We start from the raw sequence: 56,696 nt of genomic DNA, 5'->3' as shown, positions 1-56,696 counted from the left end.
CGGTGGGCGGTGCGTTCGATGCCGCGGATGGTGTCGAGGCCGTCCTCGCCGGAGAAGAGGGCCATCTCCGGGTCGTGGTCGCGGGCCTCGGGGGCGACGTACTCCCACTCGGTGAGCGGGATGTACGGCGGGTTGGAGATCACCAGGTCGACCTGGCCGTCCAGCTCGGGCAGCGCGCTGAGCGCGTCGCCCTGGTGGACGGTGACCCGGGACCCCTCGGCGTTCTTGCGGGTCCACTGGAGGGCGTCCTCGGACAGCTCCACCGCGTGCACGCGCGAGCGCGGGACCTCCTGCGCCATGGCGAGCGCGATGGCGCCCGAGCCGGTGCAGAGGTCCACGATCAGCGGTTCGACGACGTCCATCGCCCGTACGGCCTGTATGGCCCAGTCCACGACGGACTCGGTCTCCGGTCGCGGGACGAAGACGCCCGGTCCCACCTGGAGCTCCAGGTAGCGGAAGAAGGCGCGGCCGGTGATGTGCTGGAGCGGCTCGCGCGCTTCGCGGCGGGCGATGGTCTCCCAGTACCGGGCGTCGAAGTCGCCGTCCTTGACCGTGTGCAGTTCACCCCGTTTGACGCCGTGCACGAAGGCGGCGAGTTCCTCCGCGTCGAAGCGGGGGGAGGGTACGCCTGCGGCGGCCAGCCGCTGGGTGGCCTGGGCCACCTCGGCAAGCAGCAGACTGCGGGGGCCTGGGGGTCGCCCCCCAGATTGTGGCTGCACGCTGGTCCTCCGGGCTGCTGTCGTACGGGTGGGACGGACGGAAGGGTTACTGCGCGGCCGCGAGCTTGGCGGCGGAGTCCGCGTCGACACAGGCCTGGATGACCGAGTCGAGGTCGCCGTCGAGCACCTGGTCCAAGTTGTACGCCTTGAAGCCGGTCCGGTGGTCCGAGATCCGGTTTTCCGGGAAGTTGTACGTGCGGATCTTCTCGGACCGGTCGACGGTGCGCACCTGGCTGCGGCGCACGTCGGAGGCCTCCTGCTCGGCGGCCTCCTGGGCGGCGGCCAGCAGGCGCGAACGCAGGATGCGCATGGCCTGCTCCTTGTTCTGGAGCTGGCTCTTCTCGTTCTGGCAGGACGCCACGACACCGGTCGGCACGTGCGTGATGCGCACGGCGGAGTCGGTGGTGTTGACGGACTGGCCGCCGGGGCCGGACGAGCGGTACACGTCGATCCGCAGGTCGTTCATGTTGATCTCGACCTCGACCTCCTCGGCCTCCGGGGTGACGAGCACGCCCGCGGCGGAGGTGTGGATGCGGCCCTGGGACTCGGTGGCCGGAACCCGCTGGACGCGGTGCACGCCGCCCTCGTACTTCAGGCGGGCCCAGACGCCCTGGCCGGGCTCGGTCGCGCCGTTGCCGCCCTTGGTGCGCACGGAGACCTGGACGTCCTTGTAGCCGCCCAGCTCGGACTCGGTGGCGTCGATGATCTCGGTCTTCCAGCCGACGCGCTCCGCGTAGCGCAGGTACATGCGCAGCAGGTCACCGGCGAAGAGGGCGGACTCGTCGCCGCCCGCGCCCGCCTTGACCTCCAGGAGCACGTCCTTGTCGTCGCTGGGGTCGCGCGGAACGAGCAGCAGGCGGAGCTTTTCGGTCAGCTCGACGCGCTGGGCGCTCAGTTCCTTGACCTCCGCGGCGAAGTCGGGGTCGTCGGCCGCGAACTCCTTGGCGGTCTCGATGTCCTCCGCCGTCTGCTTCCACGCCCGGAACGTCGCGACGATCGGGGTCAGCTCCGCGTAGCGCTTGTTGAGCTTGCGCGCGTTGGCCTGATCGGAGTGGACCGACGGGTCGGCGAGCTTCTTCTCAAGATCGGCGTGCTCGCCGATCAGGTCCTCGACCGCCTCGAACATCGGGGGCTCCTGGGGTGAAAAGTACGAACGGGCTGCGGAAGGGCTCTGGCACCGCGTGGGGCCAGGACGACAAAGGCGCCGGTCCGGCCGCCCCCGCGCGTGGTGGGGGCGGCCGTAGACCGGCGCCGTGGGCTCGCTACTTCGAGCCGGCAGCCTTGCCGAAGCGGGCCTCGAAGCGGGCCACGCGGCCACCGGTGTCGAGGATCTTCTGCTTGCCCGTGTAGAACGGGTGGCACTCGGAGCAGACCTCGGCACGGATGGTGCCCTCGGCCAGCGTGCTACGGGTGGTGAACGACGCGCCACAGGTGCAGCTGACCTGGGTCTCGACGTACTGGGGGTGGATGTCGCTCTTCAAGGTGTCTCCTAGATCGGGAGGGCGCCGGGTCGCAGGGGCCGAATTGCGCGCTGCGTGAACCGGGGCCGACGGACCAGTCTGCCAGGACCGGGCCGCCTGTCAAAATTCAGGACGCCAGCCATAACGGGCACGGGAGCTCCGGTATTCCTACTGGACGATCGAACCGGCCCCGCTCTTGTCATTGGCGGAGTTCTGCGTGGCCTCTTCGGGTATCGGCCGGTCACCGCGCAGGGCCTCCCAGACCTGCTTGGACTCCTTCTCCAGCGGGACGACCCGGTCCTTGTCCTTGGGGTAGTCCATCACCGGCAGGGTGACCATGTGCATGTTCTCGGCCCCGAGGCCCTGCAGCCCGGCGGCGAAGCCCATGAGGGACTTGACGTCGCCGAGGCCCTTGTCGGTGGTGATCGCCTTGGTGGCGGTGTCCGCGACGGCCAGCAGCCGCTTGGGGTTGTCGAACACCCCGATGCTCTTGACCTGCTTGATCAGTGCCTTGATGAAGGCCTGCTGGAGCTGTATTCGGCCGAGGTCGCTGCCGACGCCGACGCTCTTGCGGGTGCGGACCAGGCCGAGGGCCTGCTCGCCGTTGAGCTTGTGGGAGCCGGCCGGGAGGTCGAGGTGGCTGCCCTTGTCGTCCTTGATCGGCTTGGTGGTGACGATCGGGACGCCCCCCAGGCTGTCGACGATCTTCTTGAAGCCGGTGAAGTCGACCTCGATGTAGTGGTCCATCCGGATCCCCGACATCGATTCGACGGTCTTGACCGCGCAGGCGGCGCCGCCGACCGTGTACGCCTCGTTGAACTGCTCGAAGGTGGCCTTCGCCGTCTTCCCGTTGCTCATCGTGCAGGCCGGTCTGTTGATCATGGTGTCGCGCGGTATCGAGACGATGCTCGCCTGCTTGTGGCCGTCGTAGAGGTGGACGACCATCGCGGTGTCGGAGCGCGCCGAACCGCCGTCGTCGGCGCCGTACTCCGCGTTGTCGCCGCCGCGCGAGTCGGAGCCGAGCACGAGGATGTCCATCGAGCCGTTGTCCACGTTCTGCGGGCGGTCCTTGCCGAGCGCGGCGTCGATGTCCACGCTCTTCAGGTTGCCGTTGTACTTCACGTAGAAGTACCCCAGGCCCGCCCCACCCAGGAGGACCACCCCCGCCGCGGTCCAGGCGGTGATGGTCAGGGCCCTGCGGCGCTTCGTCGTCGGTTTCCGGCGGCTGCGCCTGGCGGCACGCCGGCCGCTGCCCCTGCTGTCCTGGCTCATGCTCTCCTCAGTCCTGATGTCCCGGCGACCCGGTCCGGACGCCACCCCCGTTGCCGAATGTCCTCTCCTTCAGACGGTCCAGCGGACCCTAGGGTTCCATGCCGAATGTGACCATTCGGTGATGAACGTCCATCCGATCATCCTGCGGACGCTTCGCGCAACGGCCCTGCCACCTGCACCTTCGTCCGGCGGGCGCGGGTCCCCCGGGGCCCCCGCCCCTGTGGTGAAGGTCGCACGGGCCCCCGCACGCGAAACCGCCCCCGCCGGTGACCCGGCGGGGGCGGTTCCGTGTGGCTGCCCGTGGTGCGGCGGCGCGGAGATCAGTCGTCGTTCTTGCCCGACGGCGTGGTCTTCGCGATCTGCATCAGGAACTCGGCGTTCGACTTCGTCTGCTTCATCTTGTCGAGCAGCAGCTCGATCGCCTGCTGCGAGTCGAGCGCGTGCAGCACCCGGCGCAGCTTCCAGACGATGGCGAGCTCCTCGCTGTTGAGGAGGATCTCCTCCTTGCGGGTGCCCGAGGGGTCGACGTCGACGGCCGGGAAGATCCGCTTGTCCGCGAGCTTGCGGTCGAGCTTGAGCTCCATGTTGCCGGTGCCCTTGAACTCCTCGAAGATCACCTCGTCCATGCGCGAGCCGGTGTCGACGAGCGCGGTGGCCAGGATGGTCAGCGAGCCGCCGTCCTCGATGTTGCGCGCGGCACCGAAGAAGCGCTTCGGCGGGTAGAGCGCGGTCGAGTCGACACCACCGGACAGGATGCGGCCGGAGGCCGGGGCCGCGAGGTTGTACGCGCGTCCCAGACGGGTGATCGAGTCCAGCAGGACGACCACGTCGTGACCCAGCTCGACGAGGCGCTTGGCGCGCTCGATGGCCAGCTCGGCGACGGTGGTGTGGTCCTCGGCCGGGCGGTCGAAGGTCGAGGAGATGACCTCGCCCTTGACCGACCGCTGCATGTCGGTGACCTCTTCCGGACGCTCGTCGACCAGGACGACCATCAGGTGGCACTCGGGGTTGTTGACCGTGATCGCGTTGGCGATCGCCTGCATGATCATGGTCTTGCCGGTCTTCGGCGGGGCCACGATCAGACCGCGCTGGCCCTTGCCGATCGGCGCGACGAGGTCGATGATGCGGGTCGTCAGCACGCCCGGGTCGGTCTCCAGACGGAGCCGGTCCTGGGGGTACAGCGGGGTCAGCTTCTGGAACTCCGGGCGGCCGCGGCCCGATTCGGGCGCCATGCCGTTGCACGAGTCGAGGCGCACGAGCGCGTTGAACTTCTCGCGGCGCTCGCCGTCCTTGGGCTGGCGCACCGCGCCGGTGACGTGGTCGCCCTTGCGCAGACCGCTCTTGCGGACCTGGGCGAGGGAGACGTACACGTCGTTCGGGCCGGGCAGGTAGCCCGAGGTCCGGATGAACGCGTAGTTGTCGAGGATGTCGAGGATGCCCGCGACGGGGATCAGGACGTCGTCGTCGGCGACCTGCGGCTCGTTCGGCGTGAACTCGTCGCGGCCGCGACGGCCACGGCGGTCGCGGTAGCGGCCGCGGCGGCCGCGCCGACCGTCCTCGTCGAAGTCGTCCTGCGGACCGTTGTCCTGCTGGCGGTCCTGACGGCCCTGGCCCTGGCCGCCCTGCTGCTGGCCCTGACCCTGCTGACCCTGGCCACGGCCCTGGCGGCCGCCCTGACGGTCCTGGCGGTCGGCGCGCTCGGCGCCGCCCTGCTGCTGGCCCTGGCCGCCCTGCTGCTGGCCCTGACCCTGCTGGCCCTGCTGGCCCTGGCCCTGGTCGTCGCCCTTGCCGCGGTCGCGGCGCTCGCGCTGGCGCTCGGTACGGTCGCCCCGCTCGGCACGGTCGCCGCGGTCGCGCCGGTCCCGGCGGGTGCGGCCCTCGGCGGCCTCCTGACCGGAGACGGCCGTGGCCGCCTCGGCCTTGGCGTCGGGCTGCGCGGTGACGGCCGCGGTGGCGGTCTCGGGCTTGGTCTCGACCTGCACGACCGCGGCGGGGGCCGCGGACTCCGGGCTGCCGGAGGGGGCCGTGGCGCGGCGGCGCCGACGCTCGACCGGCTGGTCGTCCGCCGCGCGCTCGGCTTCGCCCGCGCGGGAGGTGGGGCCACCGGCCGGCTGGCCGGGGATGTCGATCTGGGCCTGCGCGGCGGGCTTCTCGGCGGGCGCCGCGGCGGCGGCCTCGCCCGTGCGGGCCTTGCTGGTGGCGCGACGCTTCGGCTTGGCCTCGGCGGTGTCGGCGGGGGCCGCGGCCTTGGCGGCGGAGGCGCCACCGGCCTGCGTCTCCTTGATGACCTCGATCAGCTGGCTCTTGCGCATCCGCGCGGTGCCCCTGATGCCGAGGCCCGACGCGACCTGCTGCAGCTCGGCCAGGACCATGCCCTCGAGGCCGGTGCCGGAGCGGCGACGCTTGGGTGCGGCGCCCGCGGCGGAGGCACTGGTGTCGACAGTGGTGTCGGCAGCGCCCATCAGATCGGTGGTGTCGCTCACGAAGGGTCCTTCCCTGGAGCGGACGTCGGCCTGTCTGGCTCGGCGACCGGTTGTGCTGTCCGACAACGGGCCATGACTTGATGGGTCGTGGACCGCGGCCGGGGCGGTGGTCCGCCGGCAGAGATACCGCGGCGGAGGGAAACGTGCATGGGTTCCGGCGAGAAGCCCCCGAGCTGGAAGCGTGGGAATGTCACGCCGATTCCGGAGCGTGCTCGAAACTGCTTGGCAATGATCAAAGCAGTTGGGGAGGCTCCCGGAAGAAAGGTGGTCCCTGATGGGGACACTGAGCACCGAGCCATGGCGGCTTCGGATGCGCACTTGAGACTAACACTACCGGATCCAACAGATATTCCCCCTCTCAGTCACCGGCAATAGCGCCCGTCCGCGGGGGCGGCCTGCCCGGCCGCCCCGCCCCCTGGCGGCTGTGGTCTAGCCGCCCTGGCTGCCCAACGGAAGGACGCTCGCGCCCGCCGCGTCGAGGGCCAGCCGGTTGGCCGCCCACCCTTCGCCCGCGAGCTGCGCGACCTTGTCGGCCGCGTCGTTGTCGGCCAGCGCGAGGACCGTGGGTCCGGCGCCGGAGATGACCGCGGGGATCCCGTCCGCCCGCAGCCTGTTGACGAGTGCCACGCTCTCGGGCATCGCCGGGGAGCGGTACTCCTGGTGGAGCCGGTCCTCGGTGGCGGGGAGCAGCAACTCGGGACGCCTGGTCAGGGCTTCGACGAGCAGGGCCGCGCGACCCGCGTTGGCGGCGGCGTCCACGTGCGGGACGGAGCGGGGCAGCAGGCCCCGGGCGGTCTCGGTCAGGACCGGCCGGGAGGGGACGAAGACCACCGGAACGATGGAATCCGCGGGCTCCATACGGATGGCCTTGGCGCTGCCCCCGTCCATCCACGCCAGGGTGAACCCGCCGAGCAGACAGGCGGCGACGTTGTCGGGGTGGCCCTCGATCTCGGTGGCCAGTTCCAGCAGGGCGGTGTCGTCGAGGCGCGCCTCGCCGCCTATGGTCACGGCGCGGGCGGCGACGATGCCCGCGCAGATGGCGGCGGAGGAGGAGCCGAGGCCGCGACCGTGCGGGATGCGGTTGGCGCACACGACCTCCAGGCCGCGCGGCTGACCGCCGAGCAGGTCGAAGGCGGTGCGCATGGAGCGCACGAGCAGGTGGCTCTCGTCGCGCGGCAGGTTGTCGGCGCCCTCGCCGGCGATGTCGACGTTCAGGCCGGAGTCGGCGACGCGGACGACCACGTCGTCATAGAGCCCCAGGGCGAGTCCGAAGGCGTCGAAGCCCGGGCCGAGGTTGGCACTGCTGGCGGGAACGCGCACCCGTACGGCGGCGGCGCGGAAAGCTGGACCGGCCACGCTCGATGACACTCCTTGTGACTGTGCGAGATCTCTAACCGTGGATCTTCAGCTGTGAATCTTCGCTGCGAAATGTACTGGAGAACGTACGACACCCGAAGGCCCTCGGGGCAGCACCGCGTCACGTGCGCGATGGCGGATGTCAGTACAGCGTATCGAAGGAAGGTTCTTCTCCGACATAGGGCGCACAGGAGGCGCACGATGCGTGTCGCGGTGCTCCGTCAGGCTTTTGTAGCCCTTCGGGCCGACTTGCCGGATTCCGGAAGGCTCTGGCGAACGCTTCCGGAACCCGGCGACGGCCGCGGCGGGGAGTCGCTCCCGGCCGCGGCCGTCGGATCAGACCAGACCGAGGCGTACGGCGGCGGCCTCGGCGTCGACCGGAACGGTGACCGGCTGCGGGGCGCCCGCGACGGCCCAGTCGGGGTCCTTGAGGCCGTTGCCGGTGACGGTGCACACGATCTTCTGCCCCGGGTCGACCAGGCCCAGCTCGGCGGCCTTGAGCAGACCGGCGACGGACGCGGCCGAGGCGGGCTCGACGAAGACGCCCTCCTGGGCGGCCAACAGGCGGTAGGCGGCCAGGATCTGGCGGTCCGTCACCTCGTCGATGAAGCCGCCCGATTCGTCGCGCGCCTGGAGCGCGTAGTCCCAGGAGGCGGGGTTGCCGATGCGGATCGCGGTGGCGATCGTGTGCGGCTCCTTGACGACCTCGCCGCGCACGATGGGCGCGGAGCCGGAGGCCTGGAAGCCCCAGACGCGGGGGGTGCGGGAGGCGAGGCCGTCGGCCTTGTACTCCTTGAACCCCTTCCAGTACGCGGTGATGTTGCCCGCGTTGCCCACCGGGAGGACGTGGATGTCGGGCGCGTCGCCCAGCGCGTCGACGATCTCGAACGCGGCCGTCTTCTGGCCCTCGATGCGGACCGGGTTGACGGAATTGACCAGCGCGACGGGGTAGTTGTCGGACAGCGCGCGGGCCAGGTCCAGGCAGTCGTCGAAGTTTCCGTCGACCTGGAGGATCTTGGCGCCGTGGATGAGCGCCTGACCCATCTTGCCGAGCGCGATCTTGCCCTGCGGCACGAGGACGGCGGACACCATGCCGGCCCGCACCGCGTAGGCGGCGGCGGAGGCGGAGGTGTTGCCGGTGGAGGCGCAGATGACGGCCTTGGCGCCCTCCTCCTTGGCCTTGGTGATCGCCATGGTCATGCCGCGGTCCTTGAAGGACCCGGTGGGGTTCGCACCCTCGACCTTGAGGTGGACTTCACAGCCGGTGCGCTCGGAGAGCACCTGCGCGGGGACGAGGGGCGTACCGCCTTCGCGGAGCGTGACCACCGGGGTCGTGTCCGTCACCGGAAGCCGGTGCCGGTACTCCTCGATGATGCCCCGCCACTGGTGGGTGCCGTTGTCGGTCATGGGTCCCTTACTCCCCTTCAACACGCATGATGCTGGCGACACCGCGAACGGTGTCCAGCTTCCGCAGTGCCTCGACGGTCCCGGAGAGGGCGGCGTCGGGCGCGCGGTGGGTGACGACGACGAGGGAGGCTTCGTTGCCGACCCCGTCGGGACGTCCTTGCTGCCTAACGGTATCGATGGAGACACCGTGTTCCGCGAACGTGGTCGCCACCTGGGCGAGCACGCCCGGCTTGTCGGCCACGTCCAGGCTGATGTGGTAGCGGGTGACGACCTCGCCCATGGTGCTGACGGGCAGCCGCGTGTACGCCGACTCGCCGGGCCCGGTCACTTCCGCGAGCTTGTTGCGGCAGACGGCCACCAGGTCGCCCAGGACGGCCGACGCGGTCGGCGCGCCGCCCGCGCCCGGACCGTAGAACATCAGCCGTCCGGCGGCCTCGGCCTCGACGAAGACGGCGTTGTACGCCTCCCGGACCGAGGCGAGGGGGTGGCTGAGCGGGATCATCGCCGGGTGGACCCGGGCGGTGACGGACTGGCCGTCGGCGGCGCGCTCCAGGATGGCGAGCAGCTTGATGGTGCAGCCCATCCGCTTGGCGGAGGCGAAGTCGGCGGCGCTGACCTCGGTCATGCCCTCGCGGTAGACGTCGTCGAGGTGCACGCGGGTGTGGAAGGCGATGCCGGCCAGGATCGCGGCCTTGGCGGCGGCGTCGTAGCCCTCGACGTCGGCGGTCGGGTCGGCTTCGGCGTACCCGAGGGCGGTGGCCTCGTCGAGCGCCTCCTGGTAGCCGGCGCCGGTGGAGTCCATCTTGTCGAGGATGAAGTTCGTCGTGCCGTTGACGATGCCCATCACGCGGTTGATCTTGTCGCCGGCGAGGGACTCGCGCATCGGGCGCACCAGCGGGATCGCACCGGCGACGGCGGCCTCGTAGTAGAGGTCGCGGCCGTGCGCGTCGGCCGCCGCGTGCAGGGCGGCGCCGTCCTGGGCGAGCAGCGCCTTGTTCGCCGAGACCACCGAGATGCCGTTCTCGAAGGCGGTGGTGATCAGGGTGCGGGCGGGCTCGATGCCGCCGATGACCTCGATGGCGACGTCGATGTCACCCCGTTTGAGGAGGGCGGTCGCATCGGTGGTGATGAGCGCGGGGTCGATGCCCTCGCGCACCTTGGAGGGCCGCCGCACGGCGACACCTGCCAGCTCGACCGGCGCGCCGATCCTCGCCGCCAGATCGTCGGCGTGCGTCGTCATGATGCGCGCCACCTCTGAGCCGACCACTCCACAGCCCAGCAGCGCCACCTTCAGCGGACGCGTACGCATCATTCGACCCAAACCTTTCGATCCACGGATCGATCTCTGCATCGATCCGTCCATCAGCCCCCGCCACGCGGTCTTGCGCACCAGGTGTGAACAAGTCTCACTCAATGGACAGAACTTTCCATCCTTGGTCCATTGAGTGAGACGGTTATTTCATTATCCGACGTCGATGCGCAGGAGATCTTCCTCCGTGTCACGTCGGACGATCACGCGGGCGGCGCCGTCACGCACGGCGACGACCGGCGGACGCAGCGCGTGGTTGTAGTTGCTCGACATCGAGCGGCAGTACGCGCCGGTCGCGGGCACGGCGATCAGGTCGCCGGGCGCCAGGTCGGCGGGCAGGAAGGCGTCGCGCACGACGATGTCGCCGCTCTCGCAGTGCTTGCCGACGACGCGCGAGAGCATCGGCTCGGCGTCGGACCGGCGCGAGACCAGGGCCACGCTGTATTCGGCGTCGTAGAGGGAGGTGCGGATGTTGTCCGACATCCCGCCGTCGACGCTGACGTACGTCCGCAGTCCCTCCAGCGGCTTGATCGTGCCGACCTCGTAGAGCGTGAAGGCGGTGGGACCGACGATGGCGCGGCCGGGCTCGACGGAGATGCGCGGCGCGCGCAGCCCGGCGCCCTCGCACTCGCGCGCGACGATCTCGGTGAGCGACTTGGCGATCTCGTGCGGCTCGCGCGGGTCGTCGCCGTCCGTGTAGGCGATGCCGAGGCCGCCGCCGAGGTCGATCTCGGGCAGCTCGACGCCGTGCTCGTCGCGCACGGCGGCGAGCAGCTGCACCACGCGCTTGGCGGACACCTCGAAGCCGGCCATGTCGAAGATCTGCGAGCCGATGTGGGAGTGGATGCCGATCAGTTCGAGGCTCTCGTGACCGAGCACCCGGCGCACGGCCTCGGCGGCCATCCCGTCGGCGACCGCGATGCCGAACTTCTGGTCCTCGTGGGCCGTGGCGATGAACTCGTGCGTGTGGGCCTCGACGCCGACGGTGACGCGGATCTGCACGCGCTGGCGGACCCCCAGCTCGGCGGCGACGTGCGCCACCCGGACGATCTCCTGGAAGGAGTCGAGGACGATCCGTCCGACGCCCGCCTCGACGGCGCGGCGGATCTCGGGGACCGACTTGTTGTTGCCGTGGTAGGCGATGCGCTCGGCGGGCATCTCGGCGGCGAGCGCGGTGACCAGCTCGCCGCTGGAACACACGTCGAGGTTGAGCCCCTCCTCCTTCAGCCAGCGCACGACGGCCTTGGAGAGGAACGCCTTGCCCGCGTAGAAGACGTCGGCGCCCGGCCCGAAGGCGTGCGCCCAGGCGCGGCAGCGGGCCCGGAAGTCCTCTTCGTCGAGGAAGTAGGCCGGGGTGCCGAACTCCTCGGCGAGCCGGGTCACTTCGATCCCGCCGACGCTGACCACGCCGTCGCCGTCGCGGGTGACGGTCCGGGACCACACCTTCTCGGGGAGCACGTTGAGGTCGGCGGCCGGCGGGGCGTAGTGGCCCTCCGGCAGGACGTCGGCGTAACGGGGACCGGCGGGGTGTGCGGAACGGCTCATGGCGCTTCTCTTTCTCCTTCTACAAGTCCATGGGAGCGGCGCACCCGGCTAAACCACGTCGGGGGCGCCGATGCCGAGCAGGGTCAGGCCACCGGCCAGCACCGTCCCGGCGGCGTCGGCGAGTGCCAGCCGGGAGCGATGGGCGGCCGAGGGTTTCTCGTCCCCCTTGGGCAACACGTCGTACTGGAAGTCGAGGAGGGCGTCGGCGAGCACGACGAGGTGACGGGCGAGCCGCTCGGGCGCCCGGTGGTGCGCGGCGGCCTCCAGCACGAGCGGGTACTCGCGCAGCGCACCGAGCAGCGCGGCGGCGTCGACGGAGGTGTCGGCGTCGGCTTCGGGGTGCGGGGCCGGGACTGAGGGGTCCGTGAGGTCTGTGGGCTCCGCAGGCTCCGAAGGCTCCGCGGGGTCGAAGCCGAGCTGAGCGGCGTTGCGAACGAGCGCCCGGGCGCGCGAGGCGGCGTACCGGACCCGGAAGAACTCATTGGCCTCGCCCTGTACGAGCAGGACCGGACCGAAGTGCGGCGGCCCCGCGGGGTCGGTGGCGAGCATGCCCCAGCGCGCGGCGTCGGCCCCGAAGCGCCGGACGACGTCCCCGTCGGCCCGCGCGGGGGGCACGACGCGCCGCGGCCCGGGTTCGTCCGGCATGCCCTGGGCCGCCCGCAGCCGCCCGACGGCCTCGCGCACGGCGCGGGCGCGGGGCTCCCGGTCGGTGGCGGGCGCGGCACCGGCGCGGGGGCGCTCGGCGAACCCGTACGCACTCCCCCGGGCCCGCACCGACCGCACCACGTCATCGGCGTCGCCCGGGGCGTCGAGGGTGAAGTTGAGGAATCCGGGGCCGGTGATGTCCACGTGCCGGATCCCGGCCACGCCACCGAGCCGCCGGGCCAGCAGACCGGCCACCTCGGCGGGGGCGCGTCCGCTCGCCTTGGCCAGCCGCAGGGCGACGGGGGTGGCGTACTCCCCCACTCCTCCGGGCCGGGTCCGCTCGACGACGATCCGCTCGGGCACGACCGCCCCGGCGCCCAGCTCCCCGTCCTCGACGGCGCAGCGCACGGCGCGCACGACGGTACGGGAGAGGTCAGCGGGGGTCACGGGACCCACCCTAGGGGAGAAGGTCCCCCCTGACGCGAACCGGTTTCGCCATGTGAACTCCCCGGCCCCCGCCAGCGCCGCGCTTGCGCTCGATGAGCCGCCGCACGACCCGCACCAGCTCGGTCGGCTCGAAGGGCTTGGCGAGGAACGCGTCCACCTGCGCGACGGTCCCGGACTGCCCCTCGTACTGGCTGCACGCACTGACGATCGCGACGGGCACCAACCGCGTCCGCGGATCGGCCCGCAACCGGGCGACGGTCCCGAACCCGTCCAGCCGCGGCATGACGACGTCGAGGGTGATCACATCGGGACACACCCGGTGCACCACGTCCAGGCACTCGGCACCATCGTTCGCGGTCACGACCTCGAAGCCCTCCAGCTCGAGATTGACCTTGATCAGCTGCCGGATGACCTTGTTGTCGTCGACAACAAGCACCCGACCCGAGGCGCCTGACACAACTCGAGAGTAGGTCGCCCTAAGCCCCCGCGTCCGGGTTTTTGCCACTTCCACCCCGTCCGGGCGACCCACCCCTCCTCCCCCGCAAACGGGTTCCTGATCACCCCGTGGAAGCTGGTAGTGTTCAACCCGTCGCCGCACAGCGGATGACACGCCCCCGTAGCTCAGGGGATAGAGCAACGGCCTCCGGAGCCGTGTGCGCAGGTTCGAATCCTGCCGGGGGCACTTCGCAAGGAGTGCCCAAAGACCCCGCCATCAGCGGCAACGCTGAGAACGGGGTCTTCGCGTATGTGCGGCCGGGCGCTGCCCCGTGCACCCGGGCCATGTGGCCGACGCGTACGAGCGGTTGTGGGAGCGGGGGTTCACGCGTCGTCTTCTCCGGGACGGGTCGGGTCGGCTCGGAGCCAGACGCGCCGGTGGCGAGCGACGGAGTACGCCTGGTCCACCTGGTCCGAGGTGAGCCTGCCGGTGAGCGGTCCCAGGGCGGCCACCTCCCGGTCCCGGTAGATGCGGACGGAGTGCTGCGTCACCGCACGATCCAGGGACGCGATGCCGACGAAGACCAGGACCGGTTCGACGGGCACGTCGAAGGCGCAGTACCGCCCCAGCACCCTGCGCACGAATGCGGCTTCGGATCGGCTTGCCGCCGCGTAGGGCTGGGGCTTGCCGCCGTTGACCTTGGCCATCGAGTCGCCGACCCAGACCTTGGCGCCCCGATGCATCTTGGTGTTGACGCTGAACACGCCCCCGGGTCCGATCAACAGGTGGTCTATGTCGCCACCGTTGCCCTTCTCGATGCCATGGAGCACCCGCCAACCGAGCGGTGACAGGCGCTCCAGCTCGCGGCCGACGTAGCGCTCGCCTTCCAGTCCGGTGTACCAGCTGTCCCAATCCGAGGACTGCCGCAGCAACTTCGCCTTCAGCCGTTGGGCCGTCGAGGGGCCCCGTACCGCGATGGTTCCGATGAGACCGGCGCCGGGAGGGTTGCGCGACAGGTCTTCGCTGGGGCTGAGGGGCGGGAGAGGCGCCGGCCGTTCGGGTCGGCGTTGCGGTGTGGCAGTGGTGGGGCGTGCTCGCTGCGGAGGTGGGGCGGCGGGACGGGGCTCTTGAACGGGCGTCGGGGTGGAGACGACGGTGAGATCCTCCCCCAGATGTCGCCGGAGAAGGGTGAGGGCTTCGTTCTCGTATGTCCGAACCTTGATCGTGACGGTCCTGGTCGCTCGATCCGCCCAGGCGACAGCCGTTCCGTCCGGCAGGTTCACGTAGAGCCGGTCCCTGCCGTGCCGCTTCCACGCATGCACCGTCAGATCGCTCATCAGCCGCCCCCCTGCGTGCCGTCCCCCCACACATGCCAACACCTGGGGGCCAGGTCGGCAAGACCGCCGGCAGCTGCGCGGGTGATCGGGTTCCGGCGGGACGTACGAGTGGGTGGGGGGCGGATCGGCGGTTTTGCGCCTTGGGGGGAGGGGGGTGGGTCCCTAGGATCTGGAGCAGGCTGCATCGTGCCGCTGACCTGGCACTTTGTGGATCGGGAGTCTTACGGCGATCGAGGTGGCAGGCATGCGTGAGCTGGCCGAGGCGGCACGGCAATGGATCTCGGAGGGGCGGGCCGGTTTTCTGGCGCGGCCCGTCACCGAGCAGGGGTTCGGGCCCCGGGATGCCGGTGGGGCGGTGCTCGTCGATCCGCGCGGGGAGTGCGTGGGGGCCCTGTACCGGGGGGTCTTCGACGCCGAGCTCGTCGCGGAGGCGGGGGCGGTCGGGGCCGGGGAGAGCGCCCGGGTGTGCGAGGTGTCCGTCCGCGGGGCGGAGGCCGTGGAGGCGCGGCTGACCTGCGGCGGACAGGCCGAGATCCTGCTCCAGCCGCTGTCGGCGGTGCCGGCCGCGTGGTGGGACCTGCTGGCCGAGGGCGTCGGGGTGGCGCTGGTGACGCGCCTGAACGAGGCCGCCGACCAGGCCGTCAGCGAGGTCGTACGGGCGCTCGACGCCCCCACCACGGATGCGGAGCGGCGGGCCTCGGAGCTGCTGGGCACGCACCGGGCGGGGCGCGACGCGCTGTACGGGGAGTCCGGGCTGGTGCTCGTCGAGGCGTACCCCTCCGCGCCCTGCCTGGTGATCGGCGGCGGCGGCGAGCTGGCGCGCGTCATCGAGCGCCAGGCCCTGCTGCTGGGCTGGGACGCCGTGCTGGTCGACGACGGCGCCGGGGCGGCCAAGGTGCTGGAGGCCCGCCGGGACGGCGCGTGCCTGGTGATGCTCAGCCACGAGCCGGACTTCGACGTCCCGACGCTGCGGGGCGCGCTCGCGAGCGGGATCCCGTACGTCGGTGCGCTCGGCTCCCGCAAGACGCAGGCGCGGCGGCGCGAGGGGCTGCTGGCGGACGGGGTGGGCGAGGCGCAGCTGGCCCGGGTGCACGGCCCGATCGGGCTGGACCTGGGGGCCCGGACCCCGGCCGAGACCGCGCTCGCGATCTGCGCGGAGATCCTCGGCGTGCTGAGCTCCCGGGGCAGTGCGCCGCGGGGCACGGGGGCGCTGCGCGACACGGATGGGCCCATAAATTCATAGTTTCTACTGATTCGTCATGATTTCTTGGGTATGGCGTGGGCCGAGCACGGGTACAGATCCGACATGGAAACGACCCTGAGCGACATCGCGTGGTTCCTGGTCGTCGGGATTGCCGTGGTCGGCTTCCTGATCGGCGCGTTCTGGATGGGCAAGAAGGTCCGGGCGCAAGAACCCGCGCCCCCCACTCCCGAGAGCCAGCCGCACCTGCCGGACGGCGGCGCGGTCTACGAGCTGCTGGAGGAGCGGGAACCGGTCGAGATCCCCAAGGGCGGCCTGCGGCCGCACGAGATGCAGGGGTACGGGAACTTCGGCTCGACCACCTCCAGCCATCCGGACGAGGTCAAGGCGGCGCGCGACGCCCCGTACACGACCTGGCACCGGCCCGCCGCTCCCTGAGGGCAGCGGCGTCGAAGGCGCAACGTAGAACGTGGAACGTGGTGGTGGGTGGCCCTCGGGGCCGCCCACCACCACGTTCGTGTCAGGCCGAGGTGCGGCCCCGGGGGGCGGCCTTCTTCGGGGTGGACGTGGCCTTCGTCGCCGCCTTGGTCGTTGCCTTGGTCGTTGCCTTGGCCGTCTTCGCAGGCGTCTTCGCAGGCGCCTTCGCCGTCGTCTTGGACGTGCTCTTCGTCGCCTTCGTCGTGCTCGTCGCGGAGGCCTTCTTCGCGGTCGGCGACGCCGCCGTCGACTTCTTGCCGGTGGCCGCCTTGGGGGCCGCGGCCGTCTTCGGGGCGTTCTTGCGGGCCGCCGGGCGGCGGATCGGGGTGACCTCCGCCTCGGTCGCCGTCTCCGAATCCGAATCCGAATCCGACTCCGGCTCCGCCGTCTCGCCGCGCGACGCCTTGGCCGCCCGTACGCTCTTCTCCAGGGCCGCCATCAGGTCGATGACCTGCGCGTTCCCGCTGGTCTCCGGTGCCTGCGCCGGGGTCACGGCCTCCCCCGACTCCGACTTCGCCGCCAGCATGGCCTCCACCGCCGTGCGGTAGTCGTCGTGCAGCGAGGCCACCTCCACCTCGCCGAGCGTGGCCATCAGGGCGTCCGCGAGGTCCAGCTCGGCCTCCCGGATCGTCACCTTCGTCTCCGGTGCCACGCCCTCCGGCGCGCGGATCTCGTCCGGCCACAGGAGGCCGTGCATGGCGATGACGTCGTCCACCACGCGCAGCATGCCGAGCCGCTCGCGCCCGCGCAGCGCGAACTTGGCGATCGCGACCCGGTCGCTGCGCTTGAGGGCCTCGCGCAGCAGGGTGTAGGGCTTGGCCGCCGGGACGCCGTTCGCCGCGAGGTAGTACGCCGCGTCCATCTGGAGCGGATCGATCTGCGCGGCGGGGACGAAGGTCACGATCTCGATCGTCTTGGCCGTGGGCAGCGGCAGCGTCGCGAGGTCCTCGTCCGTGATCGGGATGACCGATCCGTCCGCCTCCTCGTACCCCTTGCCGATCTCGGCCGAGCCGACCTCCTCGCCGTCCAGCTCGCACACCTTGCGGTAGCGGATGCGGCCGCCGTCGGCGGTGTGGATCTGCCGGAAGGAGATCGCATGGTTCTCGGTGGCGTTCACGAGCTTGATCGGGATGCTGACCAGGCCGAAGGAGATGGCCCCGTTCCAAATGGATCGCACGGTTCCTCCTGTTTCGTGGCAATCTCATCGTATGACGCCGATCACAACGGTGGAGGGGCGTCGCCTCGCGCTCAGCAACCTGGACAAGGTCATCTATCCGGGCAACGGCTTCACCAAGGGCGAGGTGCTGCACTACTACGCCAGCGTCGCGGGCGCCCTGTTGCCCCATGTGCGCGACCGGCCCGTGTCGTTCCTGCGCTATCCGGACGGGCCGGACGGCCAACGGTTCTTCACGAAGAACCCGCCGCCGGGCACGCCCGCGTGGGTGGAGACCGTACGGGTGCCGCGCTCCGAGGACCAGCTCGCCGAGCAGGTCGTGGTGGGCGATCTGGCGACGCTGGTGTGGGCGGCGAACCTGGTCGTGGAGTTCCACGTGCCGCAGTGGACCACCGGGCGGCCCGCCGTCGCGGACCGGTTGGTCCTCGACCTCGACCCCGGGGCCCCGGCGGGCGTGGTGGAGTGCTGCGCCGTCGCGCTGTGGCTGCGGGAGCGGCTGGCGGCGGACGGGCTGGAGGCGTACGCGAAGACCTCCGGTTCGAAGGGGATGCACCTGTCGGTGCCGCTGGAGCCGACCGCGTCCGAGCGGGTGTCTGCGTACGCGAAGGCGCTCGCGCGGGAGGCGGAGGGCGCGCTGCCCGAGCTGGTCGTCCACCGGATGGCGAAGGCGCTGCGGCCCGGGAAGGTGTTCGTCGACCACAGCCAGAACGCGGCCGCCAAGACCACCGCCGCGCCCTACACCCTGCGGGCGCGCGCGCTGCCGACGGTGTCCGCGCCGGTGGCGTGGGCGGAGGTGGCCGACGGCGTGCGGGGCCGGGACCCCGGGGCGCTGGTCTTCCTCGCCGACGAGGTGGTGGCGCGGCTGGCGCGGGACGGGGACCTGTTCGCACCGCTGACCGACCCCGGCCGCGCGCGGGCGCTGCCGGGCACCGGCGGCCGTAGGGCGGGTGCGCCGTGATCCGGGTCGCGCTGGCCACCGCGGTGCGGGAGCTGCCGCGGGGGGCGGGGCTGGCGTACGAGCCGAAGTTCGACGGGCACCGGCTGGTGGTCCGGCGGACCGTCGAGGGCGTGGAACTGCAGGCCCGGTCGGGGCGGGTGGTGACGAGCGCCTTCCCCGATCTGGCCGCCGCGGCGCGGCAGCTGCCCGCCGGCACCACGCTGGACGGCGAGGTGGTGGTCTGGCACGCGGGCCGCACGGACTTCGCGCTGGTCCAGCGGCGGGCCGCGGCGACGGCCGCCCGGGCGGTGGTGCTGGCCAGGAGCCTGCCGGCGTCCTACGCGGCCTTCGACGTGCTGGAGCTGGCCGGGCTGGACCTGCGGGCGCGGCCGTACGAGCGGCGCCGGGCGCTGTTGGTCGATCTGCTGCTGCCGTTGGGGCCGCCGCTCCAGCCGGTGCCGATGACGACCGATCCGGCGCTGGCGGCGACCTGGTACGAGACCCTGCCGGCCAGTGGGATCGAGGGCCTGGTGATCAAGCGGCTGGAACAGCCGTATCCGACGGGCCGGCGGGGCTGGCAGAAGCTCCGGCACACGGATACGCGGGATGCCGCGGTGATCGGGTACACGGGTACGGCGGCGCGGCCGGTGGCGCTGGTGCTGGTGCTCTCGGGGGACGGGGAGGGGGACGGTGAGGGGGACGGGGACGTCGATGCCGTGCCGGACGCGGATCTCGACGCGCCCCTCGTGTCCAGTCCGCTGGGCGGTGCCGTACGGGTGGAGGTGGCCGTGGCGCTGGCCGCGGCGCATGCCGCGGCGCGGGGGCGGGGGGATCCGGGGGGCGGGACGGTGACCGCGATCGGGTTCGGCGAGGTGCCGTACCGGGGGGTCGACCCGCCGCTGACGGTCGAGGTCCGGTGTGCGTCCGGGCGGCATCCGCCGCCGGAGGTGTTGCGGGTGCGGGGCTCCTGGTGAGGCGGGTCGGTGGGGGCCGTGCGGCATCGGTCCCTCCGAGGGCGCCTCAAACGCCGGCGAGGCTGGAGGGGGCTCTGCCCGAGCCCCGGGTGCGGGCCCAGCCCCCGTCCTCGACCGTCCCTCCGGGGGCGCCTCAAACGCCGGCGGGGCTGGAGGGGGCTGGGCTCGGGGGTGTCCGGGGGCGTCGGGGTCAGACCTGGGACCAGGTGTGGCGGTTGCGGGCTGTTGTGAAGAGGGATTCCGTGTCCGAGGGCTTGAGGGTGGCCGGGGCGCGAGTGAGGCGGGCGGCCGCGGTGGCCGGTTCCAGGACCGCCACGTCGCGCAGGGACGGCACCTTCTCCAGGCGGTTCGACTCGACCACCACGAGCGCCGGGGTGACCGCGGTGACCAGCGCGTGCGTCGCGCGCTCGGCGGCCCGGCGGATCCAGCGGACGTCCGGCCGGGGTTCGGCGCGGCCGACGGTGACGAGCAGGTCGCCGACGTGGACCCGCTGCCGGCGGCCCGCGACGGCGCGCACGCACCACACCCCGCCCGGCCCGATCAAGAGGTGGTCGATCCGGCCCGCCCCCGGCAGCGGCACCGCGTGCAGCACCCGCCAGCCCGCGCCCTCCAGGGCGTCCAGCTCGGCCCCCACCCGCTCCTGGGCGAGCAGGTCCGGGCGCATGCGGTGGCGGGTACGGGCCCCCGCGGCGCCGTGTTCCAGCTCGCCCAGCAGGGCCTCGCCGGGGCGGTTCGGGGCCAGGTCGTCGTCCGGGTGGAGGGACAGCCGGGCCAGGTCCGCCGCGCTGGGCACGGGGGGCGGGCCGACGGTCCAGGTTCCGGTCAGGTAGGGACGTAACACCGCCAGCGCCGCGTCCCGGTGCCGGTCCGATAGGACGCTGACCCGCCCGGCCGGGCGGTCGTACCAGGCGACGCTGCGCCCGTCGGGCAGATTGACCCACAATCGGCCGCGGTCGGGCAGCACCTTGAGTCCGAGCCCGAGGCCGTGTTCCCGTTCACGATCACGCATCTCCCTCACCCCCGCCGTCCATGGGAGCAGGCGCGGCCGCGCGCGGCAATCCCCCGGTTGTGTAACGACTCCGCCGGGACCCTGCCGCCTCGCTGTTACAAAGCCACCACGGAACTGCAACGGCCGCGGCCTACGTTTATGCCACCTGGACACGCCAGGGCCTGACCTGCGATGAAGGAATCCCGTGAGCACCGTCCGACGCACCATCGTTCGCGCCGCCGCCGTGACCGCCTGCGCCGGAAGCCTGCTGGCGCTGCCCGCTGCCGCCGCGCTCGCCGACGGGCTGCCCGCCGCGACGTCCGCCCAGGCCGCGACCGCCCCGCAGCGGGTCCTCGTCAAGAGCCTGACCCTCGCGGACGGCACGTCCACCGCGCGGGTCTACCGGGTCGCCCAGGGCGCCTACCAGGCCGACATCCTGCGGGACGGGTCCAAGGTCTCCACGCTCAGCAGCCGCGCCGGGGCCCCCGGTTACGGCCGCGCGGACGGGCTGCGCCTCGCCCTCCAGCCCGACGGCCGGATCTCCTCGTGGTCCGCCGACGGGAACGGCGTCGTACCGGCCGCGCTGTCCTCCTCGGCCGACGGCCACAAGACCGCGCGGCGCACCGGCTTCGCCGACGCCGCCACCGTCACCCCGTCCACGGGCCTGCGCACGTCCACGACCGCGGACGCGGGCGCGGCCTCCGGCGCGGAGCGCACCGTGGCCCTGCGGCTCGGCACGCTGACCGGCGCGCCCGACGACGGCGCGCTGCTGATCGCCGCGGGCGGCGGCATGGCGGCCGTCGGCGCGGCGGGCCTGGGCTTCGCGATGCTGCGGCGCGGGCGCACCGAGGCCTGACCCGCCGGGGCTCCCGCGACGGCCCCGGTACGGTCCCCGGATCCGCGCCGTCGCGCTCACGCACCGGACGGCCGCGCAATCGGGGCGTACCTCTGCATATGGTTGACGGGACAGGCTCGGTCGGCGACGCAGGGGACGGGAGGACGCAGGGGTCCGTGAAGACGTTCCGCACGCGCGTCCCTACGCGCCTCCGCACCCGGCACCCCGCGCGCTCCCGTTCCCGTACCCCGGCGCTCTCCGCGCTGCTGGCCGCCGTCGTGCTCCTGGCCGCGACCCCGGTGGTCGCGGGATGCAGCAACACCGGCGGGCTGTCCAGCGCCGGGGCGACCCCGACCGCGAACGGGCCCGTGCACCTGTGGCCCGAGCGCAAGGGCGCCACCGTGCCGCCCGCCGATCCGGGCGGGGCGCCGCCGGAGTACGTCAAGGGCATTCCCCCGGTCAAGGACCAGAACGTGCACGGGGTGGATCCGGTCGCGCTCATCCAGGCCGAGGTGCGCAACCACCGGGGCGCCACGGTGGGGCCCGACGGGATGCCGCGGGAGACGGCGGAGGCGATCCTGGCGTGCCCGACCGGGCAGCAGCCCGCGGAGCCGGGCGCCGCGAAGTCGGCGAAGTGCCCGGTGCTCACGCCGTACTACCGCGATCTGACCGGCAACGACAAGGACGAGCTGATCGTCGGCTTCGAGCTGCCGGACCAGCAGATGTCCGTACGGGTCTACACGGCCGACGCGGACGGCCGACTGAACCGGATCATGGCCACCACGGACTCCGTGATCAGCGTCGAGCTGGCGGGGCGGGACGTGGTGCTGCACGTGCCGAGCGCGAACCCGGGTTACGAGCTGAACACCGCCTGGTCCTGGGACGAGAAGCAGCGGACCATGCTGCCGACGCGGGAGCAGATCATCCGGGTGCCGCAACGGCCGGGCTCCGGGGTGAGCCCGCAGCCGCTGCGGCCCCGCCGCGGAGCGAACGGCGGGGGCGGCAACGGCGGCGTGGCGGGCGGCGGCACGGTGAACGGCGGCGGCACGTCGTGACCGGCCCCCGCGCGCGCGGACCGCGCGGCTCCGCGCGAGGGCTCGGGGCGCTCCGGGCGCGGATCCCGCTGCGGCTGCCGGCCTGGACGGCCACCCTGACCTGGAAGTCGGCGTGCTTCATCGTGGTGATGTGCTGCACGCTCGCGGCGGTGCTCGGTGCGCTCGTGCACGTCGCGGTCACCCGGCAGACGGTCGCCACCGCGCGCGACAAGGCCCTCGGCAAACTGCACGACGCCTCCCGCTCGTACGAGGCCGGTGAGAACCTGCCGCCGGACTCCGCCATCGATCCGGCGGGGCTGCCGGCCTCGCTGCGCTCGCTCGCGGTCTCCGGGCAGCGGGGCACGATCGTCAGCGACTACGAAGGCCGCCCGGTCATGTGGGCGGCGGCGCCCGCCGACGGCCGGGCCCTGGCGACGGCCGTCGACTACAGCCAGAGCGCGCGCACGATCAACGGCCTGGACCAGGCGATCATCGGCTCGTCGGTGCTGGCCATCGGGGGCACCCTGCTGGTCGGCGCCTTCGCCGTCACCCGGGTCACCCGCAGGCTGCACCAGACCGCGACCGTCGCCCGCCGGATCACCCAGGGGGACCTGGACGCACGGGTCGGGGACGCCCGTACGAAGGATCCCGCACGGCGGCAGGACGAGGTGGCGACGGTGGCCGCGGCGCTGGACACGATGGCCGGCAGCCTGCAGTCGAAGCTGCTGAGCGAGCAGCGGTTCACGGCGGACGTGGCGCACGAGCTGCGCACCCCGCTGACCGGTCTGCAGGCCGCCTCGGAGCTGTTGCCGGAGGGCCGCCCGACGCAGCTGGTGCAGGAGCGGGTGCGCACGATGCGCCAGCTCACCGAGGACCTGTTGGAGATCTCCCGGCTGGACTCGGGCAGCGAGCAGGTCGAGACGGACCTGCACCGCCTGGCGGCGGTGGCGGAGCGGGCGGTGCGGGCCTCGGGCACGGCGACGGAGGTCGTCGTGGTCCGCGACGTGTACGTCGAGACGGACCGGCGGCGCCTGGAGCGGGTCCTGGGGAACCTGATCGCGAACGCCCACAAGCACGGTCGGGCGCCGGTGGTGCTGACGGTGGACGGGCCGGTGGTGACCGTACGGGACCACGGGGACGGCTATCCGGAGTACCTGGTGGCGCACGGCCCGCAGCGGTTCCGTTCCGGGGCGGGCGGGGGCGGGGGTGCGGGCGGGCCCAAGGGCCACGGGCTGGGGCTGACGATCGCCGTCGGGCAGGCGGCGGTGCTGGGGGCGGAACTGGTGTTCCGCAACGCGGGGGCCGAGGAGGGCGGGGGTGCGGTGGCCGCACTGACGCTCCCGGCGCCGTCGCCCGCGGAGCCCGGGCCGACGGCCTGATCGCGCGCCCCGGTCACCGGCAGGACCGGGGTCAGGCCGCCGGCTGTCCCGGCCGTGACCCGCGCGGTCGGGGCGGTGGCGTCGCGACGGGGTGGGGCGTCCCCGCGGGACGAGCGGTCACCACCGGCCGCGCTCTCCGACCGACCCGGGCCCGCGAGCCGAGGAGACGCCCCACCCCGGCGCGGCGACGCCGCCCCGACCACCCCGGCCCCGCCACCCCCGACCCGGGTCAGGACGTCGGGCGCGGGGATTTCGTCCAGGGCCAGCGGAGCTTCGGCTTCTGCCCCGAGGGGTCGAAGGCGTACTTCCAGCCCTTCTGGAGGTGCAGGCGCTTGGAGTAGCCCGCCGGGACCCGCTGGTAGAGCAGGACCGTGGGGGGTCCGCCCGCCGCGTCCGGGACGGGGATCTCGTACCACTTCGGCGGGTGGCCGGTCGGGCCGAGCAGGATCGGCAGGACTCGGCCGTCCATCGGGCCGCCCTCGAAGGGGGTCGGTTCGCTTCTCACCCCACCAGTGTCACAGGACGGCCGGGGTGTCACAGCAGGTGGGCGGCCTCGGAGACGACGGGCACCACCCGGCGGGCGAGCACGCCGACCGGGCCGTCCGCGGCTTCCAGGGCCAGTGCCGCCCGGGCGGCCGCGGCCGTTTCGGGGTCGGTGGCCGCGGTGGCGGTCAGCAGGGCGATGAACTGGTCCACCAGCCAGTCGCGCAGCTCCGCGACCGGCGGCTCCTTGCCCTCGTCGAGCCAGATCAGCGAGGCCGCCTCGACCGCCGTGATCCAGGTGCGGACCATCATCCGCAGCCGGGGGCCGGGCTGCGGGACGTTGAGGTGGAAGAGGATCTGGCCCGCGGCGGTGCGCCGGATGCCGTCCACGGTGGCCGTCGTGCGGGAGGTCTCCACCACGCTGCCGCCCTGGAGCAGCGCGCTGAATCCGGCGTCGTGCTCGTCGACGAAGGCGAGGTAGCGGTCGAGGGCGCGGGAGAGCCGCTGGGTCAGCGGCCCGGCCTGCGCTTCGGCGAAGCACTGGCCGAGGACGTCGGCCGCCGAGCGCAGGGCGGCCTCGTACAACTGCTGCTTGCCGCCGGGGAAGTACCGGTAGACCAGGGGGCGCGAGACCCCGGCGGCCTCGGCGACGTCGTCGAGGGAGATGTCCTCCGGGGCCCGGTGCGCGAAGAGCGACAGGGCCGCCTCGATGATCTGCGCCCGCCGTTCCTCGACGCTCAGGCGGCGGTAGGCACGCGGCGCCGGGGCCGCCGGCGGAGTCCGGGTCATGTCCGCAGGGTAACCCCACCGGCCGGTCCACCGGCCCGGCATCCGACGCCCCCGTCACACGGGCATCAGGCGAGCAGCCCGGAGCTCTGCCAGAGCTTGCGGCCGACCCCGCGCAGGACGCCGATGTCGTCGAGGAAGTCGGTGAGCCGCTTGGCGCCGGTCTGCATGACCTCGCGGCGGTGGCCGCTCGCCTTCACCTGGGCCGTCGCCTCGGCCCGGTCCAGGCCGATGTTCTCGTAGACCCGGCCGTTGACGAAGGCGAGCGAGAAGACCCGGGCGGCCTGGCCGCAGCTGACCCGGGTGAGTTCGCGCTCCCAGCGCGGGGCCGTGATCATCTGGCGCCGCAGTTCCTCGCGGGCGTACCGGACGTGCCGGGCCTCCTCGATCACGTGGATCCGGGTGACCCCGCGCACCAGCGGCTGCACGCGCTCGTCCGGGAAGGTCAGGCGCTGCATCCAGTCGAGGATCTCCTCGCCGAGGAGGGTGCAGGCGAAGGAGCCGGGCGTGGTCGAGACGGTCTTCAGGATCCGCGCCAGGTTGTGGTTGAGGCGGGAGACCGGGTACTCGGGGGCGCCGCCCTTCTGGATCATGCGGGCGAACATCATCGAGTGGCGGCACTCGTCGGCGATCTCGGTGAGGGCGTAGCGGACGTGACTGCTGGTCAGCGGCTTGTCGTAGATGTGCCGGGTGAGCAGCTGCATGAGGATGATCTCGAACCAGATCCCGAGCGAGCCGAGCGCGGCCGCTTCGTGCCGGGAGAGTTCGATGCGCTGCTCCTCGCCCATCTTCTTCCACAGCGGGGTGTCGTAGAGGGAGAGCAGCTCGGGCGGCCAGTAGTACTTGCCCTCGATCGTCGGGGCGTCCCAGTCGAGTTCCTTGTCGGGGTCGAAGGAGTGCTTGGCCGAGGATTCGAGCAGCCGTTCGGCGACTTGTTCCCGGTCCTTGAGGAGGCCGAGGGCGTCGCGCAGCGCCGCCCGGTCGGTCACGGTCGTCATGGCTCGGACACCTCTCACAGGGTGGGGTCAACGTGGGTTACCAGCGGTCACCTCTTATGAGACTGCTTGTCAGCAAGCCCGTCAATCCCCTGCGCCCGACTTGTTGACCGGCTGTCTACCAACGTGTGACGCTGCCAACTGTCGAGTCCTGCACGGCAGTCCACGCACGCGCACCCAGGGGGCGTACATGTCGACACACCCGCTCTACACCAAGGACCCCGGCGATCCCGTCTGGCAGGTTCCGGCCTCCGGCGCGGCCCGTTTCAGCTGGGAGTACGACGAGGGGCGCGAGCGGCTCCTCGCCCTCTACCAGAAGGGCAAGGACAAGCAGTGGGACGGGGCGACCCGGATCGACTGGGACCTCGAGGTCGACCCCTACGACCCGCTGGGCACGCCCGACGACGTCCTGACCCTCTACGGCACCCGGCACTGGGCCAAGATGACCGAACGGGACAAGGGCGACCTGCGGCGGCACTACACGGCCTGGCAGTTCAGCCAGTTCCTGCACGGCGAACAGGGCGCGATGGTCTGCGCGGCGCGCATCGTGGAGTCGGTCCCGGACCTGGACGCGAAGTTCTACTCGGCCACCCAGACCATGGACGAGGCCCGGCACGCCGAGATCTACTCCCGCTTCCTGCACGAGAAGATCGGCATGCTCTACCCGGTCAACGACAACCTCCAGGGGCTGCTCGGCGACACCCTGCGCGACTCCCGCTGGGACATGCCCTACCTCGGCATGCAGGTGCTCATCGAAGGCCTCGCGCTCGCCGCCTTCGGGATGATCCGCGACACCACGGACAAGCCGCTGCCCAAGCAGATCCTGGCCTACGTCATGCAGGACGAGGCCCGGCACGTGGCCTTCGGCCGGATGGCGCTGCGCGACTACTACAAGCAGCTCACCGACGCCGAACTGCGCGAGCGCGAGGAGTTCGTCATCGAGGGCTGCTACTTGATGCGGGACCGGCTGCGCGGCGTGGAGGTGCTGGAGAACTTCGGCATCGGGAAGCAGGAGGCGGCCGAGCTCAGCGAGCAGTCGGAGTTCCTGCACCTGTTCCGCAAGCTGCTGTTCAGCCGGATCGTGCCCTGCGTGAAGGACATCGGGCTGTGGGGCGAGCGCCTGCAGAAGGCCTACCTCGACATGGGCGTCTTCGACATGGGCGACTCCAACCTCGACCTGCTGATGGCCCAGGACGAGGAGATCGCCGAGAACCTCGACCGCGAGCGGTTCGCGGAGGAGGAGCGCCAGCGGGTCGCCGAGGTGGAGGCGGCGATCGCGGACGGGGCCCCGGAGGCCTAGGGCGTGTTGGTGCCGCCGGGCGCGCCGGACGGTCAGCGGGCCAGGGCCGCCTGCATCACCGCCCGGGCGATCGGGGCGGCCGCGCCGTTGCCGCTGATGTCCCCGCGGTCGGCCGCCGCGTCCTCCACGACCACCGCGACCGCCACCGCGGGCCGTCCCGCGGCCGCGTCCTGCGCCCAGCCGATGAACCAGGCGTACGGGACGCCCTCGTTGCCCACCCCGTGCTGCGCGGTGCCCGTCTTGCCGCCGACCCGGGCTCCCGGGATCGCCGCGTTGCGGCCCGTCCCGTCCTCCACCACCTTGACCATCAGCTGCTGGAGCCGCAGCGCCGTGCCCGGGGTCATCGCCCGGCCCAGACTGCGCTGGTCGCCGCGGCGGACCGGGTCGCCGTCGCCCTGCGTGGTCCGGTCGATGAGGTACGGGCCGCGCACCTCGCCCCCGTTGGCGACCGCGCCCGCGACCATCGCCATCTGGAGCGGGGTGGCGGTGGTGTTGAACTGGCCGATGGCGGACAGGGCCAGCTGGTCCTGGCTCATGTCGGTGTCGAAGTTGGACCGCGACACCCACGCCGGCACCCGCAGCCCCTCGTCGTTGAAGCCGAACCGGCGCGCCGCCTCCACCATCCCGCGCAGCCCGACCTGCACCCCGATCTTCGCCATCACCGTGTTGCAGGAGAACTGCACGGCCTCCGCCATGCTGGCGTCCTGGCAGCCGCCGGAGGCGTTCGGCAGCGTGGTCGTGGTGCCGGGCAGGACGTAGGGGTCGGGAGTCTGCGTCGGCGCGTCCACGTCGCTCACCACTCCGGAGTCCAGGGCGGCCGCCGCCGTCACGATCTTGAAGGTGGAGCCGGGCGGATAGGTCTCGCGCAGCGCCCGGTTGAGCATCGGCCGGGCCGGATCGGCGTTCAGCCGGGCCCAGGCGCTCTTGACGGCCGCGCCGGTGCCCGAGAGCGCGGCCGGATCGTAGGAGGGGCTGCTGACCAGGGCGAGGATCCGCCCGGTGGCGGGCTCGATCGCGGCCACCGCGCCGCGCTTGCCCGCGAGTCCGGCGTAGGCGGCGAGCTGCATGCCGCCCTTCAGCGTGAGCACGGCGTTGCCGCCGTCCGGGCGGCTGCGGGCCAGGTCGTACCAGAGCGGGAAGGCGGTCAGCCCGGGGTCGGTCCCGGCCAGGACCGCGTCCTCGGAGCGCTCGACGAAGCTGGTGCCGTACGTCTGCGAGGAGTAGCCGGTGACGGGCGCGTACAGCGGGCCGTTCGCGTAGGTCCGCTCGTAGCGCAGCAGTTGACGGCTGTCGCGGGAGCCGGTGATCGGGCGGCCGTCGACGAGGATGTTCCCGCGCGGCTGGGCGTACCGCTCGATCACCGGACGCTTGTTGGCCGGGTTCCCGGCCAGGGACGGGGCCTCCCAGACCTGGACCCGGGCCACGCCCGCGAACAGGGCGAGGAAGAGCGCCGCGCAGAAGTACCCGCACCAGCGGATGTACCGGATCATCGGGCCCCGCCCTCCGCGTCGTCGCCCCGGGGCCTCGGCCGTCGCGCGCTGTCGCTGAGCCGGACCAGCAGGGCCACGATGACCCAGTTGGTCACCACCGAGGAGCCGCCCTGGGCCAGGAAGGGCATCGCCATGCCGGTGAGCGGGATCAGCCCGGTGACCCCGCCCGCGATCACGAAGACCTGGAGGGCCACGATCGAGGCGAGCCCGGTGGCCAGCAGCCGCCCGAAGGGGTCGCGCAGCGCGAGCCCGGCCTGGAAGCCGCGGGCGACGAGCAGGGCGTAGAGGACGAGGATCGCGCAGAGTCCGGCCAGGCCCAGCTCCTCCCCCGCGGTGGCGAGGACGAAGTCCGACTTGGCGGCGAAGCCGATCAGGAAGGACTGGCCGTGGCCGAGCCCGGCGCCGAGCAGTCCGCCCGCGCCGAAGGCGAAGAGCGACTGGGCGAGCTGGCCCGGGCCGCGCCCCTGCTCGATGGAGGCGAAAGGATTCAGCCAGTCCTCGACCCGACCGTGGACGTGCGGCTCGAAGGTCCCGACGGCGTACGCGCCCACGCCCGCGAGCAGCAGCCCGACGGCGATCCAGCCGATCCGGCCGGTGGCGGTGAAGAGCATGATCACGAACAGCCCGAAGAACAGCAGCGAGGTGCCGAGGTCCCGTTCCAGGACGAGCACGCCGACGCTCAGCAGCCAGATCGCCAGGATCGGGCCCAGTACGCGGCCCGGCAGCATCCGCAGCCACAGGATCCGGCGGCCGGTCAGGGCCAGCGCGGTGCGGTTCGCGGCCAGGTAGGAGGCGAAGAAGACGGCGAGCAGGATCTTGGCGAACTCCCCCGGCTGGAAGGAGAGTCCGGCGAAGCGCACCCAGATGTGGGCGCCGTTGACCGCCGGGAAGAAGACCGGCACCAGCATCAGCACGAGGGCGGTGGCCACCGCGAGGTACGCGTACCGCTGGAGCGAGCGGTGGTCGCGCAGCGCGGCCACCGCGACCACGAAGAGCCCGACCCCGAGCCCCGACCACAGCAGCTGGTCGCCCGCGGTGGGGTGGTCGGGCGTGGTGAGGTCGAGCCGCTGGATGAGGACCAGGCCGAGGCCGTTGAGGAGGAAGGCGATGGGCAGCAGCAGCGGATCGGCGTAGGGGGCCCGCAGCCGTACGGCGAGGTGCGCGAGGAGCGCGGCGAGCGCGAGCCCGGCGGCGTGCCGGGAGGCGTGCGGGGGGAGGTGGCCGACGCTCGCGAGGCCGACGTAGAGGTGGCCGAGGACGGAGATGAGGACGGCGCCCGCGAGGAGGCTCAGCTCGACGCCCCTGCGCTTGGCGTGCGGTGCGCCGGGTGGCGGAGCGGGCTCCGTGACCTGTGCCGTCAGTGCGGTCATGAGGGCAACGTAGCAAGCGGCGGTAGGTTATGTCCCTTTATGTCATAGTGAGCCGAAGAGTCGCCGAAGAGTCGTCAGAAGTGGTCGCGCATGCGCCTGTCAGTCGAGGAGTCGGGGTCATGGGGCCTGTGGAGTTCATCGTCCTCGCCTTCCCGGAGGAGCAGCTGCGGGTGTCCGCGGTCGCGGCCGTGATGGGCCTGCGCAAGAGCGGGAACGTCCGGCTGATCGACGGGCTGGTGGCGACGAAGACGGCGGCGGGCGAGGTGCTGGCGGCGGAGTTCGACGAGTTCAAGGAGCTGCACGGGCTGCTGACCGGCCGGGAGGCGGCCCCGCTCATCGGGCCGGAGGACGTCCGCGAGGCGGCCGACCTGCTGGACCGCGGCAGCTGCGCGCTGCTGGTGCTGGTCGAGCACGTGTGGGCCGAGGACGCGGCGATCGCCGTACGGGCGGCGGGCGGCCGGATCGCGGGCTCGGTCCGCATCCCCGCGGACCGGATGCCGGACCGGATGCCGGACCGGATGCCGGACCGGATGCCCTCGGGCGGAACGGGAGCTGCGTGATGTTCATCCGACCGGTGCACGCGGCGGCGCGGCCCGCCGAACGGCCGCCGGGGCGGCCGCTGCTGCGGGGGCTGCTCGCCCGGGGCGCGTACGTCTGGGAGGGCGGCGAGCCCGGCCGCGGGGCGGCGGCCGCCGCCCCGCTGTCCCCGCGGGCCGCCGCCCTGGCCGGACGGCTGGAGCGGCTCGGCGCGTTGGCCCGGGAGGGCCTGCTGACCCCGGAGGAGTTCTCGGCGGCGAAGGCGCGCCTGCTGGAGGGCTAGGGGGGCCCTCCGACTCCCCGCCGCGTCCCGCCGCCCCCCTCCGGGGGCGCCTCAAACGCCGGCGGGGCTGGAATGCCTGAGCCCGCCGGTCCCTGGCCCTCCCTCCGGGGGCGCCTCAAACGCCGGCGGGGCTGGAGTTGCTCCGGTGGGGCTCCAATGCTTCCGGCGGGCTTGGAGTTGCTCCGGTGGGGCTGGAATGCCTCCGGTGGGGCTGGAGAAGGCAGCCTCGCCGGTGATTGAGGCGCCCCCGGAGGGGCGGGGAGGGGCCGGACGGGTGAGGGGGGCGACTCGGCCGACTCGGGTGGGGGATTTGTCATACCGGTCGTGGCACGATCACGCCCTCGGTTCCCCGGAGGTGATCCCATGTCACGTCGGCTGTTGCACGCCGCCTGCATCGCCGCGACCCTGGTCGCGACCGTCCCGCTGTCCGCCGCCGCCGCGCCCCCCGTCGGCCCCCCGGTCGGACCGCCCTCGGGCCCCGCGGCCGCACCCGAAGCCACCGAGGTCACCGAGACACCAGGCGCACCGGCCGCACCGGCCGTGGGCGGGCTGCTCACCCGGATGCAAGGGCTCTACCAGAAGGCCGAGGAGGCCGCCGAGGCCTACAACGCCACCGAAGTCGCCCTCACCGCGCGCCGCGCCGAGGAGCGGCGGCTCAGCGCCGACCTCGGCCGGGCCCGCACCGAGGTCGGCGCGCAGCAGGCGCTGGCCGGGCGCCTCGCCCGGGAGCAGTACCGGGGGGCCCGCGGCTTCTCCCCGTACGCCCGGATGCTGATGTCGGGCGACCCGAACAGCGCCCTGGACGAGCGCCGCCTGGCCGCGCACGAGGGCGCCCGCCGGGCCGGCGTACTGGCCCGGCTCGCGCAGGGCGAGGTGCGGGCCGGGACCCTGGCGGCGGCCGCCCGCAAGGCGCTGGACACCCAGCAGGCCCTGACCGCGGAGAGCAAGCGCCACAAGGACGAGGCCGCGGCGCAGCTCAAGGAGGTCGAGCGACTGCTGGCCTCGCTCACCGCCGGGCAGCTGGCCGAGCTCGCCGACCGGGAGCGCGGCGAGAGCGCCGAAGCGCAGCGGGAGCTGGTGGATTCGGGGCGCCTGGGCAGCCCCGGCGCGGTCGGCGCCCGTACGCCGAGCGCGGCGGGCGGCGCCGCGCTCGCCTATGCGAGCGAGCAGATCGGCAAGCCCTACGTGTGGGGCGGCGAGGGCCCCGCCTCCTTCGACTGCTCGGGGCTCACCTCGCAGGCCTGGGCGCACGCGGGGCGCTCGATCCCGCGCACCAGCCAGGAGCAGTGGGCGCGGCTCCCCAAGGTGCCGCTGGACCGGCTGCGCCCCGGGGACCTGGTGGTCTACTTCCCCAAGGCGACCCACGTGGCCCTCTACGTCGGGAACGGCAAGGTGATCCAGGCACCCCGCCCGGGAGCCGAGGTCAAGGTGTCGCCGATCGCCGCGAACCCGCTGCTGGGGGCGGTGCGGCCGGATCCCGACGGGGTCGCGCTGGCGTCGTACAGCCCGCCGCCGCTGCCCGAGAACACGGGGTCGGCGGCGGGGGACGACAGCGGCTACTCCGCCGAGGAGGCGCCGTCCGGGTCGGGCGAGGCCGCCGAGGCGACCTCCGCGAGGTAGTCCGCGGTGTCCTCGGGGTCGTAGAAGTAGGCGTCGAAGTCGGCCGGGTTGTCGAAGCCGTTGGCGAAGCGGTCCGCGACCGGCTGGAGCTTCCCCGCCGCGCCGATCAGCTCCAGCACGTGCTCCGGCGGCGCGCCCAGCATCGCGTTGGTCCACTGCGTGACCGGCTTGCCGGTGGTGAACCAGTACTTGTCGAAGGTGGCCTTCATCCAGGCCTCGTCGAAGGGCTTGTCCCCGTGCATGAGGATCGAGGAGAGGTACGAGGCCGCGCACTTGGCCGCCGAGTTGGAACCCTGTCCGGTGATCGGGTCGTTCGCCACGACCACGTCGGCGACGCCCAGCACCACCCCGCCGCCGGGCAGCCGGCCGATCGGGTTGCGGACGACCGGCGCGTAGCGGCCGGCCAGGGTGGCGCCCGCGTCCGTCAGCTCCACGTCCTCGGCCCGCGCGAACTCCCAGGGCGTGAACCGCTCCATCAGGTCCAGGGTGAGGGCGAGGTGCTTCGCCGGGTCCTTGATCCCGTCGAAGACGTCGAGCGGACCGCCCGGCAGCCCCTCCCAGAAGAGGATGTCGGCGCGCCCCGAGGTGGTCAGCGTGGGCATGAGGAACAGCTCGCCGACGCCCGGGACCAGGTTGCAGCGGACCGCCTCGGTCTGCGGGTGTTCGGGCCGCGGGGCCAGCCCGTGCACGTAGGAGACGGCGAGCGCGCGCTGCGGGGCGTCGTACGGGGAACGCGCCGCGTCCCGCCCGAACATGGAGACCAGCTCGCCCTTGCCCGCCGCGACGAGCACGAGGTCGTAGGTGCGGGAGAAGAAGTCCAGGTCGGCGATGGAGGCGCCGTGGATGACCAGCTGGCCGCCGCGCTGCACGAAGGCGTCCAGCCAGCCCGCCATCTTCACGCGCTGGTCCACGGACTGCGCGAAGCCCTTGAGCCGGCCGAGCCAGTCGATCGGGCGGGAGCCGTCGGGACCGGCGACCGAGACGCCGACGCCCTCGATCCGCGGGGCCAGGTCCTCCCAGGAGTTCAGCCCCAGGTCGCGCTCGTGCCGCAGCGCCGTGTCGAACATGCATTGCGTGGACATGACCCGGCCGCCCCGGATCTCGTCCGGCGTGCGGTTGGACATGAGGGTGACCTCGTACCCCTTGGCCTGGAGGCCGAGAGCGAGCTGGAGACCGGACTGCCCGGCTCCGACGATGAGTATCTTGCGCATGGCGGTGTCTCTCCGGGCGGTACGGGCGTAGATGCCGACGTGCGTACGGGCGGTACGCGGGGGGCTATTCGGGGGTCGCGTCCAGGGCGTGGCCCACGAGCGTCAGCAGGGACTCCACGACCGTGGCCCGGTCGCGCGCGTCCATGACCACGACGGGCACGGACGCGGCGATGGTCAGCGCCTCCCGCACGTCCTCGGGCTCGTAGGAGTCGGAACCCTCGAAGTGGTTGACGGCGACGGCGTACGGCAGCCCGCAGCTCTCGAAGTAGTCGAGGGCCGGGAAGCAGTCGCGCAGGCGGCGGGTGTCGGCGAGCACGATGCCGCCGATCGCCCCGCGCACGAGGTCGTCCCACATGAACCAGAAACGTTTCTGGCCGGGCGTCCCGTACACGTACAGCACCAGGTCGTCGTCGAGCGTGACCCGGCCGAAGTCCATCGCGACGGTGGTCGTGTCCTTGTCCGGGGTGCCCGTCAGGTCGTCCGTCGGCGCGCTCGCCTGGGTCATCACCGCCTCGGTGCGCAACGGAGTGATCTCCGAGACCGAGCCGACGAAGGTGGTCTTGCCCACGCCGAAGCCGCCCGCGACCAGCACCTTGACGGCGACGGGGGCGCGGGAGCGGTCGTACTGCCAGGGCTGGACGGGATCGTCCGCGGGATCCGCGGGAGCGGTCGGGTCAAAGACGGCGGAGCCCACTGAGCACCCTTTCGAGCAGCGCGCGGTCGGGGCGGCCGGTGCCGTGCCCGGTCCCGTAGACGCGGATCCTTCCCTGGTCGGCGAGGTCGCTGACGAGCACGCGGACCACGCCGAGCGGGAGCTTCAGCAGTGCGGATATCTCGGCGACCGTGCGCATGCGGCGGCACAGCTCGACGATCGCGCGCATCTCGGGCGTCTTGTCGGGCCGGGGCGGCGCGGCCTTGGTCCCGGGGTCGAGGGTCGCGACGAAGCTCTCGACGTGCAGGACCTGCGCGAAGCGGGTGCGCCCGCCGGTGAGCGAGTACGGGCGGACGCGGGCGGGGCGCCGGTCCGCGCCGCGTATCGGCAGCCGGTCGGTGGCCGGACTCCTCACGAGGTGTTCTCCATCGACTGGCGCAGCTCGCTGCGGACTTCGGGGGTCAGGACGTGGCCGGCGCGGCCGACGAAGAGCGCCATGTGGTAGGCGACGACGCTCATGTCGCAGTCGGGCGTGGCGTGCACGCCGAGCAGGGAGCCGTCGCTGATCGCGGTGACGAAGACGGAGCCGTGCTCCATCGCCACCATCGTCTGCTTGACGCCGCCGCCGTCCATCAGCTGGGCGGCGCCGGTGGTGAGGCTGCCGATCCCGGACACGATGGTCGCGAGGTCGGCGGTGGCTCCCCGCGGGCCCCGCAGGCGGGCCCCGGGCTCCGCTCCGTCGTCCCCGTCACCGGCGGTCGGGCCCGGTTCGGAGGAGAGCAGCAGCAGGCCGTCGGAGGATACGACGGCGACCGAGACGATGCCGGGCACCTCCTCGACCAGGTCGGTGAGCAGCCATTGCAGGTTGCGGGCCTGGGTGCTCAGTCCGTACGTACTGGGCGCGGTCATGTGCGTGCCTCCTGTGCGGTGTCCCCCGGATCTGTCTGGCCCTCGGCGTCCGCGAGTTCGGCCTCCACGACGCGCCGCCCGTCCCTGGACCCCTGGTAGAAACCGCCGAGGCGACGGCGGAGTTCCTCGGCGTCGACGCGCTTGGGTTCGCCTTCGCCGCCGGTCCCGGTCGCGGCGCCGGTCGCGGTGGCGGCACCCGCGGCCCGGCCGGGGGCGGCCACCGTGCGCGGGGTGCGCTTCGGCAGGCCCTTGTCGGTGACGGCCTCGTCGGTGAGGGCGGCGGGGTGACTGCCCTGCCGGGGCACCCAGTCGCCGTGTGCGTCGGGAGCCTGGGCGTGCCCGTGCTCCGCGCGGGTGACGGGCGTGAGGAGTTCCTGGCCGCCGGGCACCTTGCGCCCGGGCAGGTCGCCGCGGCGCGGCAGCGGGGCCGCGGGGGCGGCGCCTTCCGGTGCGGAGGGCACCACGCGGGCCAGCAGTTCCTCGGCGGGCTCCGGAGCCGGCTCCGGGTCCTCGGCCTGCGGCAGTACGGGCAGCCGGACTTCGAGCGTGCGCTCGGCGTCGGACAGCTCCGGCTCCGCCGCGGCGGCGTCCTGGTCGGGGGCCGGTTCGAGGACCGGCTCCGGGGACGGGTCGGGGGTCTTCTCGCTCAGCGGTACGACCGGGATCCACTCCCGCTCGCCCGCGTCGGCGGTCTCGTGCGAGGCGTCCCGGGCGTCCGTGGCGTCCGGCGCGTCCGTGGCGTCGGAGTGCGTCGCCTCCGGCGCGGGGGCCGGTACCGGTACGTCCTCGCCGCGCGGGCGCGCCGCCAGGACGTTGCCGTTGGCCTCGGCCACCACGCCGGGGAGGTCCAGGAAGGCGAAGCCCTCGGGGGCCGTCAGGTGCTGCACCGGGGAGGCCGGCGCGCCCACCGGCAGCAGCGCGGCCGGGACGACCACGAGGGCCTCCGTACCGCCGCCGCGCGAGGCGCGGAGCTCGGCGGTGACGCCGTGGCGCGCGGCGAGGCGTCCGGCCACGTACAGCCCCAGGCCCAGGCCGTGCTCCGCCTCGGGCTCCTCTTCGTATGCCTCCGGCGCGGACAGCCGGGAGTTGAGGGCGGCGAGCCGGTCCCCGCTGACCCCGATGCCCTCGTCGATGACGGACAGCACGGCGTCGCCGTTGTCGAGCAGCCATCCGGAGACCTTGACCTTGGCCTCGGGCGGCGAGAAGGTCGTCGCGTTCTCCAGCAGTTCCGCCAGCACGTGCGAGACGTCGTCGGCCGCGTGCCCCGCCACCTGGGTGGCACCCGGCAGCGCCGCGAGGTCGACCCGCTCGTAGCGCTCGATCTCGCTCACCGCGGCCCGCATGACGTCCACCAGCGGGACGGCGCCCGCGTGCCCGGGTCCGTGTTCCTGACCGGCGAGGACCAGCAGGTTCTCGTTGTGGCGGCGCATGACCGTCGCCAGGTGGTCCAGCTTGAAGAGGGTGGCGAGCTGGTCGGGGTCCTGCTCCTTGGACTCCAGCTCCTCGATGACCGCGAGCTGCCGCTCGACCAGGCCGAGGGTGCGCAGCGAGAGCGAGACGGAGGTCGTCGACATGATGCGCCGGTGCTCCTCCAGCCCCGCGCGCAGCCGGGCGAGCTCGTCCTCCAGGGCGCTGCGGCCGGTGCTCAGGGCCTCGTTGCGGCCGATGAGGCGGCGGCGGTCGGCGTCGAGCCCGGCGACCCGGGTGTGCAGGGAGACGGTCTGGTCGCGCACCGCGTTGAGGTGGCGGACCACCTCGGCGAACTCGTCGTTGCGCCCGGTGAAGCGGACCGGTTCCACCGATCCCTCCGGGGTCGCCAGCCGTGCGGCGCCGCGGCGCAGGACGGACAGCGGCCGGGTGAGGGAGCGCGCGACGGCGGTCGCGAAGACGACGGCGAAGAGGAACAGCGCGCCGAGGATCGCGATCGTCCGTTCGAGGGCCGTCACGTCGTCGTCGCGCAGCGCGGCCAGCGCGCTGGAACGCTCGCCCGCGAGGGTGGATTCGACGGTCCGCATCCGGTCTATGCGCGCCGACAGCGCGCTCCCCACGGCCTCGCCGTCGAGCTTGCGGTCGGCGGGGGTGAGGGTGGGCCGGTCGGTGAGCCGCTTGAGGTAGTCCTCGGCGCTCTTGACCTCGGGGCCGGTGACGGTCGCGGCGAGGGTCTGGCGCACGTCGGGCCGGGCGGCGCGCGCGAAGTCGTCGAGCGCGGCCAGCTCCCGCACCCGCGAACGCTGGGCGGCGGTGGCGAGTTCGTCGACGGCGGGGGCGTTCTGGGGCTGCTCGCCGCGCGGCACGGCCAGCGCCGCGAGCAGCAGCCCGCGGGTGGCCGAGGCCTGCTCGACGGCCTGGCCGAGGGGGGCGAGCGGACGCGTGGTGGCGAGTGCTCCGGCGGCGCGGGGCGGGGTCAGCTCGGCGAGCTGGGCGCTCGGCGCGGTCAGCTCCGCGAGCAGGGTCGAGTAGGCCTGGTGGGCCGCGAGGGCGCCGCCCTTGCCGCCGACGGCCTCGGCGCGCACGCCCTGGATCCGGCCCAGCGTCCGGGTGAGCGGTTCGTCGGCCGTCGCGCGCAGTTCGCCGGTCTGCCGGTCGGTGCCCGCGGCGCGTTCGTCGACGGCGGACCTGCCCGCGGGGCCCGCGGCGGGGCGCCCCTTGGCGACGTACTCGGTGACGGCGTCGCGCTCGTCGGCGAGCAGGTGCGTCAGGGTGAGCGTCTGCTGGGTCCGGTCGGCGAGGGTCACCAACTGCTGGGAGTCGTTCAGCTCGGAGGTGGCGGTGACCACCGCGGGGGCACCGGCCGCGAGGACGGTGAGCCCGGTGACGGCAACGCCCATGACCAGCCTGCGGCGCACCCGTACGGTGCGTCCCGCACGACCTGCCGCGGCGTGGCCGTCGGCAGGGGTGGCGGCGGTGCCGTTCTTCCGAGACGGCTTCTTCTGCACCGGTGCTCGCAATCCTGTACGTGTGCTCGTGCTCGTCTACTCGTGTGGCCGAGGTACCGGCCGGTCAACAAGTAAACGCCCCCTGCCCCCTCGTACCGCTTCAGACCTTCGCAGTGTGTTTGGGAGAGAGCCGCACATCGCTCACCCGGCCACTTGAACGAGTGAACAACACGGAGGAGTTGACGAACAACTCGGGCGGCCCCTCGTCAGGCCCGGTGTCTGGACAGACGGTTGAAAGATCCATGGGTGCTTGACAGGATGCCCGCCCACAGCTGCGCGGACCCTTGGATTCCGCCACTTTCGGACCATTCGGGCGGCCTTGGCCGCGCCGATCGGCCCTTCGCCCGCCGTCGCGGCGCCCCCGCCGCGACCCGGTGCGTTCAGCCGTCCGCGCCCCGACCGACCCTCGCCCGACCCCTGGTGGACCCCCGGCGGACCGGACATCCCGGGCAGACTGTCCCCATGCGCATCGACCTCTCCTCCGCCCCCGGCAACCCGGAACGCCCCAACGAGGACTGGCTGTCGGCCGCATTGCCCACGTCGGGCGGTGGTGGCGTGCTCGTCGCGCTGGACGGGGTCACGCCCCCGCGCGGTGACGTCGGCTGCGGGCACGGGGTGCCGTGGTTCGTGGCCCGGCTCGGCGGACATCTGACCGAACTGTCCGGATCGCGCGGGGACATGCCCCTCCAGGAGGTGCTCGCCGAGGCGATCCGCCGCACGGCCGACGCACACCGCGAAACCTGTGACCTTTCTCACGTCCGCACGCCACAGGCGACGGTGGTCGTGGTCCGCTGGCACGCGGAGCACGTCGAACACCTCGTGCTGTCCGACTCCGTGCTGCTGCTCCAAGGGCCGGAGGGCGGGGTGACGGCCGTGCTGGACGACCGGCTCGACCGGGTGCCCGCCGAGGTCCTGCGCTCGGAGGCCGCGACCGACGCACTGCGCAACGCGGACGCGCCGGGCGCCTTCTTCACCGCGGCCGCCGACCCGTCGGTGGCCGCCCGGGCGGTCACCGGCCGCACCCCGCGCGCCCGGGTGGTGGCGCTGGCCGCGCTGACGGACGGCGCGAGCCGTTGGACGGACACCTTCGGGGCGGGCGACTGGGCCGACTGCATGGCGGTGCTGCGCAAGGAGGGCGCGGGGGCGCTGATCGACCGGGTCCGCGCGCTGGAATCCGCGGCGGCGGCCGCGGGCGGTCCGGGGGTCCGGTCGAAGGTCCACGACGACGCGACGGCGGCCTACGCGGAGCTGTGAGCCCGATCGGCGCCGGGGGCCCGCGCGGAGCTGTGGGCCCGAGCGGCGCCGGGGGCCCGGTCGGTACGGGCCCGCGGGCGGGTCACTCGGCCTCGGCGCCCTGGTTCAGCTGGTTGAGCAGCCGGGCCAGCTCCGCGACCTCGCCGCGGTCCCAGTCCGCGAGCTTGCGCATGTACTGCTCGCGGCGGGCGTAGCGGACCCGTAGGAAGCGCTCCCGGCCCTCGCGGGTGAGGTCGACCAGGAAGGCGCGGCCGTCGGCCGGGTCCTGCTCGCGGGCCACCAGCCCGAGGGTCTCCAGGGCGCGCAGCTGGCGGCTCATGGTCGCCTTGCCGACGCCGAAGTAGACGGCGAGGTCGGTGGCCCGCTGGCGGCCGGCCGCCTCGAGCCGGGTGAGCAGACCGTACGCCGCCGGTTCCAGCTCCGGGTGCAGTGCCCGGGCCATCTCGCCGGAGGAGGCGCGCGCCCTCCGGAGGAAGACGGACAGCTCCCGCTCCAACGCGAGGAACTCCTGGTCTTCGCTCCCGTGCACGTACCGCTCCCATCGATGGTGTGGAACACCAGTATCGAGCAGCGGGTCGCGCGACGGCCCGGGACCCCGCCGCAGCGGGACCCCGGGCCGTCCGCCCGGTCAGGCGGCGACGACCACCGGCTCCGCCGCGGCCGACAGGGCCAGCTCAAGCACCTGGCGCACGTCCGTCACCGGGTGCACCTCCAGCCGCTCCAGGACCTCGGCCGGTACGTCGTCCAGGTCCGCCTCGTTCCGCTTCGGGATGATCACGGTGGTGATCCCGGCGCGGTGCGCGGCCAGCAGCTTCTGCTTGACCCCGCCGATCGGCAGGACCCGCCCGGTCAGCGACACCTCACCGGTCATCGCCACGTCCGTGCGCACCTGGCGGCCCGAGAGCAGCGAGGCCAGCGCCGTGGTCATGGTGATGCCCGCGCTCGGGCCGTCCTTGGGGACCGCGCCCGCCGGGAAGTGGATGTGCACGCCCCGGTCCTTGAGGTCGGCGACCGGGAGTTCCAGCTCAGCGCCGTGCGAGCGCAGGAAGCTGAGCGCGATCTGCGCCGACTCCTTCATCACGTCGCCGAGCTGGCCGGTCAGGGTGAGCCCCGCGGCCCCGGTCTCCGGATCGGCCAGCGAGGCCTCCACGAAGAGGACGTCGCCGCCCGCGCCGGTCACGGCGAGGCCGGTGGCCACGCCGGGGACGGCGGTGCGCCGCTCGGCCGGGTCCTGGCCCGCCTCGGGCACGTGGTGCGGGCGCCCGATCAGGCCCCGCAGGTCCTGCGCGCCGATCCGGAAGGGGAGTTCGCGCTCGCCCAGTTCGTGCTGGGAGGCCACCTTGCGCAGCAGCCGCGCGATGGACCGCTCCAGGGTGCGCACGCCCGCCTCGCGGGTGTACTCGCCCGCCAGCTTGCGCAGCGCGTCCTCGCCGAGGGTGACCTCCTCGGCCGCCAGTCCGGCCCGCTCCAGCTGCCGGGGCAGCAGGTGGTCCCGGGCGATGACGACCTTCTCGTCCTCGGTGTAGCCGTCCAGCCGGACCAGCTCCATGCGGTCCGCCAGCGCCTCCGGGATCGCCTCCAGCACGTTGGCGGTGGCGAGGAAGACCACGTCGCTGAGGTCCAGTTCGACCTCCAGGTAGTGGTCCCGGAAGGTGTGGTTCTGGGCCGGGTCCAGGACCTCCAGCAGCGCCGCCGCCGGGTCGCCCCGGTAGTCGGAGCCCACCTTGTCGATCTCGTCCAGGAGCACCACCGGGTTCATCGACCCGGCCTCCTTGATGGCCCGCACGATCCGGCCGGGGAGCGCCCCGACGTACGTCCGCCGGTGTCCGCGGACCTCGGCCTCGTCCCGTACGCCGCCCAGCGCGACCCGGACGAACTTGCGCCCCATGGCGTGCGCCACGGACTCGCCGAGCGAGGTCTTGCCGACCCCGGGCGGCCCGACCAGGGCCAGCACCGCCCCGCCGCGACGGCCCCCGACGACGCCCATCCCGCGCTCGGAGCGGCGCTTGCGCACGGCCAGGTACTCCGTGATGCGGTCCTTCACGTCGCTCAGCCCGGCGTGCTCGGCGTCGAGGATCGCGCGGGCGCCCTGGATGTCGTACTCGTCCTCGGTCCGCTCGTTCCAGGGCAGTTCCAGCACGGTGTCCAGCCAGGTGCGGATCCAGGAGCCCTCGGGCGACTGGTCGCTCGCCCGCTCCAGCTTCTCGACCTCCTTGAGGGCCGCCTCGCGGACGTTCTCGGGGAGGTCCGCCTCCTCGACGCGGACGCGGTAGTCGTCGGACTCCTCGCCCTCCTTCTCGCCGTTCAGCTCGCGCAGTTCCTTGCGCACGGCCTCCAGCTGACGGCGCAGCAGGAACTCGCGCTGCTGCTTGTCGACGCCTTCCTGCACGTCCTTGGCGATGGACTCGGCCACGTCCTGCTCGGCGAGGTGGTCGCTGAGCATCTTGACGGCGAGCCGCAGGCGGGCGACGGCGTCGGCCGTCTCCAGCAGCTGGAGCTTCTGCTCCAGGGTCAGGAAGGGCGAGTAGCCGGAGTTGTCGGCGAGGGCGGAGACGCCCTCGATCTGCTGCACCCGGTCCACGACCTGCCAGGCGCCGCGCTTCTTGAGCCAGCTGGTGGCGAGCGCCTTGTACTCCTTGACCAGCTCGGCGACGGCGCCGGGCAGCGGCTCCGGCACCTGCTCGTCCACCGTCTCGCCCTCCACCCACAGGGCGGCGCCGGGCCCGGTGGTACCGGCCCCGATCCGGACCCGGCCGCGGCCCCGGATCAGGGCCCCGGGATCCCCGTCGGACAGCCGCCCCACCTGCTCGACGGTGCCCAGCACGCCGGTCCCGGCGTACTTCCCGTCGACCCGCGGTACGAGCAGCACCCGTGGCTTCCCGGTACCGGCGGCGGCCTGGGCCGCTTCCACGGCACCGCGCACCTCCGAGTCGGACAGGTCCAGCGGAACGACCATCCCCGGCAGCACGACCTCGTCGTCAAGCGGCAGCACGGGCAGAGTGAGCGTTACGGACGTCGAAGCCATGATTTTCCCTCCGGCAGCGAAGTTGAGCTATGCCGACTCAATGCTTGTGCGCCGCCCAATGTTCCCCAACCGCCGTTCGCCCGGGGCGAACGCGTCCGGCCCCCCTCGGACCCGGGGCCGATGTCAGTGGTGGGTCCTACCCTTCGCGCATGAGCATCCTCGGGAGCTACGTCCGGCTGACCGTCGACGAGCTGGAGCGCGCCCGGCGCGACCCGGCCTGGGTCGAGGCGCTCGGGTCGGGCGGGGCGCGCGGGGAGCGCTGGTGCAGTGCCGGCACGGCCTGGGACGCCCTCGGGTTCCTGACCCGGCGCATCGGTTTCCCCGTCGACATCGCGCACGGCGAGGAGGCGCTCCCCTGGAGCGGGGTGCCGGGGGCCGGGGCGGGGGCGTGGAGCTACGGGCCGCCGCGCTGCCTGACGCCCGGGCAGGTGCGGACCGCCGCCGCGGCCATGGCGGCGACGGACGGCGACCGGCTGGTGGGCGGCGTCGGCCCGGCCGACCTGGCCCGGGCCGACGTCTACCCGGTGCACGCCTGGGAGGGCGGGGCCTCGCTGGAGGGCGTCGTGGCCCGCTACGAAGAGCTGCTGCCCTTCTTCCGCGCCGCGGCGGCGGACGGTGACGCGCTGCTGGTGTGGCTGTCGTAGTCGCCGTGGTCGCCGTGGTCGCCGTGGTCGCCGTAGTCGCTAGGACGTGATCTTCACGTCGCCCGAGCTGGTCGTCACGGTCAGGCGCGCCGTGGACGCCGGGTCCGTCGGGACGCCCACCTCGCGGTCGCCGGAGCTGGTGGTCACGCCGACCCGGTAGGGGCCACCGGGCACGCGCAGGGTCACGTTCCCCGAGCTGGCCTGCGCCGTCACCGAGGAGGGCGCCCGCGTGAAGTCGAGCCGGGCGTCGCCGGAGCTGGAACTCACCTCGGCGGACGGCCCGCCCAGTGCCGTACCGGTGATGTCGCCGGAGGAGGTCGAGACGCGCAACGGCCCGGCGATCCGGTCGGCCCGTACGGATCCGGAACTCGCCTCCAGGTCGGCCTCCGCCACGCCCGTCACCTTGAGGGAGCCGCTGCTCGTGCCCAGCTTCACCTTGGCCGTGGCCGGTACCTCCAGGCGGTAGTCGACGTAGCAGGAGGTGCCGTCGCCGCAGTCGTCGGTGAAGGTGAGGGCCCCGGCGGAGACCCGCTGGTCGGGGCGGGGCACGGTGTCGCCGCGGTAGTGGACCGTGCGGTGGACGGCGACGCCGGGGCCGGTGCCGGGAACCACCTCGATGGAGCCCCTGCGCGCGTTCTTGATCTCCACCGAGGTGACGGCCTCGGCGACGGTGGCGTCGGCGGCCGCGGTCTTCGTCGTCTTCTGGTCCCCGCCGGCGAGGAGGTCGGGGGTGCAGCCGGAGACGAGCAGGCCCGCGGTGAGGGCGGCGAGGGCCGTGACCGGCAGGGTGAGGGCGCGGCGTGAAGTCATGCCACCAGTCTGGCGACCCGGCCCCGCCCGATCGATGGCGCTGCTACCCGTCCCGAGGTAGTGCTAGCACCACCCCCGCCTCCGGCGAGCGTCCTCAATCGCCGGACGGGCTGGAATCGGCCGGGACGACGTCCAAGCCGGTCCGGCGACGCCAACGCCGGTCCCGTGCCCACCGGAAGCGGGCTGGAATCGGCCGGGCTCACGCGCGACGACGCCAACGCCGGCCCCGTGCCCACCGGAAGCGGGCCGGAAGCGGCAAGGGTGACGTCTACGCCGGTCCCGTGGTCACCGGGAGCGGGCCGGGGGTGCCCCACTCGCTCCAGGACCCGTCGTACACGCCCGGATCGGCGTACCCCGCCAACACCGCCCCCAGCGCGAGCACACAGGCCGTGACCCCGGACCCGCAGCTGACGTACAGCCGCTCCCGATCCCCCGCCACCCGCCGCAAGGCCACCCGCAGCTCCGCCTCCGGCAGCATCGCCCCGCCCCGCTGGAGCTCGCCGAAGGGCAGGTTGAGCGCGCCCGGCATGTGCCCCCCGCGCAGCCCGGCCCGGGGTTCGGGTGCCGTGCCGGCGAAGCGTTCGCGCGTCCGGGCGTCCAGGACCACCGCACCCGCCGGATCCGCGAGGGCCGCGGCGACGGCGGCGCTGTCCACGATCAGCCCGGGCCGGGGCCGGGCGGTGAAGCTCCCCCGGGGCCCGTCGTACCCGGCGGGCACCTCCTCGACCGGCAGCCCGGCCGCCTCCCAGGCGGGCAGTCCGCCGTCGAGCACCGCGGCCCGGTCGAAGCCCATCGCCCGCAGCATCCACCAGGCGCGGGCGCTGGAGTAGATCCCCGCGCCGTCGTAGACCACCACGGCGCTGCTGTCGTCGATCCCGAGGTCCCGTACCGCTTCGGCGAAGGCCTCGGGGCCGGGCATGGCGTGCGGGGCGGGGGCGGTGTGGTCCGAGAAGTCGCCGTCGAGGTCGAAGGGGCGCGCCCCCGCGATCCGCCGGGGCGCCCCGCGGTGGGCCCCGACGGAGGCGTCCACCACGACGAGCCCGTCCTCCCCGAGGAGTTCGGCGAGTCGTCGCACGCCGATCAGAGGGTGGTCGAAGGGGGAACTGACCGTCACTGCGGGCCTCCTGGTAGGCGGGGTCCCCCATCCTGCCCAACCGGGCCCCGAGGTGGCTACGAGCAGCCGCCCGGGCGGGCGAAGACGGCCAGGCGGGCGCCGTGGACGGGGACGATACGGCAGAGGTCGAAGTGCGCGGCCAGGGCCTGCCGCTTGACCGCCTCGCGCGGGTACGGGTCCACCGGTTCGCCCACCGGATCGAGGACCGCGAGGACCCGGGGGGCGGCGAGCAGCCGGGCGCGCAGCGGCGCATCCGGCAGCTCGGTGCCCCACAGGGTGCGCGAGTGCGCCGGCGACCGGTCGAGGGCCACGTCGTCCAGCGACCCGTACACCCCGGGCGAGGACAGCAGCCATTCGCGCCGCCGGGCCGGCATGAAGAGCACCGCGTCCCCCGGGCGGGCCTCGGCCCGGACGGCCGCCGCGACGGCGAGGACGTCGTCCTTGCGGCTCTCGGGCGTGCGCAGCCACGCCGACCAGAAGCCGAGGGGCACCAGCAGCGCGGCCGCCACCACCCAGGCGACCCAGCCCCCCGCCGCCAGCCGCGCCCCCGCGAGCAGGGCGAGTCCGGCGAGGGCGTAGAGGACGTACCGGTCGACGTACAGCGGGTGCACCAGCGAGACGACGAGCAGCAGTCCGGGCGGTACGAGCGTCAGGGGCAGCGCGACCCGTACGAGAGCCCGGTCCGGGATCCCCCGCGCGAGCAGCAGCGCCGCGCCCGCGACCACGGCGTACGCGGCCCAGTCGGCCGGTTTCGGGCGGCCGAGCCAGCCGAGCTGCTGCTGCGCCTGCCCCGCGCTCAGCAGCACCAGCGGGGCGAGCGCGAGCGCCACGGCCGCGACGCTCCACCGCCAGGCCCGCGAGCGCCACGCCACGAAGCCGTGCGCGAGCACGGCCAGTACGGCGAACTCGTGCAGCCAGCAGCCGAGCGCGAGCACCACGGCGTAGGCCGCCCAGCGCTCGCGCACGAGGAAGTACGTCGCCCAGATCACGGCGGCCGCGACCAGCGCGTACGAGCGGCCCTCCTGGGCGTACATCTGCACCGGGGGCGCCACCGCGTAGGCCGCTCCCGCGAGCAGCGCGGCCCGCTCCCCGGCCAGCCGGTGCGCGAGCGCCGCGACTCCGGCGGCGGCGAGGACGGTGGCGGCGACGGACGGCAGTCGCAGCGCCCACGGCCCGCCGTCCCACAGCGCGAAGACGCCGTGCATCAGCAGGTAGTAGAGGCCGTGGACGGCGTCGACCTGCCCGAGCAGGCCGGTGAGCTGCCCCAGGCCCCGGTGGGCGACCTGGTAGGTCACCGACTCGTCGCGCCACATGGAGCCGCCGCGCGGCAGCTCCCACAGGCCGAGGGCGAGCGCGAGCAGCGGAGGCAGCCAGCGCCACGCTCCGGGCCACGGCCGGAACCAGGCGGTGTTGCGGCTGATGGTGTGCCTCCGGGTGACGTGCGGGCGCGGTACCTCCATACTCGGGGGCGACCCGAGTCCTCACGGAGGTGGGGTGTGCGAACGTACCGAACGGCGGCCGCGTCGGCCGTCGGCGCGCTGACCGTCGTCCTCGTCCTCGCTCTCAGCGGCTGCACGTCCACCGGACCGGCCGGACCCGCCCCCGGGCCGGGGTCCAGCTCCCCCGCTCCCACCCCCACCGCCGCTCCGGGCACCAGCGGCACCGGCGGCTCCGGCAGCGCCCCCACCGCCGCGCCGTCCGCCCCCGGCACGCCCACCGGCCGCGCCACCCCGAGCAGCTCGGCGCGACAGCTGCTGCGCGTCACCCGCAGCGGGGGCTTCGCCGGGCGCAGCAGCACCCTGGAGGTCCGGGACGACGGGTCGTGGACCCTCCTGGACGGCTCGGCGAAGCAGGTGGGCGCGGGGAAGCTGACGGGCGCCCGCCTCGACGGGCTGCGCGCCGCCGTCCGGCAGGTCGACTTCGCCCACCCGCCGCCGAAGGCCACGGGCGGGGGGACGGTGTACGACGGCTTCACCTACGCCTTCGCCCACGACGGCCACGAGGTGGTCGCGGCCGACGGCGCGATCCCGCCGTCCCTGCGGAAGGTCCTGGACGCCCTGCCGTCCTTCGACCCGAGCTGACCCGGTCCCGGCGGGGGTCCGCTAGGGCGTGACGTACGGCGCCAGGCCCGTGCCGGTGGTCGAGATGCCGCGCAGCAGCCGGTCCAGGAAGGCGTGCAGCAGGGCGGGCATGTCCACGGCCTGGGGGGCCAGGATCCACTGGATCTGGAGGCCGTCCATGACGGCCAGGGTCTCGCGGCCGGCCGCCTCGCAGTCGGTGTCGGCGCGCAGCTCCCCGCACGCGGCGCCCGCTTCCAGCAGGGCGACGGTCCGGCCGAGCACCCGGGAGTAGCGCTCGGTGAAGTACGCGTGCGCGGGGTGGCCCGGGTTGCCCGATTCGCCGACGAGGGTCTGGAACATCCGGACGATGCCGGGCCGCCGGGTGTTGTCGGCGGCGAGGGCCACGACGGTGGCGAAGTAACGGGCCACCGCCCCCTCGTCCGCGGCTGCGGCGCCCCCGTCACGGCCGCCGGGCGGGTCCGTGAAGAGCCGTTCCACGTCGTGCCGCTCGCTCTGGGCGAGGACGCACAGCAGCAGGTCCTCCTTGCCCCGGAAGTGGTGCAGCAGCCCGCCCTGGGTGATCCCGCAGTCGTTGGCGATGCGGGCGAGGGAGGAGGCGTGGAAGCCCCACCGCGCGAAGTGGTCCACGGCGGTGTCGAGGATCTTCTGGCGCCGCGCGTCGCCCACGGCGTAGCTGCCCCGGGCCGCGGCGGCCCCGCCCCCGCCCTTGCGGACCGTGCGCCCCTGCTCCCGTGCTGCTGCTGCCATGCCGACCACCCTAGGGGGTGTCCACGAAGCCCCGGGCGGCAGTGATCCAGGTCACTTCCGAATACCTAGTGGGTACAAGGTTTTTGCGCTTGGCTGGGAGCGTCCGCCCGCCTCCCAGCCCACACCGGAGTACCCCGTGCCGCTCCCCCAGGCCCCTCAGGACCCCCACCAGCACCCGTACCAGGACGCCGGCCTGCCCGTCGAGCGGCGCGTCGAGGACCTGCTCTCCCGGATGACCCTGGAGGAGAAGGCGGGCCAGCTCTTCCACTCGATGCTGATGATGAACGCCGACGGCACGCCCGTCACGGACACCGACGGCTCGATGCTCCCGCACACCACGCCCGAGCTGATCGGCGAGCGGCTGCTGACCCACTTCAACCTGCTGGGCACCTACGGCGCCCGCGAGATGGCGCTGTGGCAGAACTCCGTCCAGGAGATGGCCGCGGCCACCCGCCTCGGCATCCCGGTCACCCTCTCCACCGACCCGCGACACGCCTTCACCGACAACATCGGCGCCTCCTTCAACTCCGGCGCCTTCTCCGCCTGGCCCGAGGCCCTCGGCCTCGCCGCGATCGGCGACCCCGAGCTGGTGCGCGCCTTCGCCGACACCGTGCGCCGCGAGTACCTCTCCGTGGGCTTCCGGGTCGCCCTGCACCCGCAGATCGACCTGGCCACCGAGCCCCGCTGGGCCCGCCAGACGGGCACCTTCGGCTCGGACGCCGAGCTGACCGGCGAGCTGGTGCGGGCGTACGTGCGCGGCCTCCAGGGCGAGCGCCTGGGCGCGCAGTCGGTCTCCGCCATGGTCAAGCACTTCCCCGGCGGCGGCCCGCAGAAGGACGGCGAGGACCCGCACTTCGCCCACGGCAAGGAGCAGGTCTACCCGGGCGGGATGCGCGAGCACCACCTGGAGCCCTTCAAGGCGGCGATCGCGGCCGGGTGCGCGCAGATGATGCCGTACTACGGCCAGCCGATCGGGACGGACTGGGAGGAGGTGGGCTTCGGCTTCAACAAGGGCGTCGTCACCGGCCTGCTGCGCGAGGAGCTCGGCTTCGAGGGGATCGTCTGCACCGACTGGGGGCTGCTCACCGACTCGGTGATCTTCGGCGAGGTCCACCCGGCGCGCGCCTGGGGCCTGGAGCACCTGTCCGTCGCCGAGCGGGCGGCGCGGTCCCTGGAGGCGGGCGCGGACCAGTTCGGCGGGGAGCAGTGCCCGGAGGTCGTCGTGGAGCTGGTGCGCTCCGGGCGGATCGCCGAGTCCCGGATCGACGACTCCGTACGGCGCCTGCTGCGGGAGAAGTTCGTCCTCGGCCTGTTCGAGAACCCGTACGTCGACCCCGACCTCGCCGAGGCCACGGTCGGCCGGGCCGATTTCACGGCGCTCGGCGCGGCGGCCCAGCGGCGCTCCCTGACCGTCCTGACCAACCGGGACTCCTTCCTGCCGCTGTCCGGCCGGCCGAAGCTGTACGTCGAGAACGTGGACCCGGCGGTGGCGGCGGCGTACGGGGACGTGGTCGCCGACCCGGCCGGGGCAGACCTGGCGGTGCTGCGGCTGCGCACGCCGTACGAACCCCGCGAGAACGTGTTCGAGTCCTTCTTCCACTCCGGCTCGCTGGCCTTCCCGGAGCCGGAGCTGGCCGGGATCCTCGGCCTGCTCGACACCGTGCCCACGCTGGTGTGCGTCAACCTGGAGCGGGCCGCCGTACTCCCGGAGATCGCGGAGCGGGCCGCGGCGCTGGTCGCGGACTACGGCGCGGCCGACGCGGCGCTGCTGGACGTGGCCTTCGGTCGGGCCGAGGCGCAGGGGCGGCTGCCGTTCGAACTGCCGCGGTCGATGGCCGCCGTGGCCGCGTCCCGCCCGGACGTGCCGAACGACACGCTGGACCCCGTCTTCCCCGCGGGCCACGGCCTGCGCCTGCCGGGCGCCTCCCCCGACGGGGGCTGACCGCGACCTGACGGATCCGGCGGGTCGCCCGGACCCGATCCCGGAACGGACGGACCTGACGAACGGCGCCCCGCCGGTGGAACCCCCACCGGCGGGGCTTCGTTGTGGGATCGAGTGACCGTCCGGTCACGGAGAGGATCCGCCCGTGTCAGCCTTCGTCTCCCCCACCGCCTCCGCCACCGCCACCGTCTCCCCCGACGCCACCGCTCCCGACGCCTCCCCCGTCACGATCGACCGCCGCCAGGGCCCGTACGGCGAGGTCGTCCTGCGGCGCCGCGGCGGGACGTACGAGATCATCGCCAACGGCTGCTTCCTCATGGACACCTCCGACGGGCGCTCCGAGCGCCTGCTCGTCGACGCCGCCCGGCTCGCCCTGGCCCGTTCCCCCGGGGCGGCCGAGGCCGTGGCGGGGGCGGCGCGCCCGGCCCTGCTCATCGGCGGGCTCGGGGTCGGCTTCTCGCTGGCCCACGCCGCCGCCGGGGCCGACTGGGGGCGGATCAGCGTGGTCGAGCGCGAGGAGGCGGTCATCGACTGGCACCGCGGCGGGCCGCTCGGCGCGATCTCGGGGCAGGCCCTGGCGGACCCGCGGGTCGAGATCGTCCGGGCGGATCTGATCGCACATCTGCTCGACCCCGCTTCCGGGCCCTACGACGCCCTCTGCCTGGACATCGACAACGGCCCCGACTGGACCGTCGACGAGGACAACCGCGGGCTCTACGCCCCGGCCGGACTGGCGGCCTGCCGGGCCCGGTTGACCCCGGGCGGGGTGCTCGCCGTATGGTCCGCACAACCGTCCGCCCTGTTCGAAGGAGCCTTGCGGAATGCCGGATTCAGCTCGGTACGGACGGAAGAGGTGCCGGTTGCCCGAGGTGTCCCGGACGTCGTCCACCTCGCCCTGAACCCCTCGTAGCCGAGGCCCTGCGCCTCCTCTACGCTGCACCCCAACACGCGGGATCTTCACGGGTCCCCCGTCGGACTATCCGGGGCGGGACATGGATCAGACACACACCACCCACAACGGGGCCGCGGCGTCACCCGCCACCCCCGGCGCACAGCGGCGGGTGCTCGTCGTCGAGGACGACCGCACGATCGCCGAGGCCATCGCCGCCCGGCTGCGCGCCGAGGGGTTCCAGGTGCAGACCGCCGCGGACGGGCCCTCCGCCGTCGCGGCCGCCGAGAGCTGGCTGCCGGAGCTGCTCGTGCTCGACGTGATGCTGCCCGGCTTCGACGGCCTGGAGGTCTGTCGGCGGGTCCAGGCCCAGCGGCCGGTGCCGGTCCTGATGCTCACCGCGCGCGACGACGAGACGGACCTGCTGGTCGGCCTCGGGGTCGGCGCCGACGACTACATGACCAAGCCGTTCTCGATGCGCGAGCTGGCCGCCCGGGCGCACGTCCTGCTGCGCCGCGTGGAGCGGGCGACGATCGCCGCCCACGCCCCGCGCGGCTCCACGCTGCGCCTCGGCGACCTGGAGATCGACCACGCGCAGCGCAGGGTCCGGGTCCAGGCGGAGGACGTGCACCTGACACCGACCGAGTTCGACCTGCTGGTCTGCCTCGCGGGCACCCCGCGCGCGGTGCTCTCGCGGGAACAGCTGCTGGCGGAGGTCTGGGACTGGGCGGACGCCTCCGGGACCCGCACGGTCGACAGCCACATCAAGGCCCTGCGCCGCAAGATCGGCGCCGAGCGGATCCGTACGGTCCACGGCGTCGGGTACGCCCTGGAGACCCCGGCGCAGCCGTGAGCGGGCGGCTGCCCGGGCCCGGGTTGCGGCCCTACTCGCCGTTCTCGATCAAGACCAAGCTGGGCACCCTGGTGGTGGTCTCGGTCTTCATCACCACGGGCCTGCTGATGGTGGCCATGCGCACGGCGACCGAGGTCCGCTTCATCACGGTCTTCTCGGTGATCGCCTCGATGCTGATCACCCAGTTCGTGGCGCACAGCCTGACCGCGCCGCTGGACGAGATGACCACCGTGGCCAAGGCGATCTCCCACGGCGACTTCACCCGCCGGGTGCGCGGCTCCGGCCGGCGCGACGAGCTGGGCGACCTCGCCGCGACGATCAACCTGATGGCCGACGACCTGGAGGCGGTGGACCGCCACCGCAAGGAGCTCGTCGCCAACGTCTCCCACGAGCTGCGCACCCCCATCGCGGCCCTGCGCGCGGTGCTGGAGAACGTGGTGGACGGGGTCTCGGCCGCGGACCCCGAGACGATGCGCACGGCGCTCAAGCAGACGGAGCGGCTCGGGCGGCTCGTGGAGACCCTGCTCGACCTGTCCCGGGTGGACAACGGGGTGGTCCCGCTCAAGGCCCGCAGCTTCGAGGTCTGGCCGTACCTGTCGGGCGTCCTGAAGGAATCGGGCCTGGCGGCGGCCGGCCGGCCGGGGCTGAGCACCGGTTCCGGCGGGCACACCCGCAACGACGTCCACCTGCACCTGGACGTCTTCCCGCCCGACCTGGCGGCCCACGCGGACGCCGAGCGGCTCCACCAGGTCGTGGCGAACCTGATCGACAACGCGGTCAAGCACAGTCCGCCGCACGGCCGGGTCACGGTCCGGGCACGGTCCGCCGAGGGGCCGGGGAGCCTGGCGCTGGAGGTGATCGACGAGGGCCCGGGCATTCCGGAGTCGGAGCGGCTGCGGGTCTTCGAGCGCTTCAACCGGGGCAGCGCCCGGGGCGGCGACGGCGGCACGGGACTCGGCCTGGCGATCGCCCGCTGGGCCGTCGGCCTGCACGGAGGCCACATCGGGGTGGCCGAATCTCCTCGTGGTTGCCGGATCCTTGTCACACTTCCGGGCAGCTCGTAGGTCGCGTGTTGACGTAGGGTTCGAGTGGGAAGGACATGATCTCGGCCACACCGGCCCGGGGTCCGTCAGGGGTGCGAAGCCAGGGGGCCGCAACCACGGTGACCCCTACCCGAACCACGCTTGTTTCCCGCCATTCCAACCGGCGAAACCCGCCGTTCGATGTGACCTGCACGACGGATGTCCCGCCCGGTCTGCATCTGACCGCCGGGGAGGCGTAGCCTTTATTCCCGCTGTCCATACCTTGTGAAGCGGAAGAGGGCGGTTGCCGCCGTGTCGCCACAGTCCCCCAGTAACTCGAGCACCACGACCGAATCAGCAGAGAGCGGGAAGAACCCTGCCTCAGGCTTCGGCGCGAATGAGTGGCTCGTCGACGAGATCTATCAGCAGTACCTCCAGGACCCGAATTCGGTAGACCGGGCCTGGTGGGACTTCTTCGCCGACTACAAGCCTGGTGGCGTGGCCGCCGCGGCTAAGGCGGAAGAGCCCCAGAAGTCCCCGACGACGGACGGCGCCTCCGCACAGGCCGCCCCCGCCGCCGTGGCCCCGCAGGCCGCCGACGCCGCCACGGGGGCGGCGCTCGCCGCGCCGACCCCCGCCGCCGCGCCCACGCCCGTGTCAGCTCCTGCCCCTGCTCCTGCCACCCCCTCTGGTGCCCCTGCTGTGACTGTCACCTCCCAGGCCCCGGCCGCCGCACCGGCCGCGCCCTCCGCTCCGGCAGCCGCTCCGGCCGCCGCCCCCTCCGCTCCCGCCGCCGCCAAGGCCGCGCCCGCCGCCGAGGCCCCCGCGGGCCCCGAGCTGGTGACGCTCCGCGGCCCCGCCGCGGCGGTGGTCAAGAACATGAACGCCTCGCTGGAGGTGCCGACGGCCACGTCCGTCCGCGCCGTCCCGGTGAAGCTGCTGTTCGACAACCGCATCGTCATCAACAACCACCTCAAGCGCGCCCGGGGCGGGAAGATCTCCTTCACCCACCTCATCGGCTACGCGATGGTGCAGGCCATCAAGGCCATGCCGTCCATGAACTACTCCTTCGCGGAGAAGGACGGCAAGCCGACCCTGGTCAAGCCGGAGCACGTGAACTTCGGCCTCGCGATCGACCTGGTGAAGCCGAACGGCGACCGCCAGCTCGTCGTCGCCGGCATCAAGAAGGCCGAGACCCTCAACTTCTTCGAGTTCTGGCAGGCCTACGAGGACATCGTCCGCCGGGCCCGCATCGGCAAGCTGACGATGGACGACTTCACCGGCGTCACCGTCTCGCTGACCAACCCCGGCGGCCTGGGCACCGTCCACTCCGTGCCCCGCCTGATGCCCGGACAGTCGGTCATCATGGGCGTCGGCTCCATGGACTACCCCGCCGAGTTCCAGGGCACCTCGCAGGACACCCTGAACAAGCTGGGCATCTCCAAGGTCATGACCCTGACCTCGACCTACGACCACCGGGTCATCCAGGGCGCGGCCTCCGGCGAGTTCCTGCGCGTCGTCGCGAACATGCTGCTCGGCGAGAGCGGCTTCTACGACGACGTCTTCGAGGCGCTGCGCATCCCGTACGAGCCGGTCCGCTGGCTCCGGGACATCGACGCCTCGCACGACGACGACGTCACGAAGGCCGCCCGCGTCTTCGAGCTGATCCACTCCTACCGGGTCCGCGGCCACGTCATGGCCGACACCGACCCGCTGGAGTACAAGCAGCGCAAGCACCCCGACCTCGACATCACCGAGCACGGCCTCACCCTGTGGGACCTGGAGCGCGAGTTCGCGGTCGGCGGCTTCTCCGGCAAGTCGATGATGAAGCTCCGCGACATCCTCGGCGTCCTGCGCGACTCGTACTGCCGCACCACCGGCGTCGAGTTCATGCACATCCAGGACCCGAAGCAGCGCCGCTGGATCCAGGACCGCATCGAGCGCCCGCACACCAAGCCGGAGCGCGAGGAGCAGCTGCGCATCCTGCGCCGGCTGAACGCGGCCGAGGCCTTCGAGACCTTCCTGCAGACGAAGTACGTCGGCCAGAAGCGCTTCTCCCTGGAGGGCGGCGAGTCGGTCATCCCGCTGCTCGACGCCGTCATCGACTCGGCCGCCGAGGCCCGCCTCGAAGAGGTCGCGATCGGCATGGCCCACCGCGGCCGCCTGAACGTCCTCGCGAACATCGTGGGCAAGTCGTACGCGCAGATCTTCCGCGAGTTCGAGGGCAACCTCGACCCGAAGTCGATGCACGGCTCCGGCGACGTCAAGTACCACCTGGGCGCCAACGGCACCTTCACCGGCCTGGACGGCGAGCAGATCAAGGTCTCGCTGGTCGCCAACCCCTCGCACCTGGAGGCGGTGGACCCGGTCCTGGAGGGCGTCGTCCGCGCCAAGCAGGACATCATCAACAAGGGCGGCACGGACTTCACCGTCCTGCCCGTCGCCCTGCACGGCGACGCGGCCTTCGCGGGCCAGGGCGTCGTCGCCGAGACGCTGAACATGTCGCAGCTGCGCGGTTACCGCACCGGCGGCACCGTCCACGTCGTGATCAACAACCAGGTCGGCTTCACCGCCGCCCCGGAGTCCTCGCGCTCGTCGATGTACGCGACCGACGTGGCCCGCATGATCGAGGCGCCGATCTTCCACGTGAACGGCGACGACCCGGAGGCCGTGGTCCGCATCGGCCGCCTGGCCTTCGAGTTCCGCCAGGCGTTCAACAAGGACGTGGTCATCGACCTCATCTGCTACCGCCGCCGCGGTCACAACGAGTCCGACAACCCGGCCTTCACGCAGCCGCTGATGTACGACCTGATCGACAAGAAGCGCTCGGTGCGCAAGCTCTACACCGAGTCCCTCATCGGTCGCGGCGACATCACCCTGGAAGAGGCCGAGCAGGCGCTCCAGGACTTCCAGGGCCAGCTGGAGAAGGTCTTCGCGGAGGTCCGCGAGGCCGCCACGCAGCCCGCGGTCGCCCCCGTGGCGCCCGCCCAGGTGGCCCAGGAGTTCCCGGTCACCGTGAACACGGCCATCTCGCAGGACGTCGTCAAGCGGATCGCCGAGTCCCAGGTCACCATCCCCGAGGGCGTCACCGTCCACCCGCGTCTGCTGCCGCAGCTGCAGCGCCGCGCCGCGATGATCGACGAGGGCACCATCGACTGGGGCATGGGCGAGACCCTGGCCTTCGGTTCGCTGCTGATGGAGGGCACCCCGGTCCGGCTGTCCGGCCAGGACTCCCGCCGCGGCACCTTCGGTCAGCGGCACGCGGTCCTCATCGACCGGGAGACGGGCGAGGACTACACCCCCCTCCTGTACCTGTCGGACGAGCAGGCCCGCTACAACGTCTACGACTCGCTGCTCTCCGAGTACGCGGCCATGGGCTTCGAGTACGGCTACTCGCTGGCCCGTCCGGACGCGCTGGTCCTCTGGGAGGCCCAGTTCGGTGACTTCGTCAACGGCGCGCAGACCGTCGTCGACGAGTTCATCTCCTCCGCGGAACAGAAGTGGGGCCAGACCTCCGGCGTCACGCTGCTCCTCCCGCACGGCTACGAGGGCCAGGGCCCGGACCACTCGTCCGCGCGTCCCGAGCGCTTCCTCCAGATGTGCGCGCAGGACAACATGACGGTCGCGATGCCGACCCTGCCGTCGAACTACTTCCACCTGCTGCGCTGGCAGGTCCACAACCCGCACCACAAGCCGCTCATCGTCTTCACCCCGAAGTCGATGCTGCGTCTGAAGGCCGCGGCGTCGAAGGCGGAGGAGTTCACCACCGGCGGCTTCCGCCCGGTCATCGGCGACTCCACCGTGGACCCGAACGCGGTCCGCAAGGTCGTCTTCTGCGCGGGCAAGGTCTACTACGACCTCGAGGCCGAGCGGGAGAAGCGCGGCATCACGGACACCGCGATCATCCGCATCGAGCGGCTCTACCCGCTCCCGGGTGCGGAGCTCCAGGCCGAGATCGCCAAGTTCCCGAACGCGGCGAAGTACATCTGGGCCCAGGAGGAGCCGGCGAACCAGGGTGCGTGGCCGTTCATCGCGCTGAACCTGATCGACCACCTGGACCTGGCCGTCGGCGCCGAGGTCCCGGCGGGCGAGCGCCTGCGCCGCATCTCGCGTCCGCACGGCTCGTCCCCGGCCGTCGGCTCCGCCAAGCGCCACCAGGCGGAGCAGCAGCAGCTGGTCAACGAGGTCTTCGAGGCCTAGTCGCTGCCGCTGAGCCCCACCAAGGAAGGCCCGACCCCCCAGGGGGCCGGGCCTTCCGGCATCCCCGAGCCCCACCACCCCCAGCCCCGCCGGGCCACCTCCAGCCTCGCCGGCGTTTGAGGCGCGGG

The 56,696-nt window shown here is 73.1% G+C and carries 49 protein-coding genes and 1 tRNA gene (1 of these 50 running past the window's edge); 20 read left to right on the top strand and 30 right to left on the bottom strand.

The genetic code is table 11. From position 1 onward, the window contains the following. From prmC to ACFWAR_RS07890, 11 genes are all read right to left on the bottom strand, one after another. Window positions 1–719 carry the 5' portion of a peptide chain release factor N(5)-glutamine methyltransferase gene (gene prmC, locus ACFWAR_RS07940; protein ID WP_385774260.1) on the bottom strand. 163 nt of this gene lie to the left of the window's left edge, so only the first 719 of its 882 coding nucleotides appear in the window; the start codon lies at window positions 717–719; its stop codon lies beyond the left edge, outside the window. A 46-nt stretch (window positions 720–765) separates the two neighbouring features. Continuing rightward, on the bottom strand, window positions 766–1,845 hold the full coding sequence (gene prfA / locus ACFWAR_RS07935) for a peptide chain release factor 1 (RefSeq protein WP_385774258.1): 1,080 nt from the start codon (window positions 1,843–1,845) through the stop codon (window positions 766–768). 136 nt (window positions 1,846–1,981) lie between these two features. Next, entirely contained in the window at window positions 1,982–2,200 is a 219-nt protein-coding gene (gene rpmE / locus ACFWAR_RS07930; protein WP_385774256.1) for a 50S ribosomal protein L31, read from the bottom strand. A gap of 147 nt (window positions 2,201–2,347) precedes the next feature. Next, window positions 2,348–3,451 (bottom strand): LCP family protein, encoded by a 1,104-nt coding sequence (locus tag ACFWAR_RS07925; RefSeq protein WP_385774254.1) that lies wholly within the window; start codon window positions 3,449–3,451, stop codon window positions 2,348–2,350. A gap of 320 nt (window positions 3,452–3,771) precedes the next feature. After that, the gene (gene rho, locus ACFWAR_RS07920; RefSeq protein WP_385774252.1) at window positions 3,772–5,934 is read right to left on the bottom strand and encodes a transcription termination factor Rho; all 2,163 of its coding nucleotides are present in this window, start codon (window positions 5,932–5,934) and stop codon (window positions 3,772–3,774) included. 429 nt (window positions 5,935–6,363) lie between these two features. Next, a complete protein-coding gene (thrB, locus tag ACFWAR_RS07915) occupies window positions 6,364–7,290 on the bottom strand; it encodes a homoserine kinase (protein WP_385774250.1) in 927 nt (308 codons plus the stop codon). A 336-nt stretch (window positions 7,291–7,626) separates the two neighbouring features. Beyond that, on the bottom strand, window positions 7,627–8,697 hold the full coding sequence (gene thrC / locus ACFWAR_RS07910; RefSeq protein ID WP_385774248.1) for a threonine synthase: 1,071 nt from the start codon (window positions 8,695–8,697) through the stop codon (window positions 7,627–7,629). Between the two features lie 7 nt (window positions 8,698–8,704). After that, window positions 8,705–10,009: a homoserine dehydrogenase gene (locus ACFWAR_RS07905; RefSeq protein ID WP_385774246.1), complete on the bottom strand. Its 1,305-nt coding sequence runs from the start codon at window positions 10,007–10,009 to the stop codon at window positions 8,705–8,707. A gap of 150 nt (window positions 10,010–10,159) precedes the next feature. Next, the gene (lysA, locus tag ACFWAR_RS07900) at window positions 10,160–11,551 is read right to left on the bottom strand and encodes a diaminopimelate decarboxylase (RefSeq protein ID WP_354382849.1); all 1,392 of its coding nucleotides are present in this window, start codon (window positions 11,549–11,551) and stop codon (window positions 10,160–10,162) included. Window positions 11,552–11,599: 48 nt separating this feature from the next. Continuing rightward, window positions 11,600–12,643: an ArgS-related anticodon-binding protein NrtL gene (gene nrtL / locus ACFWAR_RS07895; RefSeq protein WP_385774244.1), complete on the bottom strand. Its 1,044-nt coding sequence runs from the start codon at window positions 12,641–12,643 to the stop codon at window positions 11,600–11,602. Window positions 12,644–12,653: 10 nt separating this feature from the next. Continuing rightward, the gene (locus ACFWAR_RS07890; RefSeq protein ID WP_385774427.1) at window positions 12,654–13,148 is read right to left on the bottom strand and encodes a response regulator; all 495 of its coding nucleotides are present in this window, start codon (window positions 13,146–13,148) and stop codon (window positions 12,654–12,656) included. Between the two features lie 105 nt (window positions 13,149–13,253). Here ACFWAR_RS07890 and ACFWAR_RS07885 point away from each other — a divergent pair. Then, window positions 13,254–13,325 (top strand) — tRNA-Arg (locus ACFWAR_RS07885). Between the two features lie 137 nt (window positions 13,326–13,462). On the opposite strand, the gene ACFWAR_RS07880 is transcribed toward ACFWAR_RS07885, so the two are convergent. After that, the gene (locus tag ACFWAR_RS07880) at window positions 13,463–14,416 is read right to left on the bottom strand and encodes a nuclease-related domain-containing protein (RefSeq protein WP_385774242.1); all 954 of its coding nucleotides are present in this window, start codon (window positions 14,414–14,416) and stop codon (window positions 13,463–13,465) included. A 244-nt stretch (window positions 14,417–14,660) separates the two neighbouring features. Between ACFWAR_RS07880 and ACFWAR_RS07875 the strand changes: the two genes are divergently transcribed. Together ACFWAR_RS07875 and ACFWAR_RS07870 are read left to right on the top strand one after the other, a co-directional pair. Then, on the top strand, window positions 14,661–15,659 hold the full coding sequence (locus tag ACFWAR_RS07875) for an XdhC family protein (protein WP_385774240.1): 999 nt from the start codon (window positions 14,661–14,663) through the stop codon (window positions 15,657–15,659). 63 nt (window positions 15,660–15,722) lie between these two features. Next, window positions 15,723–16,055: a DUF6479 family protein gene (locus ACFWAR_RS07870; protein WP_385774238.1), complete on the top strand. Its 333-nt coding sequence runs from the start codon at window positions 15,723–15,725 to the stop codon at window positions 16,053–16,055. A gap of 82 nt (window positions 16,056–16,137) precedes the next feature. Here the strand turns inward: ACFWAR_RS07870 and ACFWAR_RS07865 are convergent, their stop codons facing one another. Further along, the gene (locus tag ACFWAR_RS07865) at window positions 16,138–17,271 is read right to left on the bottom strand and encodes a Ku protein (RefSeq protein ID WP_385774236.1); all 1,134 of its coding nucleotides are present in this window, start codon (window positions 17,269–17,271) and stop codon (window positions 16,138–16,140) included. 31 nt (window positions 17,272–17,302) lie between these two features. Here ACFWAR_RS07865 and ligD point away from each other — a divergent pair, with 31 nt between their 5' ends. Both ligD and ACFWAR_RS07855 read left to right on the top strand, forming a co-directional pair. Further along, entirely contained in the window at window positions 17,303–18,226 is a 924-nt protein-coding gene (gene ligD / locus ACFWAR_RS07860) for a non-homologous end-joining DNA ligase (protein ID WP_385774234.1), read from the top strand. Continuing rightward, window positions 18,226–19,179 (top strand): ATP-dependent DNA ligase, encoded by a 954-nt coding sequence (locus tag ACFWAR_RS07855; protein WP_385774425.1) that lies wholly within the window; start codon window positions 18,226–18,228, stop codon window positions 19,177–19,179. Before ligD ends, ACFWAR_RS07855 begins: the two co-directional genes overlap by 1 nt. A gap of 190 nt (window positions 19,180–19,369) precedes the next feature. Here the strand turns inward: ACFWAR_RS07855 and ACFWAR_RS07850 are convergent, their stop codons facing one another. Continuing rightward, complete coding sequence (locus ACFWAR_RS07850; protein WP_385774232.1) at window positions 19,370–20,188, bottom strand: nuclease-related domain-containing protein; 819 nt, start codon at window positions 20,186–20,188, stop codon at window positions 19,370–19,372. A gap of 184 nt (window positions 20,189–20,372) precedes the next feature. Between ACFWAR_RS07850 and ACFWAR_RS07845 the strand changes: the two genes are divergently transcribed. From ACFWAR_RS07845 to ACFWAR_RS07835, 3 genes are all read left to right on the top strand, one after another. Then, entirely contained in the window at window positions 20,373–21,023 is a 651-nt protein-coding gene (locus ACFWAR_RS07845; protein WP_385774230.1) for a hypothetical protein, read from the top strand. A gap of 155 nt (window positions 21,024–21,178) precedes the next feature. Then, window positions 21,179–22,057, top strand: a complete 879-nt coding sequence (locus ACFWAR_RS07840) for a hypothetical protein (protein WP_385774228.1) — start codon at window positions 21,179–21,181, stop codon at window positions 22,055–22,057. 62 nt (window positions 22,058–22,119) lie between these two features. Then, on the top strand, window positions 22,120–23,415 hold the full coding sequence (locus tag ACFWAR_RS07835; protein ID WP_385774423.1) for a histidine kinase dimerization/phospho-acceptor domain-containing protein: 1,296 nt from the start codon (window positions 22,120–22,122) through the stop codon (window positions 23,413–23,415). A 229-nt stretch (window positions 23,416–23,644) separates the two neighbouring features. Here the strand turns inward: ACFWAR_RS07835 and ACFWAR_RS07830 are convergent, their stop codons facing one another. From ACFWAR_RS07830 to ACFWAR_RS07820, 3 genes are all read right to left on the bottom strand, one after another. Further along, the gene (locus tag ACFWAR_RS07830; protein WP_385774226.1) at window positions 23,645–23,920 is read right to left on the bottom strand and encodes a hypothetical protein; all 276 of its coding nucleotides are present in this window, start codon (window positions 23,918–23,920) and stop codon (window positions 23,645–23,647) included. Window positions 23,921–23,949: 29 nt separating this feature from the next. After that, window positions 23,950–24,687, bottom strand: a complete 738-nt coding sequence (locus ACFWAR_RS07825; protein ID WP_385774224.1) for a TetR/AcrR family transcriptional regulator — start codon at window positions 24,685–24,687, stop codon at window positions 23,950–23,952. Between the two features lie 65 nt (window positions 24,688–24,752). Beyond that, on the bottom strand, window positions 24,753–25,682 hold the full coding sequence (locus tag ACFWAR_RS07820; protein ID WP_385774222.1) for a diiron oxygenase: 930 nt from the start codon (window positions 25,680–25,682) through the stop codon (window positions 24,753–24,755). A gap of 187 nt (window positions 25,683–25,869) precedes the next feature. On the opposite strand from ACFWAR_RS07820, the gene ACFWAR_RS07815 reads away from it, so the two are divergent. Then, window positions 25,870–26,979, top strand: a complete 1,110-nt coding sequence (locus tag ACFWAR_RS07815) for a ferritin-like domain-containing protein (RefSeq protein WP_385774220.1) — start codon at window positions 25,870–25,872, stop codon at window positions 26,977–26,979. Window positions 26,980–27,011: 32 nt separating this feature from the next. Here the strand turns inward: ACFWAR_RS07815 and ACFWAR_RS07810 are convergent, their stop codons facing one another. Together ACFWAR_RS07810 and ACFWAR_RS07805 are read right to left on the bottom strand one after the other, a co-directional pair. Further along, on the bottom strand, window positions 27,012–28,469 hold the full coding sequence (locus tag ACFWAR_RS07810) for a penicillin-binding transpeptidase domain-containing protein (protein ID WP_385774218.1): 1,458 nt from the start codon (window positions 28,467–28,469) through the stop codon (window positions 27,012–27,014). Further along, complete coding sequence (locus tag ACFWAR_RS07805) at window positions 28,466–29,839, bottom strand: FtsW/RodA/SpoVE family cell cycle protein (protein WP_385774216.1); 1,374 nt, start codon at window positions 29,837–29,839, stop codon at window positions 28,466–28,468. The genes ACFWAR_RS07810 and ACFWAR_RS07805 overlap by 4 nt, the downstream gene beginning before the upstream one ends. Window positions 29,840–29,958: 119 nt before the next feature. Here ACFWAR_RS07805 and ACFWAR_RS07800 point away from each other — a divergent pair, with 119 nt between their 5' ends. The 3 genes from ACFWAR_RS07800 to ACFWAR_RS07790 all read left to right on the top strand — a co-directional run bounded on the left by ACFWAR_RS07800 (window position 29,959) and on the right by ACFWAR_RS07790 (window position 32,279). Continuing rightward, window positions 29,959–30,399, top strand: coding sequence for a DUF6325 family protein (locus ACFWAR_RS07800; protein ID WP_385774214.1), 441 nt, complete (start codon window positions 29,959–29,961; stop codon window positions 30,397–30,399). Further along, window positions 30,399–30,659, top strand: coding sequence for an SHOCT domain-containing protein (locus ACFWAR_RS07795; RefSeq protein WP_385774212.1), 261 nt, complete (start codon window positions 30,399–30,401; stop codon window positions 30,657–30,659). Before ACFWAR_RS07800 ends, ACFWAR_RS07795 begins: the two co-directional genes overlap by 1 nt. A gap of 363 nt (window positions 30,660–31,022) precedes the next feature. Beyond that, complete coding sequence (locus ACFWAR_RS07790; RefSeq protein WP_385774209.1) at window positions 31,023–32,279, top strand: NlpC/P60 family protein; 1,257 nt, start codon at window positions 31,023–31,025, stop codon at window positions 32,277–32,279. Here ACFWAR_RS07790 and ACFWAR_RS07785 read toward each other — a convergent pair. From ACFWAR_RS07785 to ACFWAR_RS07765, 5 genes are all read right to left on the bottom strand, one after another. After that, window positions 32,216–33,490 carry a styrene monooxygenase/indole monooxygenase family protein gene (locus tag ACFWAR_RS07785; RefSeq protein WP_385774207.1) on the bottom strand — a complete coding sequence of 425 codons (1,275 nt, stop codon included), beginning with the start codon at window positions 33,488–33,490 and terminating at the stop codon, window positions 32,216–32,218. The two genes, ACFWAR_RS07790 and ACFWAR_RS07785, sit on opposite strands and share 64 nt — an antisense overlap. Before the next feature lie 64 nt (window positions 33,491–33,554). Next, window positions 33,555–34,184 (bottom strand): ATP/GTP-binding protein, encoded by a 630-nt coding sequence (locus ACFWAR_RS07780; RefSeq protein ID WP_385774205.1) that lies wholly within the window; start codon window positions 34,182–34,184, stop codon window positions 33,555–33,557. Further along, window positions 34,165–34,557, bottom strand: coding sequence for a DUF742 domain-containing protein (locus tag ACFWAR_RS07775; RefSeq protein WP_385774203.1), 393 nt, complete (start codon window positions 34,555–34,557; stop codon window positions 34,165–34,167). Before ACFWAR_RS07775 ends, ACFWAR_RS07780 begins: the two co-directional genes overlap by 20 nt. Beyond that, window positions 34,554–35,051: a roadblock/LC7 domain-containing protein gene (locus ACFWAR_RS07770; protein WP_385774201.1), complete on the bottom strand. Its 498-nt coding sequence runs from the start codon at window positions 35,049–35,051 to the stop codon at window positions 34,554–34,556. Before ACFWAR_RS07770 ends, ACFWAR_RS07775 begins: the two co-directional genes overlap by 4 nt. Further along, window positions 35,048–37,987 carry a nitrate- and nitrite sensing domain-containing protein gene (locus ACFWAR_RS07765; RefSeq protein ID WP_385774199.1) on the bottom strand — a complete coding sequence of 980 codons (2,940 nt, stop codon included), beginning with the start codon at window positions 37,985–37,987 and terminating at the stop codon, window positions 35,048–35,050. The genes ACFWAR_RS07770 and ACFWAR_RS07765 overlap by 4 nt, the downstream gene beginning before the upstream one ends. A 462-nt stretch (window positions 37,988–38,449) precedes the next feature. Between ACFWAR_RS07765 and ACFWAR_RS07760 the strand changes: the two genes are divergently transcribed. After that, on the top strand, window positions 38,450–39,241 hold the full coding sequence (locus ACFWAR_RS07760; RefSeq protein WP_385774197.1) for a hypothetical protein: 792 nt from the start codon (window positions 38,450–38,452) through the stop codon (window positions 39,239–39,241). An 82-nt stretch (window positions 39,242–39,323) separates the two neighbouring features. Here the strand turns inward: ACFWAR_RS07760 and ACFWAR_RS07755 are convergent, their stop codons facing one another. Together ACFWAR_RS07755 and lon are read right to left on the bottom strand one after the other, a co-directional pair. Further along, window positions 39,324–39,770 (bottom strand): MarR family winged helix-turn-helix transcriptional regulator, encoded by a 447-nt coding sequence (locus ACFWAR_RS07755; RefSeq protein ID WP_385774195.1) that lies wholly within the window; start codon window positions 39,768–39,770, stop codon window positions 39,324–39,326. A 99-nt stretch (window positions 39,771–39,869) separates the two neighbouring features. Further along, complete coding sequence (lon, locus tag ACFWAR_RS07750; RefSeq protein WP_385774193.1) at window positions 39,870–42,266, bottom strand: endopeptidase La; 2,397 nt, start codon at window positions 42,264–42,266, stop codon at window positions 39,870–39,872. A 149-nt stretch (window positions 42,267–42,415) separates the two neighbouring features. On the opposite strand from lon, the gene ACFWAR_RS07745 reads away from it, so the two are divergent. After that, the gene (locus ACFWAR_RS07745; RefSeq protein ID WP_385774191.1) at window positions 42,416–42,910 is read left to right on the top strand and encodes a DUF1877 family protein; all 495 of its coding nucleotides are present in this window, start codon (window positions 42,416–42,418) and stop codon (window positions 42,908–42,910) included. Between the two features lie 39 nt (window positions 42,911–42,949). Here the strand turns inward: ACFWAR_RS07745 and ACFWAR_RS07740 are convergent, their stop codons facing one another. From ACFWAR_RS07740 to ACFWAR_RS07730, 3 genes are all read right to left on the bottom strand, one after another. Then, window positions 42,950–43,720, bottom strand: a complete 771-nt coding sequence (locus ACFWAR_RS07740; RefSeq protein ID WP_385774189.1) for a DUF4097 domain-containing protein — start codon at window positions 43,718–43,720, stop codon at window positions 42,950–42,952. A 268-nt stretch (window positions 43,721–43,988) separates the two neighbouring features. Further along, window positions 43,989–44,834, bottom strand: a complete 846-nt coding sequence (locus tag ACFWAR_RS07735; protein ID WP_385774187.1) for a sulfurtransferase — start codon at window positions 44,832–44,834, stop codon at window positions 43,989–43,991. Between the two features lie 56 nt (window positions 44,835–44,890). Then, entirely contained in the window at window positions 44,891–46,294 is a 1,404-nt protein-coding gene (locus ACFWAR_RS07730; RefSeq protein ID WP_385774185.1) for a glycosyltransferase family 39 protein, read from the bottom strand. A 36-nt stretch (window positions 46,295–46,330) separates the two neighbouring features. Between ACFWAR_RS07730 and ACFWAR_RS07725 the strand changes: the two genes are divergently transcribed. Then, complete coding sequence (locus ACFWAR_RS07725) at window positions 46,331–46,915, top strand: hypothetical protein (RefSeq protein WP_385774183.1); 585 nt, start codon at window positions 46,331–46,333, stop codon at window positions 46,913–46,915. A gap of 21 nt (window positions 46,916–46,936) precedes the next feature. Here the strand turns inward: ACFWAR_RS07725 and ACFWAR_RS07720 are convergent, their stop codons facing one another. Next, window positions 46,937–47,662, bottom strand: a complete 726-nt coding sequence (locus ACFWAR_RS07720; RefSeq protein WP_385774181.1) for a TetR/AcrR family transcriptional regulator — start codon at window positions 47,660–47,662, stop codon at window positions 46,937–46,939. A gap of 136 nt (window positions 47,663–47,798) precedes the next feature. On the opposite strand from ACFWAR_RS07720, the gene ACFWAR_RS07715 reads away from it, so the two are divergent. The 5 genes from ACFWAR_RS07715 (at window position 47,799) to ACFWAR_RS07695 (ending at window position 56,568) form a co-directional block, all read left to right on the top strand. Then, window positions 47,799–49,604, top strand: a complete 1,806-nt coding sequence (locus ACFWAR_RS07715) for a glycoside hydrolase family 3 protein (protein ID WP_385774179.1) — start codon at window positions 47,799–47,801, stop codon at window positions 49,602–49,604. Between the two features lie 145 nt (window positions 49,605–49,749). After that, window positions 49,750–50,514 carry a spermidine synthase gene (locus ACFWAR_RS07710; protein WP_385774177.1) on the top strand — a complete coding sequence of 255 codons (765 nt, stop codon included), beginning with the start codon at window positions 49,750–49,752 and terminating at the stop codon, window positions 50,512–50,514. A gap of 82 nt (window positions 50,515–50,596) precedes the next feature. Then, the gene (locus tag ACFWAR_RS07705) at window positions 50,597–51,346 is read left to right on the top strand and encodes a response regulator transcription factor (RefSeq protein ID WP_354382789.1); all 750 of its coding nucleotides are present in this window, start codon (window positions 50,597–50,599) and stop codon (window positions 51,344–51,346) included. Then, window positions 51,343–52,410, top strand: coding sequence for an ATP-binding protein (locus ACFWAR_RS07700; RefSeq protein WP_385774175.1), 1,068 nt, complete (start codon window positions 51,343–51,345; stop codon window positions 52,408–52,410). Before ACFWAR_RS07705 ends, ACFWAR_RS07700 begins: the two co-directional genes overlap by 4 nt. A 270-nt stretch (window positions 52,411–52,680) precedes the next feature. Next, window positions 52,681–56,568, top strand: a complete 3,888-nt coding sequence (locus tag ACFWAR_RS07695; RefSeq protein ID WP_385774172.1) for a multifunctional oxoglutarate decarboxylase/oxoglutarate dehydrogenase thiamine pyrophosphate-binding subunit/dihydrolipoyllysine-residue succinyltransferase subunit — start codon at window positions 52,681–52,683, stop codon at window positions 56,566–56,568. Window positions 56,569–56,696: the final 128 nt, after the last annotated feature.

The sequence above is a fragment of the Streptomyces sp. NPDC059917 genome (assembly GCF_042730635.1).
Lineage (GTDB): Bacteria > Actinomycetota > Actinomycetes > Streptomycetales > Streptomycetaceae > Streptomyces.
This window is presented reverse-complemented; position numbering and strand designations above follow the sequence as displayed.

What these genes read in the sequence shown, in the direction of transcription:
- lon (WP_385774193.1), bottom strand. Translation starts at nt 42,266, where the DNA reads ATGGCTTCGACGTCCGTAACGCTCACTCTGCCCGTGCTGCCGCTTGAC.
- ligD (WP_385774234.1), top strand. Translation starts at nt 17,303, where the DNA reads ATGACGCCGATCACAACGGTGGAGGGGCGTCGCCTCGCGCTCAGCAAC.
- ACFWAR_RS07745 (WP_385774191.1), top strand. Translation starts at nt 42,416, where the DNA reads ATGAGCATCCTCGGGAGCTACGTCCGGCTGACCGTCGACGAGCTGGAG.
- ACFWAR_RS07815 (WP_385774220.1), top strand. Translation starts at nt 25,870, where the DNA reads ATGTCGACACACCCGCTCTACACCAAGGACCCCGGCGATCCCGTCTGG.
- ACFWAR_RS07720 (WP_385774181.1), bottom strand. Translation starts at nt 47,662, where the DNA reads ATGGCAGCAGCAGCACGGGAGCAGGGGCGCACGGTCCGCAAGGGCGGG.
- ACFWAR_RS07810 (WP_385774218.1), bottom strand. Translation starts at nt 28,469, where the DNA reads ATGATCCGGTACATCCGCTGGTGCGGGTACTTCTGCGCGGCGCTCTTC.
- ACFWAR_RS07820 (WP_385774222.1), bottom strand. Translation starts at nt 25,682, where the DNA reads ATGACGACCGTGACCGACCGGGCGGCGCTGCGCGACGCCCTCGGCCTC.
- ACFWAR_RS07705 (WP_354382789.1), top strand. Translation starts at nt 50,597, where the DNA reads ATGGATCAGACACACACCACCCACAACGGGGCCGCGGCGTCACCCGCC.
- ACFWAR_RS07825 (WP_385774224.1), bottom strand. Translation starts at nt 24,687, where the DNA reads ATGACCCGGACTCCGCCGGCGGCCCCGGCGCCGCGTGCCTACCGCCGC.
- ACFWAR_RS07925 (WP_385774254.1), bottom strand. Translation starts at nt 3,451, where the DNA reads ATGAGCCAGGACAGCAGGGGCAGCGGCCGGCGTGCCGCCAGGCGCAGC.
- ACFWAR_RS07880 (WP_385774242.1), bottom strand. Translation starts at nt 14,416, where the DNA reads ATGAGCGATCTGACGGTGCATGCGTGGAAGCGGCACGGCAGGGACCGG.
- thrC (WP_385774248.1), bottom strand. Translation starts at nt 8,697, where the DNA reads ATGACCGACAACGGCACCCACCAGTGGCGGGGCATCATCGAGGAGTAC.
- ACFWAR_RS07790 (WP_385774209.1), top strand. Translation starts at nt 31,023, where the DNA reads ATGTCACGTCGGCTGTTGCACGCCGCCTGCATCGCCGCGACCCTGGTC.
- ACFWAR_RS07730 (WP_385774185.1), bottom strand. Translation starts at nt 46,294, where the DNA reads ATGGAGGTACCGCGCCCGCACGTCACCCGGAGGCACACCATCAGCCGC.
- ACFWAR_RS07805 (WP_385774216.1), bottom strand. Translation starts at nt 29,839, where the DNA reads ATGACCGCACTGACGGCACAGGTCACGGAGCCCGCTCCGCCACCCGGC.
- lysA (WP_354382849.1), bottom strand. Translation starts at nt 11,551, where the DNA reads ATGAGCCGTTCCGCACACCCCGCCGGTCCCCGTTACGCCGACGTCCTG.
- ACFWAR_RS07870 (WP_385774238.1), top strand. Translation starts at nt 15,723, where the DNA reads ATGGAAACGACCCTGAGCGACATCGCGTGGTTCCTGGTCGTCGGGATT.
- ACFWAR_RS07905 (WP_385774246.1), bottom strand. Translation starts at nt 10,009, where the DNA reads ATGATGCGTACGCGTCCGCTGAAGGTGGCGCTGCTGGGCTGTGGAGTG.
- ACFWAR_RS07770 (WP_385774201.1), bottom strand. Translation starts at nt 35,051, where the DNA reads ATGACCGCGCCCAGTACGTACGGACTGAGCACCCAGGCCCGCAACCTG.
- ACFWAR_RS07850 (WP_385774232.1), bottom strand. Translation starts at nt 20,188, where the DNA reads ATGCGTGATCGTGAACGGGAACACGGCCTCGGGCTCGGACTCAAGGTG.
- ACFWAR_RS07795 (WP_385774212.1), top strand. Translation starts at nt 30,399, where the DNA reads ATGTTCATCCGACCGGTGCACGCGGCGGCGCGGCCCGCCGAACGGCCG.
- ACFWAR_RS07785 (WP_385774207.1), bottom strand. Translation starts at nt 33,490, where the DNA reads ATGCGCAAGATACTCATCGTCGGAGCCGGGCAGTCCGGTCTCCAGCTC.
- prfA (WP_385774258.1), bottom strand. Translation starts at nt 1,845, where the DNA reads ATGTTCGAGGCGGTCGAGGACCTGATCGGCGAGCACGCCGATCTTGAG.
- ACFWAR_RS07760 (WP_385774197.1), top strand. Translation starts at nt 38,450, where the DNA reads ATGCGCATCGACCTCTCCTCCGCCCCCGGCAACCCGGAACGCCCCAAC.
- ACFWAR_RS07800 (WP_385774214.1), top strand. Translation starts at nt 29,959, where the DNA reads ATGGGGCCTGTGGAGTTCATCGTCCTCGCCTTCCCGGAGGAGCAGCTG.
- ACFWAR_RS07875 (WP_385774240.1), top strand. Translation starts at nt 14,661, where the DNA reads ATGCGTGAGCTGGCCGAGGCGGCACGGCAATGGATCTCGGAGGGGCGG.
- ACFWAR_RS07740 (WP_385774189.1), bottom strand. Translation starts at nt 43,720, where the DNA reads ATGACTTCACGCCGCGCCCTCACCCTGCCGGTCACGGCCCTCGCCGCC.